General features: G+C 59.9%; 53 protein-coding genes and 1 other RNA gene (1 of these 54 cut by a window edge). 28 read left to right on the top strand and 26 right to left on the bottom strand.

The annotated features are described in order from the left end of the window. Positions 1-50 precede the first annotated feature (50 nt). The 3 genes from GVK95_RS07970 to GVK95_RS07960 all read right to left on the bottom strand — a co-directional run bounded on the left by GVK95_RS07970 (position 51) and on the right by GVK95_RS07960 (position 3488). Positions 51-515: a chemotaxis protein CheW gene (locus GVK95_RS07970; RefSeq protein WP_007602076.1), complete on the bottom strand. Its 465-nt coding sequence runs from the start codon at positions 513-515 to the stop codon at positions 51-53. A 1-nt stretch (position 516) separates the two neighbouring features. Then, positions 517-2484, bottom strand: a complete 1968-nt coding sequence (locus GVK95_RS07965) for a methyl-accepting chemotaxis protein (RefSeq protein ID WP_159948308.1) — start codon at positions 2482-2484, stop codon at positions 517-519. 215 nt (positions 2485-2699) lie between these two features. Next, on the bottom strand, positions 2700-3488 hold the full coding sequence (locus GVK95_RS07960) for a DUF2189 domain-containing protein (protein WP_159948306.1): 789 nt from the start codon (positions 3486-3488) through the stop codon (positions 2700-2702). 135 nt (positions 3489-3623) lie between these two features. On the opposite strand from GVK95_RS07960, the gene GVK95_RS07955 reads away from it, so the two are divergent. From GVK95_RS07955 to GVK95_RS07945, 3 genes are all read left to right on the top strand, one after another. After that, on the top strand, positions 3624-3782 hold the full coding sequence (locus GVK95_RS07955) for a hypothetical protein (RefSeq protein WP_159948304.1): 159 nt from the start codon (positions 3624-3626) through the stop codon (positions 3780-3782). Positions 3783-3908: 126 nt separating this feature from the next. Continuing rightward, positions 3909-4508: an SCO family protein gene (locus tag GVK95_RS07950; protein WP_159948302.1), complete on the top strand. Its 600-nt coding sequence runs from the start codon at positions 3909-3911 to the stop codon at positions 4506-4508. Positions 4509-4602: 94 nt separating this feature from the next. Beyond that, complete coding sequence (locus GVK95_RS07945) at positions 4603-5487, top strand: 50S ribosomal protein L11 methyltransferase (protein ID WP_159948300.1); 885 nt, start codon at positions 4603-4605, stop codon at positions 5485-5487. A gap of 145 nt (positions 5488-5632) precedes the next feature. Here the strand turns inward: GVK95_RS07945 and GVK95_RS25020 are convergent, their stop codons facing one another. Beyond that, on the bottom strand, positions 5633-5806 hold the full coding sequence (locus GVK95_RS25020; protein WP_200844237.1) for a hypothetical protein: 174 nt from the start codon (positions 5804-5806) through the stop codon (positions 5633-5635). Positions 5807-6091: 285 nt separating this feature from the next. On the opposite strand from GVK95_RS25020, the gene GVK95_RS07940 reads away from it, so the two are divergent. Beyond that, complete coding sequence (locus GVK95_RS07940) at positions 6092-7927, top strand: aminopeptidase P family protein (protein ID WP_159948298.1); 1836 nt, start codon at positions 6092-6094, stop codon at positions 7925-7927. Between the two features lie 95 nt (positions 7928-8022). Here GVK95_RS07940 and GVK95_RS07935 read toward each other — a convergent pair whose 3' ends face one another. Both GVK95_RS07935 and GVK95_RS07930 read right to left on the bottom strand, forming a co-directional pair. Then, positions 8023-8334, bottom strand: coding sequence for an AzlD family protein (locus tag GVK95_RS07935; protein ID WP_200844236.1), 312 nt, complete (start codon positions 8332-8334; stop codon positions 8023-8025). After that, entirely contained in the window at positions 8331-9059 is a 729-nt protein-coding gene (locus GVK95_RS07930) for an AzlC family ABC transporter permease (RefSeq protein ID WP_159948296.1), read from the bottom strand. The genes GVK95_RS07935 and GVK95_RS07930 overlap by 4 nt, the downstream gene beginning before the upstream one ends. Before the next feature lie 276 nt (positions 9060-9335). On the opposite strand from GVK95_RS07930, the gene GVK95_RS07925 reads away from it, so the two are divergent. Further along, a complete protein-coding gene (locus GVK95_RS07925; protein ID WP_159948294.1) occupies positions 9336-9584 on the top strand; it encodes a DUF2164 domain-containing protein in 249 nt (82 codons plus the stop codon). Between the two features lie 9 nt (positions 9585-9593). On the opposite strand, the gene panB is transcribed toward GVK95_RS07925, so the two are convergent. From panB to pncA, 3 genes are all read right to left on the bottom strand, one after another. Next, entirely contained in the window at positions 9594-10421 is an 828-nt protein-coding gene (gene panB / locus GVK95_RS07920; RefSeq protein ID WP_159948292.1) for a 3-methyl-2-oxobutanoate hydroxymethyltransferase, read from the bottom strand. A 1-nt stretch (position 10422) separates the two neighbouring features. Continuing rightward, entirely contained in the window at positions 10423-11295 is an 873-nt protein-coding gene (gene panC / locus GVK95_RS07915) for a pantoate--beta-alanine ligase (protein ID WP_159948290.1), read from the bottom strand. 90 nt (positions 11296-11385) lie between these two features. Continuing rightward, entirely contained in the window at positions 11386-12012 is a 627-nt protein-coding gene (gene pncA / locus GVK95_RS07910) for a bifunctional nicotinamidase/pyrazinamidase (RefSeq protein WP_159948288.1), read from the bottom strand. A gap of 213 nt (positions 12013-12225) precedes the next feature. On the opposite strand from pncA, the gene GVK95_RS07905 reads away from it, so the two are divergent. Beyond that, positions 12226-14565 carry a glucose/quinate/shikimate family membrane-bound PQQ-dependent dehydrogenase gene (locus GVK95_RS07905; RefSeq protein WP_159948286.1) on the top strand — a complete coding sequence of 780 codons (2340 nt, stop codon included), beginning with the start codon at positions 12226-12228 and terminating at the stop codon, positions 14563-14565. Positions 14566-14730: 165 nt separating this feature from the next. Beyond that, positions 14731-15009: a DUF6074 family protein gene (locus GVK95_RS07900; RefSeq protein WP_159948284.1), complete on the top strand. Its 279-nt coding sequence runs from the start codon at positions 14731-14733 to the stop codon at positions 15007-15009. Positions 15010-15058: 49 nt separating this feature from the next. On the opposite strand, the gene GVK95_RS07895 is transcribed toward GVK95_RS07900, so the two are convergent. Continuing rightward, positions 15059-15829, bottom strand: coding sequence for a glycosyltransferase family 25 protein (locus GVK95_RS07895; protein ID WP_159948282.1), 771 nt, complete (start codon positions 15827-15829; stop codon positions 15059-15061). 102 nt (positions 15830-15931) lie between these two features. Continuing rightward, on the bottom strand, positions 15932-18412 hold the full coding sequence (locus GVK95_RS07890; RefSeq protein ID WP_159948280.1) for a UvrD-helicase domain-containing protein: 2481 nt from the start codon (positions 18410-18412) through the stop codon (positions 15932-15934). 323 nt (positions 18413-18735) lie between these two features. On the opposite strand from GVK95_RS07890, the gene GVK95_RS07885 reads away from it, so the two are divergent. The 4 genes from GVK95_RS07885 to GVK95_RS07870 all read left to right on the top strand — a co-directional run bounded on the left by GVK95_RS07885 (position 18736) and on the right by GVK95_RS07870 (position 28474). Further along, entirely contained in the window at positions 18736-19947 is a 1212-nt protein-coding gene (locus tag GVK95_RS07885) for an efflux RND transporter periplasmic adaptor subunit (protein ID WP_159948278.1), read from the top strand. Further along, the gene (locus GVK95_RS07880) at positions 19944-23090 is read left to right on the top strand and encodes an efflux RND transporter permease subunit (RefSeq protein WP_159948276.1); all 3147 of its coding nucleotides are present in this window, start codon (positions 19944-19946) and stop codon (positions 23088-23090) included. The genes GVK95_RS07885 and GVK95_RS07880 overlap by 4 nt, the downstream gene beginning before the upstream one ends. A gap of 141 nt (positions 23091-23231) precedes the next feature. After that, positions 23232-24641, top strand: a complete 1410-nt coding sequence (locus GVK95_RS07875) for an FAD-linked oxidase C-terminal domain-containing protein (RefSeq protein WP_159948274.1) — start codon at positions 23232-23234, stop codon at positions 24639-24641. 74 nt (positions 24642-24715) lie between these two features. After that, the gene (locus GVK95_RS07870) at positions 24716-28474 is read left to right on the top strand and encodes an AsmA family protein (RefSeq protein WP_159948616.1); all 3759 of its coding nucleotides are present in this window, start codon (positions 24716-24718) and stop codon (positions 28472-28474) included. A gap of 47 nt (positions 28475-28521) precedes the next feature. On the opposite strand, the gene GVK95_RS07865 is transcribed toward GVK95_RS07870, so the two are convergent. The 4 genes from GVK95_RS07865 to ssrA form a co-directional block, all read right to left on the bottom strand. Then, positions 28522-28737, bottom strand: coding sequence for a ribbon-helix-helix domain-containing protein (locus tag GVK95_RS07865; protein ID WP_159948614.1), 216 nt, complete (start codon positions 28735-28737; stop codon positions 28522-28524). An 87-nt stretch (positions 28738-28824) separates the two neighbouring features. After that, positions 28825-29016 carry a DUF4169 family protein gene (locus GVK95_RS07860; RefSeq protein ID WP_159948272.1) on the bottom strand — a complete coding sequence of 64 codons (192 nt, stop codon included), beginning with the start codon at positions 29014-29016 and terminating at the stop codon, positions 28825-28827. Positions 29017-29080: 64 nt separating this feature from the next. Then, complete coding sequence (locus tag GVK95_RS07855; protein WP_007599004.1) at positions 29081-29593, bottom strand: SspB family protein; 513 nt, start codon at positions 29591-29593, stop codon at positions 29081-29083. 138 nt (positions 29594-29731) lie between these two features. Beyond that, positions 29732-30112, bottom strand: a transfer-messenger RNA (tmRNA) gene (ssrA, locus tag GVK95_RS07850). A gap of 141 nt (positions 30113-30253) precedes the next feature. On the opposite strand from ssrA, the gene GVK95_RS07845 reads away from it, so the two are divergent. From GVK95_RS07845 to GVK95_RS07820, 6 genes are all read left to right on the top strand, one after another. Continuing rightward, complete coding sequence (locus GVK95_RS07845; protein ID WP_159948270.1) at positions 30254-31048, top strand: thymidylate synthase; 795 nt, start codon at positions 30254-30256, stop codon at positions 31046-31048. Positions 31049-31081: 33 nt separating this feature from the next. Continuing rightward, positions 31082-31603, top strand: coding sequence for a dihydrofolate reductase (locus tag GVK95_RS07840; protein ID WP_159948268.1), 522 nt, complete (start codon positions 31082-31084; stop codon positions 31601-31603). Positions 31604-31757: 154 nt separating this feature from the next. After that, positions 31758-32861 (top strand): FtsH protease activity modulator HflK, encoded by a 1104-nt coding sequence (hflK, locus tag GVK95_RS07835; protein WP_159948266.1) that lies wholly within the window; start codon positions 31758-31760, stop codon positions 32859-32861. A 1-nt stretch (position 32862) separates the two neighbouring features. After that, complete coding sequence (locus GVK95_RS07830) at positions 32863-33789, top strand: protease modulator HflC (RefSeq protein WP_159948264.1); 927 nt, start codon at positions 32863-32865, stop codon at positions 33787-33789. 6 nt (positions 33790-33795) lie between these two features. Next, positions 33796-33981, top strand: a complete 186-nt coding sequence (locus GVK95_RS07825; RefSeq protein ID WP_007598994.1) for a DUF2065 domain-containing protein — start codon at positions 33796-33798, stop codon at positions 33979-33981. Positions 33982-34093: 112 nt separating this feature from the next. Further along, the gene (locus GVK95_RS07820; protein WP_159948261.1) at positions 34094-35710 is read left to right on the top strand and encodes a Do family serine endopeptidase; all 1617 of its coding nucleotides are present in this window, start codon (positions 34094-34096) and stop codon (positions 35708-35710) included. Positions 35711-35714: 4 nt separating this feature from the next. Here the strand turns inward: GVK95_RS07820 and GVK95_RS07815 are convergent, their stop codons facing one another. The 3 genes from GVK95_RS07815 to serB form a co-directional block, all read right to left on the bottom strand. Beyond that, positions 35715-38099 carry an EAL domain-containing protein gene (locus tag GVK95_RS07815; protein WP_159948259.1) on the bottom strand — a complete coding sequence of 795 codons (2385 nt, stop codon included), beginning with the start codon at positions 38097-38099 and terminating at the stop codon, positions 35715-35717. Positions 38100-38189: 90 nt separating this feature from the next. Beyond that, the gene (locus tag GVK95_RS07810; RefSeq protein WP_159948257.1) at positions 38190-38741 is read right to left on the bottom strand and encodes a GNAT family N-acetyltransferase; all 552 of its coding nucleotides are present in this window, start codon (positions 38739-38741) and stop codon (positions 38190-38192) included. 16 nt (positions 38742-38757) lie between these two features. Beyond that, the gene (gene serB / locus GVK95_RS07805; RefSeq protein ID WP_159948255.1) at positions 38758-39648 is read right to left on the bottom strand and encodes a phosphoserine phosphatase SerB; all 891 of its coding nucleotides are present in this window, start codon (positions 39646-39648) and stop codon (positions 38758-38760) included. Between serB and miaA the strand changes: the two genes are divergently transcribed. Continuing rightward, the gene (gene miaA, locus GVK95_RS07800) at positions 39647-40561 is read left to right on the top strand and encodes a tRNA (adenosine(37)-N6)-dimethylallyltransferase MiaA (RefSeq protein ID WP_200844247.1); all 915 of its coding nucleotides are present in this window, start codon (positions 39647-39649) and stop codon (positions 40559-40561) included. The two genes, serB and miaA, sit on opposite strands and share 2 nt — an antisense overlap. 31 nt (positions 40562-40592) lie before the next feature. On the opposite strand, the gene GVK95_RS07795 is transcribed toward miaA, so the two are convergent. Next, positions 40593-42695, bottom strand: coding sequence for an ATP-binding protein (locus GVK95_RS07795; protein ID WP_159948253.1), 2103 nt, complete (start codon positions 42693-42695; stop codon positions 40593-40595). 342 nt (positions 42696-43037) lie between these two features. On the opposite strand from GVK95_RS07795, the gene GVK95_RS07790 reads away from it, so the two are divergent. Next, positions 43038-44816 carry an acetolactate synthase 3 large subunit gene (locus GVK95_RS07790; RefSeq protein ID WP_159948241.1) on the top strand — a complete coding sequence of 593 codons (1779 nt, stop codon included), beginning with the start codon at positions 43038-43040 and terminating at the stop codon, positions 44814-44816. Between the two features lie 17 nt (positions 44817-44833). Next, a complete protein-coding gene (gene ilvN / locus GVK95_RS07785; protein ID WP_159948239.1) occupies positions 44834-45406 on the top strand; it encodes an acetolactate synthase small subunit in 573 nt (190 codons plus the stop codon). A 70-nt stretch (positions 45407-45476) separates the two neighbouring features. On the opposite strand, the gene GVK95_RS25430 is transcribed toward ilvN, so the two are convergent. After that, positions 45477-45941: a metalloregulator ArsR/SmtB family transcription factor gene (locus GVK95_RS25430; RefSeq protein ID WP_159948230.1), complete on the bottom strand. Its 465-nt coding sequence runs from the start codon at positions 45939-45941 to the stop codon at positions 45477-45479. Between the two features lie 122 nt (positions 45942-46063). Beyond that, complete coding sequence (locus GVK95_RS07775; RefSeq protein ID WP_159948228.1) at positions 46064-46909, bottom strand: aldo/keto reductase; 846 nt, start codon at positions 46907-46909, stop codon at positions 46064-46066. A gap of 157 nt (positions 46910-47066) precedes the next feature. Here GVK95_RS07775 and GVK95_RS07770 point away from each other — a divergent pair, with 157 nt between their 5' ends. The 6 genes from GVK95_RS07770 to GVK95_RS07745 all read left to right on the top strand — a co-directional run bounded on the left by GVK95_RS07770 (position 47067) and on the right by GVK95_RS07745 (position 51435). Beyond that, a complete protein-coding gene (locus GVK95_RS07770) occupies positions 47067-47660 on the top strand; it encodes a LysE family translocator (RefSeq protein WP_159948226.1) in 594 nt (197 codons plus the stop codon). A gap of 44 nt (positions 47661-47704) precedes the next feature. Continuing rightward, entirely contained in the window at positions 47705-48493 is a 789-nt protein-coding gene (locus GVK95_RS07765) for a DUF4239 domain-containing protein (RefSeq protein WP_159948224.1), read from the top strand. A 146-nt stretch (positions 48494-48639) separates the two neighbouring features. Further along, a complete protein-coding gene (gene nthA, locus GVK95_RS07760) occupies positions 48640-49215 on the top strand; it encodes a nitrile hydratase subunit alpha (protein WP_244618707.1) in 576 nt (191 codons plus the stop codon). Continuing rightward, positions 49212-49871, top strand: a complete 660-nt coding sequence (gene nthB / locus GVK95_RS07755) for a nitrile hydratase subunit beta (protein ID WP_159948220.1) — start codon at positions 49212-49214, stop codon at positions 49869-49871. Before nthA ends, nthB begins: the two co-directional genes overlap by 4 nt. Beyond that, positions 49858-50232, top strand: a complete 375-nt coding sequence (locus tag GVK95_RS07750) for a nitrile hydratase accessory protein (protein WP_159948218.1) — start codon at positions 49858-49860, stop codon at positions 50230-50232. Before nthB ends, GVK95_RS07750 begins: the two co-directional genes overlap by 14 nt. 72 nt (positions 50233-50304) lie before the next feature. Beyond that, complete coding sequence (locus GVK95_RS07745) at positions 50305-51435, top strand: ATP-dependent RecD-like DNA helicase (RefSeq protein WP_159948216.1); 1131 nt, start codon at positions 50305-50307, stop codon at positions 51433-51435. A 27-nt stretch (positions 51436-51462) separates the two neighbouring features. Here GVK95_RS07745 and GVK95_RS07740 read toward each other — a convergent pair whose 3' ends face one another. The 3 genes from GVK95_RS07740 to GVK95_RS07730 all read right to left on the bottom strand — a co-directional run bounded on the left by GVK95_RS07740 (position 51463) and on the right by GVK95_RS07730 (position 54021). Then, positions 51463-51978 (bottom strand): DUF4405 domain-containing protein, encoded by a 516-nt coding sequence (locus tag GVK95_RS07740; RefSeq protein ID WP_159948214.1) that lies wholly within the window; start codon positions 51976-51978, stop codon positions 51463-51465. 109 nt (positions 51979-52087) lie between these two features. After that, complete coding sequence (locus tag GVK95_RS07735) at positions 52088-52780, bottom strand: MerR family transcriptional regulator (protein ID WP_159948212.1); 693 nt, start codon at positions 52778-52780, stop codon at positions 52088-52090. Positions 52781-53004: 224 nt separating this feature from the next. After that, positions 53005-54021, bottom strand: coding sequence for a hypothetical protein (locus tag GVK95_RS07730; RefSeq protein WP_159948210.1), 1017 nt, complete (start codon positions 54019-54021; stop codon positions 53005-53007). 275 nt (positions 54022-54296) lie between these two features. On the opposite strand from GVK95_RS07730, the gene GVK95_RS07725 reads away from it, so the two are divergent. Beyond that, positions 54297-55049, top strand: coding sequence for a pyridoxine 5'-phosphate synthase (locus tag GVK95_RS07725; RefSeq protein ID WP_159948208.1), 753 nt, complete (start codon positions 54297-54299; stop codon positions 55047-55049). 13 nt (positions 55050-55062) lie between these two features. Here GVK95_RS07725 and GVK95_RS07720 read toward each other — a convergent pair whose 3' ends face one another. Then, complete coding sequence (locus tag GVK95_RS07720) at positions 55063-55776, bottom strand: aspartate/glutamate racemase family protein (RefSeq protein WP_159948206.1); 714 nt, start codon at positions 55774-55776, stop codon at positions 55063-55065. Between the two features lie 164 nt (positions 55777-55940). Between GVK95_RS07720 and GVK95_RS07715 the strand changes: the two genes are divergently transcribed. Then, positions 55941-56405: an Lrp/AsnC family transcriptional regulator gene (locus tag GVK95_RS07715; protein WP_159948204.1), complete on the top strand. Its 465-nt coding sequence runs from the start codon at positions 55941-55943 to the stop codon at positions 56403-56405. A 61-nt stretch (positions 56406-56466) separates the two neighbouring features. Here GVK95_RS07715 and GVK95_RS07710 read toward each other — a convergent pair whose 3' ends face one another. Beyond that, positions 56467-56565, bottom strand: partial view of a hypothetical protein gene (locus GVK95_RS07710; protein WP_159948202.1) — the end only. The gene runs 153 nt beyond the window's last position; 99 of the gene's 252 nt are visible here — the last part of the coding sequence; the start codon falls outside the window, past its right edge; it ends in the stop codon at positions 56467-56469.

Raw genomic sequence — 56565 nt, 5'->3', positions numbered from 1 at the left:
GGGTCGGCCCCGCCGTAGCGGGGCCTTGTCCCTGGGAAGAGAGGCTCTGATTATGCGGCCTGGGCAAGCTCGTCGGCGATGACCGTGTCGAGATTGAGGAAGCAGACCATCGACTTTTCCAGCGCCACGATACCGCGGCAGAATGCGCGCTGCTCTTCCGGGATGATTTCCGGAGCCGGCTGAAGGTCTTCGCCACGAATGGTCATCATGTCGGAAACCTGTTCGACCAGAAGGCCGACCAGCTTGCCGGCGATATCGGTGACGATGATCGCCGCGCGTTCGGACGGCTCGGTCATGTTCATGCCGAGACGGCAGGCCATGTCGATAACCGGGATCACGGCGCCGCGAAGGTTGATCAGGCCGAGAACGTAAGGCGGAGTATGCGGCATCGGCGTCACCGGTGCCCAGCCGCGGATTTCGCGGATGGCCATGATGTCGATGCAGAATTCCTGCTCGGCCAGATGGAAGGATACGATTTCCAGATAAGCGCCAGACTGCTTGATTGCGTTAGACATGTTAGAACTCTTCCCAGTGCTCTGCTACTGCGGCGTTGCTTGACGACGCCGGAGTCGTTCGGTTGAATGTTCCTGCAACCCTTTCGATCAAGGCTTTTGCAGGAGATGGTCTCGGTTTGGAGGCGACCTTGGCCGGCTCCGGTCGGTAAGCGGCGACCGGCTGGTCGTCTCCCACCTGAAATTGTCCAACGAGGCGCGACAGGTTTTCCGCGTCGCCCGCCAGGGTATGGCTTGCAGCATTGGTCTGCTCGACCATGGCTGCATTCTGCTGGGTGACCTGATCCATCTGGCCCACGGCAGAATTGATTTCACTCAGTCCAACTGATTGTTCACGCGCGCTGGTAACGATTGCCTTAACGTGCTCATTAATTCTGAGAACGTCTTCGCCGATGCGATGCAGCGCTTCGCCGGTTGCCGTTACCAATTCGACGCCTGTTTTGACTTCTACCGAGGAGCGGCCGACCAGGGACTTGATGTCGCGGGCGGCTTCGGCAGCACGGCCAGCCAATGCCCGAACTTCCTGCGCAACCACTGCGAAGCCCTTGCCTGCATCCCCTGCACGAGCGGCTTCAACCCCTGCGTTCAAAGCTAACAGATTGGTCTGGAACGCAATTTCATCGATGACGTTGATGATTTTTCCGATCTCGCCCGTTGCATCCTCGATGCGTTCCATCGCGGCCATCGCGTCATTGACCACCAGGCCGGACTTCTCGGTGAAGTCCCTGGCGTCATCGACCATATGGCTTGCTTCCTCTGCGCGATGGGTCGCGCTCTGGACGGTTGCTGTGATTTCGGAAAGTGCGGCCGATGTTTCTTCGAGGGAGGCGGCCTGCTGTTCAGTGCGGCGGGCCAGGTCATCGGCGGCACTGCGCATCTGTTGGCCGTTGGCGCGAATCGAACTGCTGTTGGTGGCAATCTCGCCCATGACTGTGCGAAGGTGCAGTGTGACCGTGTTGAAGTCATTGCGCAAACGTTCCAGGTCAGCCGGGAAGGGGCCCTTGATTTCGGCGCAGAGGTCGCCCGCAGACAGCTGCATCAGTCCTCCGCCGAGCGCATCGACGGCCAGCTTCAGAGCCTTGGTATCGGCCTCCATTGCGGCGGTGCGGCTTTCTCGGTCGGCTTCGTTCTGTCGGGTGGTATCACGGGTAGAGGCTTCAAGATCGCGTTTTTCAATCGCGGCCCTGCGGAAAATGTCGGTCGAACGGGCCATGCCGCCAATTTCGTCCTGGCGGTCGGTGCCTTCGACGGCGCTATCGTAATCGCCGTCGACAATGCGCTGCATGCTCGCCCGGACTGTGCGGATGCCGTTGGCGATGGAATTGCCGTGGATAAGTTGCAGCAGTACGACCAGGGCGAAGGCGATGCCGCCGAGGGTGAGCTGGACAGACAGAGCGCTGCGGCTGCGGGCGGTGGCTTCGCCAACCCGTTCTTCGACCTCATTGCCGCCGAGGGTGGCAATCTTGCTCAGGACATTTCCCAGTCGCTCGCCGGCGCCGTCGATCGCATCGTCGATGGCAGCATAGTCTTCCTCGGCCGCGCCATTCTCGACAAGGCGCTTCAAGTCGATCTGGATCGCGCTGGCGACCGCTTTCAGGTCCTCATCGTAAGTTGCGACCTCGGTTGCTGCCCCGGCCTCAGCCGCAATCGATTTGAGCGTGGATGAGCCTGCGGCCAGCAGGTTCACCGCTGTGTCGATGATCGCTATACGCTCGGGCTGGATGGCACCTTCCGAGCGGTCGATGATGGTGTCCATTGCCGCAAGAACCAGATTGGCATTGGCGAGCTGCATCTCGTTGACGCGCTCGACGTCCGCCTTCGTCTGAACTGCGCGCTTGAGGGCACTGTCCAGCCCGGCGTTCTGATACCAGCCGACGCCGAGCATCGAACCGATACCGACCACCGCTGCGACACCGAGTGTCATGAGCCGCTGGCGAACCGACAAGCTCTGTCCTGAAATGAAATTTAGCATCCGTCCCCCCGAGCGCGTGTTCCGCCGGCGTATGCCGATCGGAAGCATGTCATGCGAAGACCAGGAGAGGCGACTTGGCGGCCTGGCGGACGGGTCATGTCCGTATGCGATCCGCCTGGATCGCAACGCTCATTAAGAATCGCGAATATTAGTTAACCTGCGGCTAATGAGCGTCCATATAAGATGCGGATCGCATAGCCGGGGTGTCCAGTGTTCTAAATTCGGCTGATTGCCCTGCGATAAAGATGCCATGTCGCGTGGCCAGCGACCGGCAAAACAACCAGAAGCCCAAGAAATCCGGGCACCAGAGCCAGGATCGCAAGCGCGGCGACGGCCGCCCCGAAAGCGAGCATCGGCAGCGGGTTTTCCAGAACTGTGCGCATGCTGGTGAGCATAGCCGTGACAAAGTCGATGTCGTAGTCGAGCAGAAGCGGCATAGAAATGACGGTCGCCGTGAAGAGTATGGTTGCCAGCACCGCGCCGACGATTGTGCCGACCGTGAGGAAGAGCAGGCCGTGTGGTGTTGAAACCAGCAGGTGGCCAAAGGCGTCCAGCGATGCGGGGATCCTGAAGCCCAAGAACAAGGCCATGAGAAGCCGCACCTGATAGATCCAGATCCAGAAGATGAACAGGACGACAAAGGCCATCCACGACAACTGGCGTTCGCGCTGCCGAAAGACCTCGGTCAGGACCGCCGACCATCGGACGTCCTCGCCTCGATGATGGCGCCGGCTGACGTCGTAGAGGCCAACGGCGACGAAAGGTCCGATCAGCGGAAAACCGATGGCAACCGGGATAATCATCCACGGCAGATGATAATGGACCAGAACGACGGCAATGAAGACGCCGCCCAATGCATAGATTGTCCCGAAAAACAGGCCGATCGCGGGATAGCGGCGGAAATCGCGCCAGCCATCGCGGAATGCAGCGGTGACATCGGATCCCATTAGACGGTTGACGCGGAACTTCGGCGTCTGACCACTGTGTATCGCCTGTTCTTCCATCGGTCCCTCCCAAGACACCCGCCTGCGCGCAAAGTGTCAGCAAAAATCAAATGGCTTCCTTGATCTCGGTCAAGTTTTGTCCGTGAACCAGCCCGATCCCCGGTTTTATCAGAGCGACAAACGCGCTATATTCGTATGATGATCACTGCAGAGCGCCGCCTCAAGTTTCTCCCTCTTGCCGCCATCGGGCTGGCCGGTGTGCTCATCGCGTGCCTGATCTTCATCGGCTGGATGCGCTATGGTTCTGCGATCTTTCTCAGTCTGGTCGAGACCGGCCTGTCTTATTGTTTCTAATCTTCCTCGATGGATTTTGCGACAAATCAGCGCTTGAGGCGGATTTGACGGCGAGTTGAATTGCCTTTCACCGAAGCGCGGCTTATCCGGCTCAATCGGTGGCGATTTTTGTTGAGGACTTTTGAGATGCGGACTTTGCGGGTCGTTTTATGGGCGGGCGTGCTGATCATGGCGGGTCTGCTGGGTTGGCTGACGTTGACCATTACGCAATCGAGCGACAAGATCGCCGAAGGTCCCTTCGGTGTGCCTTTCGAGCTGGTGGACCAGAACGGCAAGGCAATCTCCGAACAGGCGTTTCGCGGCAAGCCGACGGCTCTGTTCTTCGGCTTCACCCACTGCCCGGAAGTCTGCCCCACGACCCTGTTTGAACTCAATGGCTGGATGAAGCAGGTTGATCCTGATGCCAAGGGCTTGCAGGCCTATTTCGTCACGGTGGATCCCGAGCGCGACACGCCGGAACTTCTCGGCCAATACATCTCGAACGTGACAGATCGCGTGGTCGGCATTGCCGGAGAGCCGGCGAAGGTTGCGGATGTTATCAAGGGCTTCCGGGTCTATGCCAAGAAAGTGCCGCTGGATGAAAAGGATCCGAACGGCGACTACACGATGGACCACACCGCTTCGATATTCCTGCTCGACGCGGATGGTCGCTTCAAGGGCACGATTGCCTATGGCGAAAACCCGGACACTGCCGTCAAGAAGCTTGAAAATCTGATGAAGGGCTGACGTCCGGCCCGTTGTCGCCGGCTGGGCGGTTGCCTTGGCGGCGATTGCGTTGTACCGCAACGCCTTCAAGTCTAGATCGACAGGACGTGCGCCCGTGAGTGAAATCCGCCTCTATGTGACGACCACCGAGACCCGTGCCAACGGTGTGCTCGACGTGATGACGTTCGGTTTCGGGGAGGAGGACTATGCGATCGCCACCACCGAGGTCGACGAGAAAAAAGACATCTGGGAAACTTCGATCTACCTGATGTTCGACGAAGAGGACGAGATCCGCGACCGGCTGGCCGAAATGCTTGCTCCAGACTTTTCCGACCTCAGTATCGAGCGGGAGATCATTCCGGAGATTGACTGGATTGCCAAGTCGCTCGAAGGATTGACGCCGGTGCGCGCCGGGCGTTTCCTGGTGCATGGATCGCATGACCGCGACAAGGTCAGGCTCAATGATGTGGCGATCGAGATCGACGCCGGCCAGGCTTTCGGCACCGGCCATCATGGAACGACGGCGGGATGCCTGGAAGTCATCGAAGAGGTTGTGCGGGCACGCAAGGTGCGCAATGCGCTGGATCTGGGCACGGGCAGCGGCGTGCTGGCGATCGCGGTTCGCAAGCTTCTGCCGGTGCCGGTGCTTGCGACCGATATCGATCCGATTGCCGTGCGTGTCGCGAAGGAAAATGCCCGCCGCAACAAGATCGTCACGGGCATCGATTTTCGCACGGCTCCGGGTTTCCATTCGACCGCCTTCGGGGACTACGGTCCCTTCGACCTGATCATCGCCAATATCCTGGCGCGGCCGCTGATCAAGATGGCCCCGCAGCTGGTCAACAATCTGGCCGATGGTGGCTCGGTGATCCTGTCGGGAATTCTGGCAGCGCAGCGATGGAAGGTGATTGCCGCCTATAGCGGTGCTGGCCTGTCGCATGTGCGGACCATCTGGCGCAATGGCTGGGTGACGATCCACCTTCGGCATGGCAAGGGCTGAGGTCTTTCGCTGACCGCGCCCGTAAAAAAAAGGCGACCCATAACTAGGTCGCCTTAGGCGCAGCATCATGCCGCGCATTCCGCGAGCCCTGGGAGGGTGGGCTCAAGCGGATATTGTTGTCGCCGTCCGTGACCGAAAGGCGGTCTCAGCTGATCGAGCGCAGCGAAGGCTTGCGACGCAGTTCTTCGCGGTTCAGGCCCATTGCCGAGAGCGTCTGGTCATCGAGGGTCTGCAGGGCGCCGTTTGCATAGAGGTTGGCGCGACGCTGGCGGGCTTCAACGAAATTGTCCAAAGCGACACGCAGGAATGACTTAGCCATATCTCTGTTCCTTTCGGGTATGACGCGATCACCGCGTCGTTCGATGAGCGAGATATAGATCTATTCCGCAGGTTCAGTCAGGTGGGCAACGGCACGGGAGACCTGCAATTGCTGCATAGCAACATGAGGTTTGCCTGAATTTGAGGCGCCTTGGTGATTGCTGGCGTTCAATTGCATCGAGACATTGCATCGAGAAACTGCGGATGACCTCTGGCGACGGATGGGCAGGCGTGTGGTGCCTTGTTATAACCGTCGCCGAGACTCCTCTATTCCGCAGGCCTTTCCATGTTTCAATCCTTTGATGTCAAATCCACTCCTCTCCACGGCAAGGAGCGCATTGCGGCGCTTCGCGCGCTGTTTTCCGAAATCGGCGTCGATGGCGTGCTGGTGCCGCGATCTGATGAATATCTCGGGGAATACGTGCCGGCCTCTGCCGAGCGGCTGGCCTGGGCGACCGGCTTTACCGGGTCTGCCGGGCAATTGCTGGTCACGGAAGCGGACGCTGTCGTCTTCGTTGACGGTCGCTATGTGACGCAGGTTGCACAGCAGGTCGATCTGGCGGTTTTCACGCCCGGCGATCTGATCGGCGAACCTCCGCATGCCTGGATCGCCAACCATGCGGGCAAGGGCTTCCGTCTTGGCATCGATCCCTGGATGCATACCGGCGTTGAGGTCAGCCGGCTGGAAAAGGTGCTGGAAGACAAAGGCGGTGCACTGGTCCTGCTGTCGTTCAACCCAATCGACAGGCTTTGGAGCGATCGACCGGCAGAACCGCTGGGACAGGTGAGCATTCAGCCGGAAAGCTATTCCGGTGTGTCGGCGTCCGACAAAATCACCAGGATTGCCGCCGACCTCACCGCCAAGGGACTTTCGGCGGTGCTGATCAGCGACCCCTCATCGGTGGCCTGGATTTTCAATATCCGGGGTGCCGACGTGCCGCATACGCCGCATCCGCTGGCGCGTGCGATCATCAAGGCCGATGGCAAGGCGGAACTCTTCCTCGATAGCGCCAAGACCAGTCTGGAGGTGGAGACCTATCTGCGCGACCTGTGCGAACAGGTCGATCCGCAATTGCTGGCCGAACGCATCGAGCGGGTGGCGACGGGTGGAGGGCGCATCCTGATCGATCCCGACCTCGCGCCACATGCGCTGGCGCAGATGATCAAGGTCGGCGGTGGTATCGCCATCGTCGGCAACGATCCGGCCAAGCTTGGACGGGCGGTGAAGAACCTCGTCGAACTGAATGGCTCGGCGGCTGCCCACTTGCAGGACGGCGTGGCCGTGGTTGAGTTTCTCACCTGGCTCGATCAGCAGCCGGCCGGAACCATTACGGAGATCGGGGCGGCCAAGGCGCTCGAAGCAACCCGGGTTCGTATTGGCGAGCGGATGCAAAATCCTCTGAAGGATATTTCCTTCGAGACGATCTCGGGCGCCGGGGAGCATGCCGCGATCATGCACTACCGCGTCACGACCGAGAGCGATCGGACGATCAATGCCGGCGAGATGTTTCTCATCGATTCGGGCGCGCAGTACGTGAATGGTACGACCGACATTACCCGGACGATCTCTATCGGCGCTGTGCCTGAAGAACAGAAGCGGTTTTTCACCCTGGCGCTCAAGGGCATGATCGCGATCAGCACGGCGCGTTTTCCGAAGGGCACGCGCGGTTGCGATCTCGATCCGCTGGCGCGTATCGCCTTGTGGAAATCCGGTGCCGATTTTGCCCATGGCACGGGCCATGGCGTCGGTTCTTATCTGTCCGTGCATGAGGGTCCGCAGCGGATTTCCCGCCTGGCGACGCAGGAATTGCTGCCCGGCATGATCCTGTCGAACGAGCCTGGTTATTATCGCCCCGGAAGCTTCGGCATCCGCATCGAGAACCTGATCTATGTGCGCGAAGCGGAGGTTGTCGAAGGCGGTGATCAGCCGATGCTCGGCTTCGAGACACTGACTTTTGCGCCGATCGATCGCCAGTTGATCGTCGAAGACCTGCTCACTCGTGAGGAGTTGCAGTGGCTCGATGACTATCATGCCCGCACGCGGACCGAACTTCTGCCGCTGATCAGTGATCCGTCCGCACGCGAATGGCTGGAGCGTGCGACCGAAGCCTTCGAACACTGAAGTCCTGGCTGGAGCAATTCGTCCCATGGCGACGTGCTCCAGCGTTGGGCCGGCGGCAACCGACGCGGTTGTCCGAAACCGGGTTCGCCGATCCTTCAGCCGCCGAAATGGCGGATCGCGACGGCGACGGCCCAGCCAGCCAGCAACATCGGAATGGTCGACAGGCGCAGGCCCGCCAGCAGGCTGACGGCCAGCGCAATCTTGACCTCGATGCCGCCAGCAAAGAACGCGGGTGCCACAAGCGTGGTCAAAACGGCAGCGGGCACGGCATTGAGGGCGGCTTCCATGCGCGGCGGGATGTTCTTCATCTTGCGGATCAGCACGTAGCCGCCGATGCGCGTTATGTAGGTCGCAATTGCCGAAGCAAGAATGATCGCCACCATTTCAGGATTGAAGAGCGTGTTCACTGGCCGCCCTCCGTCGCCGCAGTGGATGCGCCTTTGGCATCATCAGCCTTGGCGGGCGGCAATAGTGCTGCTGCCAGAACGCCGGCCAGTGCGCCGATGCTGACATGCCAGGGCGAACCGACGGTCTTGTGGGCTATTGCCGAAGCGACCGCGCTGACGATGACCACCGGCAGGAAATTGCTGCGGCGGCGAAAACCCAGCACCAGTGCGAGAAAGTAGATCGGAAGCAGCACATCAAAGCCGAAGCGGGCAGGATCGCCAATCAGGCGGCCGAAATAGGCGCCGACGATGCTGAGCAGGACCCAGGCGACGAAAATCGGCAGTCCCAGACCCATGTACCAGGCAAAGGTCACCTTGGTTCCGAGCTCTGCACGCTTCAAGGTTTCGGCAAATTGTGGATCGGTGAGAAGAAAGAAGGTTGCAGCCTTCTGCGACAGGGAGAAATGTTCGACGAAAGGGGCGAGCGCTGCGGAATAGAGCACATGGCGGAAGTTGACGGCAAAGATCGACAGGACGATCAACCAGGCCGGGACATGGTGGCCAAACAGTTCGATGCCGACAAGCTGGCTTGCGCCGGCAAAAATGGTGCTGCTGGTGAGCGCGACTTCGCCGATTGTCTGGCCGTTGGCGATGGCGATGGCGCCGAAAAGCACGGCAAAGGGGCTTGCGGAGACGACAATCGGAATGGACCGGGTGATCCCTTCGCTGAATTCTGAGCGTGACATACTGAAATTCCGTGTTTTGCAGCCCGGTTATCCTGTCTGCTGGATGCTGGCAAACCAATAGGTTTGATGGGACATGCATCAGGGTTGATGGAACAGACCTGATGCTCGCAATCCCATTGAGGATCTTGTCGGAAAGAAACATGAGCCTGTTTTTCAGCCGGGTGAAATCCGCCCGCAGCGTCACGCGGATTGGCTATGCTCGGGGACAATCGATTCGGTTCAGCCACCACGCGTTGACGTTGTTCGGGTGGGGCTCGATTTCTGGGAGGTGGAATTTTGCAGACATCCGAATTTTCAAAGGAAGAGCAGGCACGCCTTGTCGAGCGAATCCAGTCTCACTTTAAAAAGGAATTCGATCTGGACCTTGGGCGCTTCGAAGCGGAAGGTGTCGCTGAGTTCTTTTCAAACGTGCTCGGCCCGCAATTCTACAATCGCGGGCTGCACGACGCGCAGGCACTGCTCGCCAAGCAGATCGATCTGTTCAACGATGCGGTTTATCAACTCGAGCGGACGTCAGATGCATAGTCCGTTCGATTATTTCTTGGGGCGGATCTGGAATGTATGCTCCGGGCCCGGGAAGCTGCGCGCCTGAACCTCGGATGCGTAGTTTTCTGCCGCGGTCGAGATGACCTGGGCAAGATCGGCGAAGTGCTTGACGAAGCGCGGCTTGAAATCGTTGAACAGGCCGAGCATGTCGTCGGATACCAGAATCTGACCGTCGCATGCCGGAGAGGCGCCGATCCCGATTGTCGCGGCACTTAGTGTTCCGGTGATTTCCCGCGCCAACGGCTCGACGGTGCCTTCGATGACCATGGCAAACGCCCCGGCTTCGTCGATTGCCTTTGCATCCGCCCGGATCTTGTCCTGCTCCTTGTCGCTGTGGCCCTTGGAGCGGTAGCCGCCGGACGTGTTGACCTGCTGTGGCATCAGGCCGATATGGCCGAAGACCGGCACGCCGCGCGCCACCAGAAACGCGACCGTCTCGGCCATTTCCGCCCCGCCCTCAAGCTTTACGCCGTCGCAGCCGGTTTCCTTCATGATGCGGGCGGCGTTGCGGAAGGCCTGTTCCTTGGATTCCTGGTAGGAACCGAAGGGCAGGTCGACGATGACGCAGGCGCGGTTGGCGCCGCGCATGACTGCCTGACCATGGGCGATCATCATCTCCATGGTGACGCCCACCGTTGTCTCGAGGCCGTAAAGCACCATGCCGAGGCTGTCGCCGACCAGCAGAAGGTCGCAATGCCCGTCGAGCAATCGCGCGATCGGCGTCGTATAGGCCGTCAGGGAGACGATCGCCCGGTTCCCCTTCAGCGCGGTGATGTCTGCGGGTGTGAAACGTTTCTGGCGGGGTGGTGTGCTCATGTCAGGCGGCCTCCATGCCGGCGTTGGCCTGGTGGCCGATGACGCGATTGTCGAGGAGTTTGGTCTTGCCGAAGCGCACGAAAAGAAGCACGAGGGCAGGGCCTTCGATTGTCTCCAGCTTTGCAAGCGTTGCCGGGTGGCGGATGGCAACGACTTCGGGAATGGCCAGCGGTTCTGTCTTGAGGAAGTCGGTCAGCCGTGCCTCCAGCGTCTTCACGTCGCGAATGCCGGTAAGCAGAAGGCGATCGGCTTCGGCCAAAGCCTTCGGGACGATGACGGCGGCGTCGCGCTCTTCTTTCGACAGGTAGACATTGCGCGAGGAACAGGCGAGGCCGTCTGTTTCACGCACTGTTTCGACCGGGACGATGCGGACGGGGAGGGCGAGGTCCTGGACCATTTTCTGGATGATCGTCACCTGCTGGTAGTCCTTCTCGCCGAAATAGGCGGCATCGGGCTGGACGATGTTGAAGAGCTTGGTCACCACCGTGGCAACGCCGGCGAAATGGCCAGGGCGGGCTTCGCCCTCGAGTTCGGAGCCGAGCTTCGGCAGGTCGACAACCGTCTGCATCGGCTCGGGATACATGTCGGTGACGCCGGGCGCAAAAATGAAATCGACGCCCGCCTTTTCCAGCATGGCGCTGTCGCGAGCGAGATCGCGTGGATACTTGTCGAGATCCTCGTTTTTGCCAAATTGCAGCGGGTTGACGAAGATCGACACGACCGTGACGTCGTTCTCGCCCTTTGCATGCGCGACAAGGCTCAGGTGGCCCTGGTGAAGGTAGCCCATGGTCGGTACCAGGCCAATCGCCTGACCGGCGCGGCGGTGGGGCGCGAGCTTGTCGCGCAATGCGGCGATCGTGGTGATAATTTCCATGATCGGCGTCCTCCCTGACTTTTCATTGGCTCGGGCTCTAACCCGTGGCGTCAAAAAAGGCAATCGCACGAATCGTTTGCAGTCATCTGCTCAGAGGGTGATTCCGCTGCTCTCGATGATGCCGACGCCGGCCTCGCGCATTGTCTCGATTGCCGCTTCAACACCTTTGGGATCGATGCCGCGGCAACCGTCGGCAATCAGGCGGACCTTGACGCCAGGCAGCATATCGACCGCATCCAGGGCCGAGAACTTGACGCAGTAGTCGGTTGCAAGGCCCATGACGTCGAGTTCCGTCACGTCCTTGGAGATCAGATATGCGGCGAGGCCCGTCAGGGCCGCATGGCCATTGTCGCGAAAGGCGGAGTAGCTGTCGGCGGCAGGGTCTTGCCCTTTTTTCTGCACATAGTCGATTTTTGCGGTCAGCAGTTCAGGATGAAAGGCGGCGTCGGGTGTTCCCTGAATGCAGTGGTCCGGCCACATGACCTGTGGCTGGCCCGACAGTTCTCCCATGTCGAAGGGCAGTTTTCCGGGATGTTGCGAGGCGAAGCTGCCGTGATCGGCAGGGTGCCAGTCCTGGGAGGCAACGATCAGATCATAGCGACCGCTTTCCATCAGGTTGTTGGCAATCGGAACCACGATATCGCCGTCTGCAACGGGCAGATTGCCGCCCGGACAGAACCCGTTTTGAATGTCGATCAACAATAAGGCCTTGGTCATGGACGCTCCCCAGCGCTTGTGTGCAGTGCAGGATGACGGTTCAGGCAACGCTGTTCAAGCGCGTTCGCCGCATTTTGCCGATTTCCAGTATGGCGGTGATGAAATCGATTTTCCAAACAGCATGGAACAATCGGCAGTTTTGTGCGTTGCCGCATGGTCATGCGCCTCCATTCGGAGGCGCTTCGATCCATTTTAGAATGAACGGAATTGGAAATGCTGATCACCATTACCGCCATAATTTTTGGCGTGCTGGGGCTGGTGCTTGCCGTGGGTGGCGGGCAGCTTTTGATGCTTGGAGGCAGCCTCTATTATCTCATCGCAGGTATCGTCCTGCTCCTGACCGCCGTGTTGCTGTTGCGCCGGCGGGCCGAAACTCTTTGGCTTTATGGCCTGTTCATCGTCGGCAGCCTGACATGGGCTATCTGGGAGGTCGGATTTGACTGGTGGCAACTCGGGACGCGCGGTGGCCTCGTCGTGGTACTCGGCCTGTGGCTGATGCTGCCGGCGCTTCGACGCCAGCTTGGGCCGCTCCATCGCCGTGGTCGGGTTGCTGCGAATGTCTGGCCGCTTGCGCTTCCGGCGCTCGCGGCTGTCGTCGTCGCTGTGTTCTCGATGACGCAGGACCCCTATGACCGTTCGGGCTCCTTGCCGACCGAACAGGTTGCTGCCGCACCGAGCCTTGGCGGCGATGTACCGGATGGCGACTGGCATCAGTATGGCCGCACGCCTTATGGCCAGCGCTATTCGCCATTGACGCAGATCAACACCGAAAACGTCGATCAGCTCGAAGTCGCCTGGACTTACCAGACCGGCGACGTGAAGTTGCCTGACGATGTCGGCGAGACAACGTATCAGGTGACGCCGCTGAAAGTCGGTAATACACTCTATATCTGCACCCCGCACAATTGGGCGATTGCCATCGATGCCGAGACCGGCAAGGAAAAATGGAAATTCGACCCGAATGCGGGCCTGAACCCGGACCGTCAGCACCAGACATGCCGAGGTGTGACCTATTACGCGGATCCGGCTGCTGCCGCTGGAACAAGCTGTGCTGCACGCGTTTATCTGCCGACTTCCGACGCGCGCCTGATCGCTCTCGACGCCGAGACCGGCGCTATCTGCCCAGGCTTTGCCGACGCTGGTACGCTGCGTCTTGAACAAGGCATGCCGTATAACCCGGCCGGCTACTATTATTCGACATCTCCGCCGGTGATCGCTGACGGCAAGATTATCGTTGGCGGTGCTGTCAACGACAATTACTCGACACAGTCGCAATCCGGCGTCATCCGCGCATTTGACGTCAACACGGGCGCCCTGATCTGGAATTGGGACGCCGGCAATCCGGGTCAGACACAGCCGATCGGCCCGGGCCAGACCTATACGGCGAATTCGCCGAACAGCTGGTCGGTCTTTTCCGTCGATGAGCAACTGGGTCTCGTCTACATTCCGCTTGGCAATCAGGTTCCTGACCAGCTCGGCATGGGGCGAAGCGCAAATGTCGAGAAATACTCGTCCTCGATCGTGGCGCTTGATCTCGATACCGGCGCGGATCGCTGGGTGCGTCAGACCGTCCATCACGATCTCTGGGATATGGACGTTCCGGCGCAACCGGTGCTGCTGGATATCACCAATGCCGAAGGCACCCCGGTGCCGGCACTGGTCGGGCCGACCAAGCAGGGCGATATCTATGTGCTCGATCGGCGGACCGGCGAACCGATTATCCCTGTGAAGGAAATTCCGGCACCTGGAGGCGCAATCGAGGAAGACTTTGCATCGCCGACGCAGCCGATCTCCGATCTCAGCTTCCGGCCGAAGACAATGGTCGAGAGTGATATGTGGGGGCTCAGCATCATCGATCAGATGATGTGCCGCATCGCCTTCCACAAGCTGAAATACGAGGGCCAGTATACGCCGCCGTCGCTGGAGGGCACGCTGGTCTACCCGGGCAATTTCGGTACGTTCAACTGGGGCTCGGTCGCGGTCGATCCGGAGCGGCAGGTGATGTTCGGCATGCCGACCTATCTCGCCTTCACCTCGCGCCTGGTGCCTAGATCGGAAATCGCACCGAAGGGCGAGGGCGAAAAGGGCTCGGAGCAGGGGCTGAACCGCAATGAAGGCGCACCTTACGGCGTCTACATGGGGCCATTCCTGTCTCCGATCGGCATTCCCTGCCAGGCTCCGCCCTGGGGCACCGTCGCAGGCGTCGATCTGCGCACCGGCAAGGTTGCCTATCAGCATCGTAACGGCACGGTTTATGACATGACACCCTTGCCGCTGCCGTTGAAGGTCGGGGTGCCGGGGATCGGCGGGCCGATGATCACCAAGGGCGGTGTCGCCTTCCTCGGGGCGGCCGTGGACGACTACCTGCGCGCCTATGATCTGACGAGCGGTATTCAGCTCTGGGAAGCCAGGCTGCCGGCCGGTGGCCAGGCGACGCCGATGACCTATGCGCTCGACAACGGCAAGCAGTATGTGGTGATGGTCGCAGGCGGTCATGGATCGGTTGGCACCAAGCCGGGCGACTATGTGATCGCCTATAAATTGCCGGACTGAGTTCGGCCATGTCACAGCGATGAAGAGAAACCCTTCGGGCGTAAAAGCCCGGAGGGTTTCGTTTTAGCGCAGTTTTTCGACCGATTCGGCTGAAGGTGGCCAAAGGAAACCAAACATTAACCATGTGATTCTACACACATTCACGTAACGTGAGGATGTATTCGCATGAGTGACCAAGCCATGATCGGCCAGACCAACCCGTCCATCGCCTTTTTCCCGCTTGCGAACCGCACGGATCTAGTGCGTCGCTCGGCTGTCGAGCTTGATCGCCTGAATGGCTATGCAGCAGTCGAATTCTGGAAGACGACATGCCGCGCACTCGGCAGCGAGCTTCTCTCGCTTGGCTGCCCGGAAGACGAGATGCGGGTCGAGATCATGGATTTTCAGGCAGCTGTGCAGATGGAGCTGATGTGGCTTCATCGGGGCGAAGAAGCGCGCGGCTGAGGCTCACAAATCCGATCTCGCGGTTCACGATGCGCTCTGCAGATTTCAGTTAGAAGAACCTGTTTCTCAGCAGCTGGAAGCCGCGCGAAAAGAAGCGGGACACTTCCAGATACGCGCGATAGGGCAGAACCGTCAGGTAACGCCAGCGCGGCAGCTTGTATTGCTGCATGTTGCTCTGGATCTGGGTTTCGTGTTCCGAATACTGGCTGGCCGGTTGCGGGTCAACGAAGGCAGCCTTGAGGCCGTCGAGATATTCCAGATCAAACGCGATGTCATAGGCAAGCCGCATCGGAAGCAGCCGATTGATGATCCAGCGTGCTGCTTCGCGATTGATGACATAGGCGCCGGCACCTTTTTCCCGCGTCAGCGCAAGGGCCAGAGAGCGGCCATTTTCCAGTTTCTTGAATGGGTATTTCCGGCCACGGTTCACCGTCGTCAGGCGCAGGATGTCCCAATCGGTGGGGTGCATGGCAGCGCAATCGACGCTGTTGAGGAAGTCAGGCTCGAAGGATACGTCGTCTTCGAGGATCAGCCCGAGGTCCGCGTGGCCGGCAAGCAGACGCCGGGCACAATCGACATGGCTGAGATAGCAGCCGACTTCGGCAGGCGTGGTCCGTCGTCCATGCAGCAGCTTGTAGGACAGTTCGCTGAATTCCTTGATCGGAAAGCTGATCGCGCGTCCATTGACGCCGGGAACGCGCTCGTATTCGAGGCTTGCAGCCTGAAGCTTTTCGCTCATCGCCGCGAGGCGATCCGTCGCGCCGTCCATGTTGATCAGGTAGACGGACAGCGTCATCTGGCTCTTGGGCAGAAAATGCAAGGCGATCTCCGACAAAACGGGTGAGCGAATAATACCATGCCTCCTAACAGGCTTTGGGCATGGGTCAAGCAATGTGCCGCCTCGCAGGCAGCCAAGCCTTCCTCAGCCTGCCTTTTCGACAAACCCGTCCAGCACGCGCTTTTGTCCTGCCCGATCGAAGTCGATGGTCAGCTTGTTGCCTTCGATCGAGGCGATGTTGCCATTGCCGAACTTGATGTGGAAGACGCGGTCGCCGACCGAGAAGCGCGAAGGCTCGTAACTCGTCGATTTTGCCACCAGGTCGCCGTCGATGGTTTTCGCGCGCGGGCCGCTTTCACCATAGCCGATGCGTTCAACGGCGTGGCCGGATCGACTTCCCCAATTGTCCCGCGTGGCGTCGGTCTTGTTGGCCTGGGCGCGCTTCCAGCCCGGTGTCGAATAGGAGTTCTGGAAAGGCTCCTGCTTGTCGAAGCGCGACTGGCCGTACGGGTTGCGACCATAGCCACCGTAGGACGTCTCGGATTCGGCGACCTCGACATGGGCCGGCGGCAATTCATCGAGGAAGCGCGACGGCATGGTCGATTGCCACAGGCCATGAATACGGCGGTTGGAAACGAACCAGATATGGCAGCGCCGCTTGGCACGTGTGATGCCGACATAGGCGAGCCGACGTTCTTCCTCGAGGCCGGAGCGGCCGCCTTCATCCAGTGCACGCTGGTGCGGGAAGAGGCCTTCTTCCCAGCCGGGGAGAAAGACGGTTTCGAATTCGAGGCCCTTGGCCGAATGCAATGTCATGATCGAGACGGCGTCCATCTCGGCATTCTGCTCGGTGTCCATCACCAGAGATACATGTTCGAGGAAGCTGCGCATGCTCTCGAAGGCTTCCATCGAGCGGACGAGTTCCTTCAGGTTTTCCAGTCGTCCCGGAGCCTCGGCCGACTTGTCGTTCTGCCACATGGCCGTATAGCCGCTCTCGTCGAGGATCTGCTCGGCAAGCTCTGTATGGGGTGTGTTTTCCAGCAGCGTCTGCCAGCGGTGGAAGTCGGTGACGACGTCAAACAGTGACTTACGCGCCTTCGGCTTCAGCTCATCGGTCTCGATGATGTCGGCGGCTGCCGCCAGCATGGGAATGTCGCGTGCTCGGGCATAGTCGTGCAGATTGCGGATGGTCGTATCGCCAAGCCCCCGCTTCGGCGTGTTGACGATACGCTCGAAGGCGAGATCGTCGGCCGGTTGGCAGACCATGCGGAAATAGGCCATGGCATCGCGGATTTCGAGACGTTCGTAAAAGCGCGGTCCGCCGATGACGCGGTAGTTGAGGCCGAGCGTGACGAAACGATCTTCGAACTCGCGCATCTGGAAGGATGCGCGCACTAGGATCGCCATATTGTTGAGCGGGTGCTCGTTGCGCTGCAACTGCTCGATTTCCTCGCCGACGGCACGGGCTTCCTCCTCGGAATCCCAGGCGGCGTGCACAACCACCTTGTCATCATTCGGATCGACGCGATCGGTGAACAGCGTCTTGCCAAGGCGGCCCTCGTTATGGGCAATCAGATGACCGGCAGCGCCCAGGATATGTTCGGTCGAGCGATAGTTGCGCTCCAGCTTGATCACTTTCGCGCCGGGGAAATCCTTGTCGAAGCGCAGGATGTTGTCGACTTCCGCGCCGCGCCAGCCATAGATCGACTGGTCGTCGTCACCGACACAACAGACATTCTGCGGCACGCCGGGGGGGCGCTGGGCCAGCAGCCTGAGCCACATGTACTGGGCGGTGTTGGTGTCCTGATACTCGTCGACCAGGATATATTTGAATTTCTGGTGATATTCCTTCAGCACATCCGGATTGGCACGGAACATGCGGATCGGATGCAACAGGAGATCGCCAAAATCGCAAGCGTTCAGGGTCTTAAGGCGGGCCTGATAGGCCGCATAGAGTTCGCGTCCCTTGCCGTTGGCGAAAGCACGGGCGTCACCTTCGGGGATCTGTGCGGGGTCGAGCGCCTTGTTTTTCCAGCCATCGATCATGGCGGCAAACTGTTTGGCCGGCCAGCGCTTGTCGTCGAGGCCCTCAGCCTGAATGATCTGCTTGATCAGGCGCACCACGTCATCGGTGTCGAGAATGGTGAAATCCGACGACAGCCCGACCAGTTCGGCATGGCGACGCAGGAGTTTAACTCCGATCGAGTGGAAGGTTCCGAGCCAGGGCATGCCTTCGACGGCACCGCCGACAAGGTGGCCGATGCGCTCCTTCATCTCGCGTGCCGCCTTGTTGGTGAAGGTGACGGCGAGAAGCTGAGACGGGAAGGCCTTGTTGGTGGCAAGGATATGGGCGATCCGGGTCGTCAGGACGCGGGTCTTGCCGGTTCCGGCACCCGCCAGAACCAGAAGCGGACCATCGACGGTTTCGACGGCCAGACGCTGTTCCGGGTTCAGGCCGGAAAGATAATCCGGAATTCGCGCCTGGTCGCGTGCTGCCATGGCGCGGGCAGCGATACCCAGCCCGCTGCCGGATGACGGGGCAGAGGTGCTGCCCTTCGCCTGCACCGGCTTGCGCGGGGCGGGCTCTTCGTCGAAGAAAGGAATGTCGTCGAAACCGTTACTCATGCGGCTCAATGTAGTGATTCGGTCTGGAAAGACCAGACAAAGCGTTCTGGTTTTATTCCAGGCGCCTTGCTTGCTCACGGTTTTTGTGGCTGGCGCGCTTGCAGGCGCCGAGGCAAACTGGTGTCAGCGGTTGCAAGGATGCTTTCGCCATGTGCTGTGGGAAATCTGGCCACAAACGCCGTTGTCAGCCACGACCGACAATCACGGTCGCGTGAATTCGCGTGATATTACAAATCAGTAAGCTTGATGATCGGGCATTGCATTCGGCCCCTTGAAACAAGATAGTTGAGCACGATTTTCATTGCATAAATTTGGAGTTCCGCATGCCGCTTTGGAAGCAACTCGGTCTCAGTCTGTTGCTGCTTTTCGCAGGGCTGTGTCTTTGGGTCTATGTCTCGCCGCAGGCTGGCCAGACGCTGGTTCAGATGGGCGTGCCGCAGAACTTGGTGGCGATGGTTTCAAGTTCCGGTGCAGCCGGTGAAGGACCGCAGGCACAGGGTCAGTCGCGCGGCAAAGGCCAGACTGCAGGCCAGGGACAGCGTCAGGGTGGCCGCAACCAGCCGATCCTGATTGTCACCCAGCCGGTTACGGTTGGCGTTCTGAACGATCGCCTGAGTGCTATCGGCGATGGCGAAGCGATCCAGGCGGTGACCGTGATGCCGCAGGCTTCCGGAACGATCACCGAGATCCTCGTATCCTCGGGGGAACGGGTGACGAAGGGGCAGGTTATCGCCACGCTCGATGACGATGAGCAGATCATCTTGCGTGACCTGGCCAAGGTCGGGCTGCGTAGCGCCAGCGAAAAATCCGAATCCTACCGCAACCTTCAGAGCTTCTCGCGGCTTGAAGTTCTCGACGCCCAGATTGCCCTGGAGCAGGCGCAACTGGCGCTGACGACAGCAGAGCTCAATCTCAAGCGCCGCGACATCGTTGCCCCGATCGACGGGATCATCGGTATTGTCGGGGTGAGTATCGGCGACAATGTCACGACATCGAGCAATGTCGTCACGCTGGACAACCGGTCCGAGTTGCTGGTCGACTTCTGGGCGCCGGAGCGGTTCGCGACGGCGGTGAAGGCCGGTATGGCGATCGAGGCGATTTCGGTTTCGAGACCGGGCGATGTATTCGCCGGCAAGGTTGACGCTGTCGATAACCGCGTTGACCCGGCGAGCCGGACCATTCGCATTCGTGCCCGGATCGATAACACCAACGACCTGCTGCGGGCCGGCATGTCGTTCAATGTCACCATGAAGTTTGCCGGCGACCACTATCCGGCTGTCAATCCGCTCGCGGTCCAGTGGGACGGGCAAGGTTCGTTCGTCTGGCAGGTCAAGGATGACAAATCGGTCAAGACACGGGTGCGCATCATCCAGCGCAACTCGGACCAGGTTCTTGTCGATTCCGCCCTGAAGGAAGGCGACGTTGTTGCCGTCGAAGGCTTGCAGCGCGTGCGGGAGGGCGGCGGTGTTCAGATTGCAGGGCAGGTTGCGGGCAGCGACAAGAACGCGACGACGCCGGAGGTGGCAAGCCAATGAACCCTGTCGACAGCTCATCTGAAAAATCAGGTCAGTCCTTCACGGCGCTCTTCGTTCGGCGCCCGGTTCTGGCTGCGGTGCTGAATACGCTTCTGGTCGTTGCTGGTCTTGCAGCACTTGCCGGTATCGAAGTGCGCGAATTGCCGGATGTCGATCAGCCGGTGATCTCGGTCACCACCGACTATGACGGCGCCTCGGCCCAGACAATGGACCAGGAAGTGACCAAGGTGGTCGAAGGCGCCGTTGCACGCGTCAGCGGCCTGAAGTCGATCTCGTCCCGATCGCAGTTCGGCGAGAGCCGCACGACGCTGGAATTCAGCGACAATGTCGATCTGGCGGTTGCGGCGAACGATGTGCGAGACGCGCTAGGCCGCGTGGCGAACCAGTTGCCGGATGACGCCGACGAGCCGCGCATCGTCAAGGCAGACTCGGATTCGCAGGCCATCATGCGCCTTGCGGTCACGTCTTCGATTCTCAGCATGGAAGATCTGACGCTGCTCGTCGATAACGAGATATCCGACCGCCTTGCGGCCGTCGAAGGCGTGGCCGATGTCCAGGTCTATGGCGATCAGGAGAAGGTCTTTCGCGTCGATGTCAATCAGGCAGCACTGGCCAGCCGTGGGCTGAGCGTTGCAGATCTTGCAACCGCACTGCAGAGTTCCGCGATGGATGTGCCGGCGGGCTCGCTCGAATCCATGACGCAGGACATTGTCGTGCGGGCAACGGCCAATCTGACAACGCCCGAAGATTTCGAGAATGTGCTGATCGGCGACAAGGTGCGGTTGCGCGATGTGGCGACTGTGACGCTTGGTCCGGATGACGGATCGACGTCCCTGCGCTCGAATGGCGTGCAGGGGGTGGGCCTTGGCATCATTCGCCAGGCGCAGTCCAATACGCTGAACATCTCCGAAGGCGTGCACGCGGCCGTCGACGCCCTGTCGAAAACACTACCGGAAGGCACGAGAATCGCCATCACCAGCGATGACGCGGTGTTCATCGAAGGCGCGCTGCATGAGGTGGAACTGGCGCTTTCGCTTTCCGCCTTCATCGTTGTCGTCGTGCTTTATCTCTTCCTGCGCGATTGGAAGGCTACGCTCATTCCCGCCCTGACGATGCCGGTGGCATTGATCGGAACGCTGGTTGCCATCTACATGGTCGGGTTCTCGATCAATATCCTCACGCTTCTCGCCATCGTTCTGGCGACCGGTCTTGTCGTCGACGATGCGATCGTCGTGCTGGAAAATATCGTGCGCCGGCGTGCAGAGGGCATGGGCCCACGCGCGGCGGCGGTTCTCGGAACGCAGGAAGTGTTCTTTGCGGTTCTGGCAACGACCGCAACATTGGCGGCTGTGTTCATTCCACTCTCCTTCCTGCCGGGGCAGCTTGGCGGCCTGTTCCGCGAGTTCGGCTTCGTGCTTGCCTTTGCCGTTCTTCTGTCGTCGGTGACGGCACTCACTCTATGCCCGATGCTGGCATCACGCATGCTCGGCAAGTCCGAGCATGAGGATCACGGACTTCTCGGTCGGTTCGGTGCGCTGTTTTCGAGGGTCTACAAGCGAACCCTGCATTCAAGTCTCAGCAATCCGCTGATCGTCGTTGTCGTTTCCGTGCTGATCTCGGGTGCGGCATTTGCGACATTCGGGTTGATCCAAAACGAGCTGACGCCGCAGGAAGACCGGTCGATGGTCATGCTTCGGCTCTCTGCGCCGCAGGGCGTGAGCCTTGCCTATACGCGCGACCAGGTCCAGCGCGTGGAGGAGACACTGAAGCCCTTGGTCGATAGCGGCGAGATCCGCAATATCTTCTCGATCTCCGGGCAGGGCGCAACGAACAGCGCATTCATGGTTCTGACACTGGCACCCTGGAGCGAGCGCGAGCGCACACAGGACCAGATCGTCCAGGATATCAATGCCGCAGCGGCGACGGTGCCGGCATTGCGCGGCAATGTCTTCCAGACCAACAGTCTGCGCATTCGCGGCGCGGGCAGCGGTCTGCAGATGGCGCTTGTCGGCAGTGACCACGAGAAACTGACGGAAGCGGCGATCAAGGTCGTTGACCAGATGCGCAACTCCAATCTGTTCCAGACGCCGCGGCTGGATAACGAGCCGACGCAGGCGCAGATATCGGTGACGATCAATCGCGAACGCGCCTCCGATCTCGGCGTCGATATCAACGCGATCGGGACCTCGGTACAGGCCCTGCTGGAAGGGCGCTCGGTGACGGATGTGTTCGTCGACGGCGACGCCATTCCGGTTCGGCTGATTTCCAGCACGCAGCCGATCAACGATCCGACGGATCTGGAAAACATATTCCTGACCACGTCCGACGGTCGCGTGGTACCGATGTCGACCATTGCGACGCTGCAGGAAAATGCCGTCTCGCCGCAGCTCAATCGCGAGCAGCAGCTTGCCTCTGTGTCGTTTTCGTCCAGCCTGAACGAAGGCGTATCGCTTGGCAGTGCGGTCGAAGCGATGAAGGCCATTGCCGAACCGCTTCTACCCGCCGGCGCGCGGCTGGTCCCGCTTGCCGAAGCGGCCACGCTTGAGGAGAACGCCTCCGGCATGGCGCTGACATTCGGCTTCGCCTTTGCCATCATCTTCCTGGTGCTTGCGGCGCAGTTCGAAAGTGTGATTTCGGCACTGATCATCATGGCGACGGTGCCGCTCGGCCTTGCCTGTGCGGTGTTTGCTCTGGTGATCACCGGCTCCAGCCTGAACGTCTACAGCCAGATCGGTCTCGTTCTGCTGGTCGGCGTCATGGCGAAGAACGGTATCCTGATCGTCGAATTCGCCAACCAGCTGCGCGACCGGGGTGCCAGCGTTCGCGAGGCGATCGAAAGCGCGTGTTCGATCCGCCTGCGGCCGGTGATGATGACGATGATCGCCACTGTGCTGGGCGGCCTGCCGCTGGTCCTTGCAAAGGGAGCCGGTGCCGAAGCGCGTATCGCGCTCGGCTGGGTCATCGTCGGTGGACTGGGCATGGCGACGCTGGTGACACTGTACATCACACCGGTCGCCTATCTGCTGCTGGCCCGCTTCTCCAAGCCGCATGCGCATGAGGAAGAGCGGTTGAAGTCGGAATTGCAGGATGCCACCGCGGCGGCCAACGATGCCGGGGAGCCGCGGCGGATTGCTGCGGAGTAGCAACCGACAGAAAGGTCGCGGCGCTTCATACCGCCGCGCCTTTCACCGGCTGGACAAACGCCGGAGCCTATCCCATAGCAGACGCCACGGAGTGCGGCGCATGATCTGCCGCGATGGTCCTGGTGGATGGGAGTGGCCGATATGGCGCTGAAGGATGTTATCGAGGGCCCGCGTAATGTCGAGGCAATCGCAACTGTGTGTGCGATCCTGAAGCAGCGTTTTGGAGACGCTTTCCAGACGGGCCAGTCGTTTCGCGAACAGCACAGCCACACGACCACCTACCTGCCGTCGCAATTGCCTGACGGCATCGTCTTCGTCGAAAGCAGCGACGATGTGCGCGATGTCGTTCGTGCCTGCGCCGCGCACAAGGTTCCTGTCATTGCCTTCGGGGTAGGCTCATCGTTGGAGGGGCAGGTGAATGCACCGTTCGGCGGCATTTCCGTCGACTTCAGCCGGATGAACAAGGTCTTGCGGGTCAATGCCGAGGATCTCGACTGCACGGTCGAGCCGGGCGTGACGCGCGAAGAGCTCAATACCTATCTCCGCGACACGGGGCTGTTCTTTCCCATCGATCCGGGTGCCAATGCCTCGCTTGGCGGCATGGCATCGACACGCGCCTCGGGCACAAATGCGGTGCGCTACGGCACGATGAAGGACAATGTGCTCGCCTTGACCGTGGTTACGGCCAATGGCGAGGAGATCCTGACTGCGCAGCGTGCACGCAAGTCGTCCGCGGGTTACGATTTGACCCGGTTGTTCGTCGGTTCGGAAGGAACCCTTGGTCTGATCACCTCGATCACGCTGCGCCTGCAGGGCATACCGGCGAAGATCAGCGGCGGTGTGTGTGCCTTTCCGACACTGCAGGATGCCTGCAATGCGGTGATCATGACGATCCAGATGGGTGTGCCGGTGGCGCGCATCGAGATGCTGGACGAGATGCAGATCCGCGCCTGCAACGCCTATTCCAAACTGTCCTACGAGGAGCGGCCGACATTGTTTGTCGAGTTCCACGGCACGGATGAAACGGTTGCCCTGCAATCACAGCAGTTTGCCGAGATCGCGGCCGAATTCGGCGGTGGTGAATTCCACTACACAACCAATGCCGAAGAGCGCGCAAGCTTATGGAAGGCGCGGCACAACGCCTATTGGGCGAGCCGTGCGCTGGCGCCGGAACTTGCCGCGCTCTCGACCGACGTTTGCGTGCCGATTTCGATGCTGGCAGACTGTGTCGCACAAACGCAGGCGGATATTCGCGAAAACAATTTTCTGGCTCCAATCGTCGGCCATGCCGGAGACGGCAATTTTCACGTGCTTCTGCTGTTCAACGACAAGGATCCTGAAGACGTTGCCAAAGCAGAGGCGTTTATCGGGCGGCTCAACAATCGCGCGCTGGCGATGGAGGGGACCTGCACCGGCGAACACGGCATAGGCCAGGGCAAGATCAGTTATCTCGAGCAGGAACTGGCGAGTGCGCTGCCTGTGATGCGGACAATCAAGACGAGCATGGACCCAGATAACATATTCAATCCAGGCAAGATTTTTAGGCTCTGATTACAAGACCTTGCAGCTTGCTCCCGCGGCGAATTGGGTTACCTTGCGGGCTGTGAATAAAGGAGTGGCATTTGGTGCTCGGACGCATTCTGGTAAGCCTCGGAGGCCTGCTTGTCGTTGCGCTTTTTTCGGCGCTTCTGGCTCCGCTCTTCGTGGACTGGACGAATTTCCGACAGAATTTCGAGGATCGGGCCAGTCACTTGCTCGGCAAGAAAGTCGTAGTGCATGGCTCCGTCAACGCCCGCATCCTGCCGTTTCCATCGGTGACGATGGAAGATGTGACGATCGGAACCGATCTTGACGGCACGCCGCTCGTCCAGATCGCCCGCTTTTCCCTCGATGCCGAACTGGCGCCGCTGCTGTCGGGTGAAGCGCGCATCTTCGACATGCGGATCGAGGAGCCTAAAGCCCGTATCCGCCTATTGCCGGACGGCACGCTGGACTGGCTGCGTGGCAGCAAGCCTGACATTCCGGCTCGCACGGTCGTCCTGGAAAACGTCTCCGTCATCGGCGCCGAAGTTGAGTTCATCGACCAGCAGTCGGGTCGCAATCGCCTGTTGAGAGATCTCGACGCCGAGATTTCGGCCCGCTCTCTTTCCGGACCCTGGACCGTCGAAGGACGTGCAGTGCTGGACGGCGAGCCGGCGCAGTTTTCTCTGGCGACATCGCCGCCGCAGGATGCCACGCTGCCCTTGCGTCTGAAACTTGACCCCGAAACGCGACCTTTCGATCTGGTTCTGGAAGGTGCGCTGGCCTTCGAGGCTGGCCGGCCGGTCTACAAGGGCCGGTTTGAATCCAACTGGAAAGTGGCGGAGAACGCATCGGAACCGGGGCAGGTGAAGCCGTTGCCGGGGCCGCGCGTGAAGGGCGACTTCGAACTGACGAATGAACGGGTTGCTGTTCCCGGATATCGACTCGAGCTTGGCGATCCTGCCGATCCCTATGTGGTGAACGGAGAAGCAAAGCTGGACACCGGCAGGCGGCCGGAGTTCCTCCTGACCGCAGATGGGCAGCAAGTCGACGTGAACCGTCTGGCCGGGGACGGGACCAAGGCCAAGACCTCGCGTAGCGTGGCGACATCTGTTCGCCAGAGGTTGGCGCTTCTTCTGGCGACGGCGGCGGAAATTCCGATCCCCAGCGTGCCGGGCCGGGCGAGCCTGAAATTGCCGGCCATCGTTGCAGGAGACACGGTCTTCAGGGATATCCAGCTCGATGTCCGGCCTGCCGGCAACGGCTGGACGGTCGATCGCGCGGTTGCTGTCCTGCCGGGGCGGACCCAGGTGGAAGCCAAGGGCTGGTTGAGGCTAACCGGTGCGCCATCGTTTGATGGTGAACTGCTTGTCGCGTCGACGCAGCCATCTGGGCTTGCGACATGGATTTCCGGGAATGTCGATCCCGCAATCCGGCAGCTCAAGTCTGCCGGCTTTTCCGCTTCGGTCAATCTGACGAGCGACTTGCAGCGGTTCGAAAACCTGGAACTGGCGGTGGGAGCGGAACCGCTCAAGGGGCGGGTCGAGCGGGAATCCGTCACCGGTTCGGCTGCCAGCCTTTCGGTCGATCTGACCGGTGATGCTCTGGATCTGGATGCCGCGCGGGCGATCGCAGTCCTGCTGGTCGGTGAGGATGCCGAACAGCATCTGCTGGCGGAGCGGATTGCGGCCAGGCTGAAAGTTGGGACTCTATCAGCCTATGGCATAGAGAGCCATGATGTCGATACGGTGTTTTCGTTCGATAGCGGAAAGATCGCGGTCGAAAGGCTGAATGTCGGTGATGTTTCCGGCGCCTCGATCGAGGCCCATGGCGCGATCGGCGGCAGTCTGCTCAAGCCGAGTGGCCAGGGACGCATCGTGGTCAGCGCGGATGACCCCGGCCCGTTTCTCGAGTTGCTGCATGAACGCCTTCCGGGCAATCCGCTGTTGCCGAGGCTCGCTGCCAGCGGGCAATGGTACGCAGACAGCAAGCTGACGGTCGATGTTTCACTTGGCAACCAGGATGGCGGAGGCCTTGCGGCCAAGCTTTCCGGGACGTCGAACGGTAGTCGGATCGAGGCACAGTATAAAACGAGTGACCTGATCAATCCGACAGATGCCACAAAAGCTGAAATCTCGGCCACGCTCGAAAATGAAGAAGCCCAGATCTTGCTGGGGCAGGCCGGGCTTGAGCCATTGCCATTGGCAATAGGCGAGGGCGGTTTGCTCGGCGTGACGGTGACGTCGACGCCGTCCGCGGCAGCGGACGCGGTCGTCACCTACACGGCGAGCAGCACCAGCTTTCAGGCGCACGGCACTCTGGCCACGGCCAACTCCGCCGACATGCTGGACGGAGACTGGACGCTTGATTTCAAGAGCGACGACCTCGGCCCCTATCTGTTGACGCTGGGTTCGATCCTGCCGGAAACCGGCACCGGTCTTCCTGTGACGCTCGATGCTAAAGTCGGCTTGGCGAAACGCCAGATTGCGGTGCAAAAGTTCAGCGCCGACGTCGACGGCAATGCCGTCAGCGCAACGGGAACCATTGACTGGCAAGGTGAGTACCCCAAGGCGCGCGGTTCTGTCTCGATGGATCGGGCAGACCTCGAATGGCTCGCGCAAACGGTATTGGGACCGGTTCGCGATCCGGCAAGCGGCGCCCTGGTCGATGCGGCACTGCCGAAGACGGTTGCGCAGGCAGAATTCGCGGTTGAACTTTCTGCCAAACGTTTCACGCCCGGTTTTGCCGGAGCAATTACTGATTTTGCTGGCAAACTTAGCCGGAAAGCCGGTGAAATCGTCATCGATGATGTTTCCGGCCAATGGCTCGGCGGACGTGCTTCCGGGCGTTTGTCACTGGCCAATAGCGAAGGCGCAGGTTTCCTGCAGGCGCGGCTCGATCTGACCGGGGTTGATCTTGCCCAGACCTTGAGCACGTTGCGGGCGGAACGTGGGATCGAAGATGCCGGCGTGGCCGACGGGGTTTTCGACGCTACATTCGTGGCTGAGGGCAGCGGAAATTCGGTTGGCGAACTTTTCCGCCAGAGCAGCGGATCCGGCGAAATCAAGCTGGTGAAGTTGAACGTGCCTGGTTTCAAGCTCGACATCATGGCCGATCTGCTCCGCGAAGCCGATGTCGTGGGAACTGCAGTCAACGAGGAAAAGGTTCGAGAGATCGCCGACAGGCTGATAAAATCCGGGCCGATGCAAGTCACCGGCCTGTCGCTGCCGTTTGCGGTGACGGATGGCGTGGTGCGCGTGCAAAATGCCACGGTGCAGACGCCTGAAGCGCAACTCGGTGGTGATCTGCGGCTTTCGCTTACCGATGGAGCGTTTGAGGCGGGCGTTCAGGTGTCTCTTGATGCGGGAGAGGCGGCACTGCCCGGCACCGATGCCGGTTACCGGATGCTTCTGAGCGGCGATGCTCTGTCGCCGACACGCTCGCTTGATGTTACGGGGCTGACCAATTTCCTCTCGTTGCGCGCGTTTGAAATCGAGCGCCGACGGGTCGAGACATTGCAATCCAATGTGCTGGAGAAGCAGCGCTTGCGTCGTGAAGCAGCCTTGGCGCGGTTTCGGCAGGACGAGCGCGACAGGGCGGAAGTGGAGCGATTGCGGCTTGAACAGGAAGCGCGCCTGAAGGCGGAGGCCGACGAGGCCGAGCGATTGGCGCAGGAGCAGCGCAGTCTGTCCTTGCCGGCAGATCCGGTCGGTACAAGGCCTGTTGAACCCGGCCTGTTGCCGCTGACGACGGAAACCGTTCCACCCAAGCCCTCGCTGCCGGTGGCGCCGGAGGAAAAGGTCACGCGGCAGCCCTTGCCACCGGTGCCACTGACGTTCGATACCCTTCCGGGGCTGAATTGAGCTGAACTTCTGATGGGCATGATGGCTGGATAAATGCCGTCAATTGCTCATGCGGGCTTGGCTTTCAGCCATTCGAGGACACGAAGCCGCAGGGCCGAAGACAGATTTGCCCCGGCGGGCCGGTTTTCGTCGATTTCAGCGATCAGGGCCGCCAAGGGCATTGACCGCTCGGTTGCCATGGCTCTCAGTTCGTCAAGGAACGCATCCTCTACCGAAAAGCTCGTCCGGTGGCCATGGAGGGTGATCGAGCGCTTACGGATCACCGGTGCCCCGCACTGCGTTCCACGGCTTCGCATATTGATTCCGCAAAGCCTGGCAAGCCGCTGATTGCGAATCTCTTTCGGGGGTGTTCATTCGCCTTTTGTGTCTTCCAGGCGGCCTTGTTCGTGCGTCTTGCTGGCCTTTTCGTTCAGGCTGCGGGTCAGGCTCTTTTCCGCCTTGGTCCGGCCGAATGAAATGCGGTTCTGTTCCGCTGTCGCATCCTTTTCGGTGCGCGCCTTGGCTTTGCGGAACTGGCGAAGATTGACGATATCAGCGACCACGATCGAGCATCCCCTGGAATCAGTCGGCCGGGACATTATCCCGGCCGATCTTGATGAACCTGATTTACTGCTTCTTGCGGAAGGCATCGAGCGAGACGACCGAGCCCTCCTTCTTTTCTTCGCCTTCCTTCGGCTCGCCGCCTTCTTCGGTGCGGGCCGCAGCGTCGACCGGGTAGGCGGTGATCTCGGCACTTTCGCCCTCTTCGTCCTCGTCTGCCAGAGGAACATCAAATTCGAGTTCGAAATTCACCGACGGATCATAGAAGCCGCGGATGGCATTGAACGGGATCACCAGCTTTTCCGGGGTATCGGAGAAGGACAGGCCGATTTCGAACAGGCTGTCCGTTACCTTCAGTTCCCAGAACTGGTGCTGGATGACGATCGTCATCTGCTCGGCATATTTTGTCTTCAGGTGCTGCGAAATGCGCACGCCCGGAGCGCCGGTCAGGAAGGTGATGAAGAAATGGTGGTCACCCGGAAGGCGTCCTGCTGCCGCGACCTCGGTCAAAACCTTGCGGATAACACTGCGCAATGCGTCCTGGGCCAGAATGTCGTAGCGAATGTGGTCTTGCCCCATGAGATCCTGTCTTTCCTTATCATGCCGGTTTCAGTCGGCTGTATGCCACGGCGAGGGATTGCAGAAAAGCCCTGACGCACGAGTCTGATGCGGTGAGAATACATCATTTTAGAAAGATGGGGTAGCCGGGGAAGGTAAGGTGAAGGCTTCTGTTGCCAGGTGCCTTCGGACCCCGCCTCAAGGGGCTAACCTAGAGGACTTGGTTCGGATTTCCCGCACCGCCATTAGGCAGCGAGAGCATAACCCTTAGCGTTGTTGTCATTTGCAACTACACTTGTGACCCGATAACGGCGGTATCATGCCGAGCAAAAGTTCGATCTTTACGCCCTTGTCGATCCTATTTCGCCCCCATCAAAAGCCGGTCATGCCCAATCTTTCGGGAGACCGACCGGTTTTTGGTGGAGGCGCCGGGTACCGCCCCCGGGTCCAATAGGTTTATTACACCGACCGTTTATTGCCATAGATGGCCCGAAAGCCAACGAAACTGATATAGGTGTTTCAGTGGCCAATGAAAAGGGGTGTTGGCACGGCTAAGCCAAAAGACTTTGACGGCGACGAGCCGCGCAACCTGTTGATGGCCGCGCCCTTCGCTCAAGGGTGGCTTGGTTTGGCCGGCGGCTGACACTAGAATGCAGTCAAACAGAATCGGCGGCCCGACCCATGAAGCAGTATCACGACCTTCTTCGCCATGTGCTCGACACGGGAACCGACCGCGGTGACCGGACGGGAACCGGTACGCGGTCTATTTTCGGCTATCAGATGCGCTACGACCTGTCTCAGGGATTTCCGGTCACGACGACGAAGAAGCTGCATCTGAAGTCGATCATCCATGAACTTCTGTGGTTCCTCAAAGGCGAGACCAACGTCGCGTATCTGCGCGAGAACGGCGTGACCATCTGGGACGAATGGGCCGACGAAGACGGCAATCTCGGCCCGGTCTATGGCGCGCAGTGGCGGTCCTGGCCGGATGGCAAGGATGGTCATATCGACCAGATCGAAAAGCTGATCGAAAGCATCAAGACCAATCCGAATTCGCGCCGCCATATCGTCTCGGCCTGGAACCCGGCGGAAGTGGACGAGATGGCTTTGCCGCCGTGCCACTGCCTGTTCCAATTCTACGTGGCGGATGGCAAGTTGTCTTGCCAGCTCTACCAGCGTTCGGCCGACATCTTTCTCGGCGTGCCGTTCAATATCGCTTCCTATGCGTTGCTGACGATGATGGTGGCCCAGGTCACCGGGCTGAAGCTTGGCGATTTCGTCCACACGCTTGGCGATGCCCATCTCTATGCGAACCATTTCGAGCAGGCGCATCTGCAGTTGTCGCGCACGCCGAAGGCATTGCCGACCATGCGGATCAATCCGGACGTGAAGGACCTGTTTTCCTTCAGGTTTGAAGACTTTACGCTGGTTGGCTACGACGCTGATTCAAGTATCAAGGCGCCGATTGCCGTCTAGGCGCTGCGCAGAAGCCGAGCAAGGATTTTGGCGATGGCCAGCATTGATATCGTCATCATCGTGGCCGTGTCGCGCAATGGCGTGATTGGTCGCGATGGCGATATGCCGTGGAAACTCTCGACCGATCTGAAGCGGTTCAAGGCGCTCAGCATGGGCAAGCCGCTGATCATGGGCCGCAAGACGTTTGAGTCTGTTGGCTCGAAGCCCTTGCCCGGACGTCCGCATGTTATCGTCAGCCGCAACAGCCGGATCGAGATGCCGGGCGTCGAGACGGTCGCTAGTCTTGATGCGGCTCTCTCCAGAGCGCGGGCGCTGGCGGAGGCTTCGGGCGTGAATGAGGTCTGTGTCGTCGGTGGCGGCGAGATCTACCGCCAGGCGCTGCCATATGCAGACATCTTGTATGTCACTCATGTCGAGACAGAGATCGACGGCGATACGCACTTTCCCGAAATCGACCCGGCTGTGTTCGAACAGATCGAGGAAACCGTCATTCCGGCGGGCGAAAAAGACAATTACGCCACCCGCTACGCGATATACCGTCGCAGGCGCGCCTGATAACGTAATATTTCCCCTGTCTTTGAAAGAAGTTGACCGGTTTGCGTTGAAAGCCGGTGGGCTGATACCTATAACCATGTCAGTCATTTGCGCGCTTGCCTTCCGGGGTGTCCGCGAGGGGCTTGGGAGCGATTTTACAACAAAAGAGGTATGAATGCCCTGGAGCAATCAGAACGGCGGCGGCGGCGGTCCATGGGGCGGCGGCGGTGGCGGCGGCGGAAATAATCAGGGCCCCTGGGGGCAGGGGCCGAACCGGCCACGTGGTGGCGGTGGCGGCAACAACACGCCCCCCGATCTGGAGGATCTGATCCGTCGCGGACAGGATCGTCTGAAGAGCGTGGTCCCGGGTGGGTTCAACGGTGGCGTGGTGGCAATCCTTGCCCTCGTCCTCGTGGCCTTCTGGCTGATCCAGGCCGTCTACACCGTGCAGCCGGACGAGCGCGGCGTCGAGCTGCGCTTCGGCAAGCCGACGGAAGACATCTCGATGCCTGGCCTGCATTTCCATTTCTGGCCGTTTGAGACGGTCGAGATCGTCAAGGTCACCGAGCAGCAACAGAATATCGGCGGTCGCGCCAATTCCAGCAATGCAAGCGCTGGTCTGATGCTGACGGGCGACCAGAACATCGTCAACGTTCAGTTCTCGGTTTTGTTCACGGTTTCGGACCCGAAGGCCTATCTCTTCAATCTCGAAAACCCGGCGCAGACATTGCAGCAGGTGGCCGAGAGCGCGATGCGTGAAGTCGTCGGGCGTCGTCCGGCGCAGGACATCTTCCGTGATGCGCGTCAGGACATCGCAGCTGGTGTGAAGGCGATCATTCAGGGCACAATGGATTCCTATGGAGCCGGCATCTCCATCAATGCCGTGGCGATCGAAGATGCGGCACCGCCGCGCGAAGTGGCCGACGCGTTCGACGAAGTGCAGCGCGCCGAGCAGGACGAAGACCGTTTCGTCGAGGAAGCCAATAAATATTCCAACACCCAGCTCGGTCAGGCTCGAGGCCAGGCTGCGCAGATCCGCGAAGAGGCGGCAGCCTACAAGGACCGTGTCGTCAAGGAAGCCGATGGTGAGGCCAAGCGCTTCGTCTCGATCTATGACGAATACAGCAAGGCGCCTGACGTGACCCGCCAGCGTATCTATCTGGAAACCATGGAGCAGGTTCTGAAGAACTCGAACAAGGTCATCATCGACGAAAAGCAGGGTGTCGTTCCCTATCTGCCGCTGAACGAAATCACACGGCAGACGCAGGGAGGCAACTAAGATGTCCAATCGTTTGGCTGCAATCCTGATCGGTCTGGCCGTGTTGCTGGTGCTGATCTATTCGTCCGTCTTCGTCGTCAACGAACGCCAGCAGGCGGTGGTTGTCCGCTTCGGTCAGATCCAGGACGTCTACAGCGAGCCTGGCCTGTACTTCAAACTGCCGTTCGCCTTTGCCGATGCCGACCGGGTCCAGTATGTCGAAGACCAGGCGCTGCGTTTCGACCTCGACAACATTCGTGTCCAGGTTTCCGGCGGCAAGTTCTACGAAGTCGATGCTTTCGTGGTCTACAACATCACCGATCCGCGTCGTTTCCGCGAAACGGTGTCCGGTGACCGGGAATCGGCGGAAGCCCGCCTTCGGACGCGTCTCGATGCATCGCTGCGCCGTGTCTACGGTCAGCGCAGCTTCGAAGCCGCCCTGTCGGACGAACGCTCCTCGATGATGCAGGAAATCCGCAGCGACCTGAAGGCTGATGCGGAAACCCTTGGCGTCACCATTTCCGATGTCCGTATCCGTCGCACCGACCTGACGCAGGAAGTGTCGCAACAGACCTTCGACCGCATGAAGGCCGAGCGTCTTGCCGAGGCTGAACTGATCCGTGCCCGTGGTAACGAAGAAGGCCAGCGCCGCCGCGCGATCGCCGACCGTCAGGTTGTTGAATTGCAGGCGGAAGCGCAGCGCGATTCGGAAATCCTTCGCGGTGAGGGCGATGCGGAGCGCAACCGGCTGTTTGCCGATGCCTTCTCGCGTGACCCGGCATTCTTCGAGTTCTATCGTTCGATGCGGGCCTATACGGCGTCATTGAGCGACAAGAGCACAACGATGGTTCTGTCGCCGGATTCGGATTTCTTCCGCTTCTTCAACAGTGGCGTGGGGACCGGCCAGACGTCGGGTGCAGCACCGGTGCCGGCTCCTGCCGGAAACTAAACCGCCATGGCAGACCTTTTGACAGGTATTGCCTTGTTTCTGATAATCGAGGGGCTGGTCTACGCACTGGCCCCTCGTTTTATTGTGCGCATGGCACAATTGCTGCCAGGCATTCCCGAAGAGCATCTGCGTCTCTCGGGACTTGTCGCGATCATTTTCGGAGTAGGGATCGTGTGGTTCTTGCGTGGATGACAAGATCTGGTCGCAAGTCTGCGCTAGGGGATTTCCGGCAAATGTGATTTCCCCTTCTGCCAATCCGCCTTATGGTCCGAGAGCAGGACCGAAACCGACAATGAGGAAGCCCATGACCACGAACGCCCGCACCTTGCGAACGATCCTGCCGGCCTTCCTGATTGGCAGCGCGGCTGTGCTGGGAACCATCAGTGCGCCGCGGCAGAGTTTTGCGCAGGGACCGGAATCTGTCGCGGACCTTGCCAGCGGACTGCTTGGCGCCGTGGTCAATATCTCGACATCCCAGAGCGTCAAGGAAGAGGGCAACGGCCCGTTGCCGCAGGTGCCGGAAGGCTCTCCGTTCCAGGAACTGTTCGAGGACTTCTACAAGAATCGAGAGGGTGGCGACAGCAACAGCAAAGTCAATTCGCTGGGGTCTGGCTTCGTCATCGATCCGACCGGCTTCATCGTCACCAACAATCATGTCATCGAGAATGCCGATGATATCGAGGTTATCTTTTCCGACGGTTCCAAGCTCAAGGCCAAGCTGATCGGTACCGACACCAAGACCGACCTGTCGCTTCTCAAGGTCGAGCCGCCGCAGCCGCTGACCTCGGTCAAGTTCGGCGATTCGCGCAAGATGCGGATCGGCGACTGGGTCATGGCGATCGGCAACCCGTTCGGTCTTGGCGGATCCGTTACCGTCGGAATCATTTCGGCGAGCGGCCGCAATATCAATGCCGGGCCGTATGACAATTTCATCCAGACCGATGCGGCGATCAACAAAGGCAATTCCGGCGGTCCGCTGTTCAACATGAGCGGTGAGGTGATCGGTATCAACACGGCGATCATCTCGCCGAGCGGCGGCTCGATCGGTATCGGGTTTGCCGTGCCGACGGAGCTCGCCGCCAATATCGTCAGCCAGTTGAAGGAGTTCGGCGAAACCCGCCGCGGTTGGCTCGGCGTGCGCATCCAGCCGGTTTCCGACGAGGTGGCCGAAAGCCTGAAGATCGGCCGGGCACGGGGCGCGATGATCAGCGGCATCGTCGAGGGCGGTCCGGTGGAAAAAGGGCCGATCGCGGTCGGCGACATCATCGTCAAATTCGACGGCAAGGTGATCAGCGAGACCCGGGACCTGACCCGGATCGTGGCAGAAAGCGCGATCGGCACGCCGCTCGATGTCGTCATCCTGAGGGATGGCAAGGAGCAGACCATCAAGGTCACGCTCGGACGTCTGGAAGATGACGAGGTTGCCAGCAACGAGACCGAAGACGGACAGCAGAGCGTCGCGCCGGAGGACGAGGATCAGGCGACACCGGATGACGGGACGCCCGATGGCGAGAACCCGTCTTCCGACGGTCAGGCGCCGGATGATGAGACGCCAGATAACGGGCAAACCGGTGAGCAGGACCAGACGGCGCCTGCCGAGCAGAAATCGGCAGCACCCGTGACCGAAGGGCTGATCGGTGTCGAGATTGCCGTGCTGGATGACGCCGCTCGCAAGACCTACGGTATTGCCGAGAGTGTCGAGGGCGTGGTGATCACGCGCATCCTGCCTGGCTCAAAGGCCGAGGATAAGGGTCTGAAGGCCGGCGACGTCATTGTCGAGGTGGCGCAGGAGTTCATGAAGACCCCTCAGCAGGTGGCGGAAAAGCTGACCAGCATCAAAGGCGAGGGGCGTCGTAGCGGCTATCTGATGATTGCCGACAAGGAGGGCAATCTGCGGCTGGTCGCTGTGCCTCTGGAATAGCGGATCAGGCCGACAGACGGATCTGCTCGCCGTTTCCTGCCGCCAGATAGGCCTCGAACATTTCGATCGGCATGGGCCGACCGACGAGATATCCCTGTATTTCGGTGCAGCCGAGCTGTTTCAGCATTTCGAACTGGCCCGCCGATTCAATACCTTCGGCGGCCACCGACATGCGCAGTTGCTTGGCCAGATCGATGACGGAACTGACGATGGCACGGCTGTCGGCATTGCTTTCGAGGTCGGAAATGAAAGACTGATCGATCTTCAACTTGTCGAAACGATAGTGGCGGAGATAGCTCAATGATGAGAACCCTGTGCCGAAATCGTCCAGGGCAATACGCAGGCCAAGGTTTCTCAGCGCTTTCAGAGTTCCCTCGATTCCAGGCGTGGCGTCCATCAGCAGACTTTCGGTCATCTCCAGTTCAAGCCGTGCCGGTATCATCGCGTTTTGGCTGAGAGCATTTTCGATCATCGGCAGCAGGCCAGGGCTGAGAAACTGGCGGGGCGAGAGATTGACCGCGACACGGACATGCTCCGGCCAATCGGCTGCAAGTTTGCAGGCCTGGTTCATTACCCAGGCGCCGATGCCCGTGATGAGGCCTGTCTCCTCGGCAATGGGGATGAATTCGGCGGGGCTGATTGGACCCAGTGTCGTATGGTGCCACCGCAAGAGCGCCTCGGCGCAGACGACCTTTCCGCTGTCTGCACTGACGAGAGGCTGGAAGTTCAACGTCAGCGTATCGTTTGTCAGCGCCAGACGGAGTTCGTGCTCGATCTGATTGCGCCTGCGCGCCGAAGCATCAAGCGTGGTGTCGAAGAAATGGAAGCGGTTGCGTCCGTCGGACTTTGCCCGGTAGAGCGCGAGATCGGCATTGCGCAGCAACTGGTCTGCCTCGATACCATCGATGGGAGCACAGGCAATGCCGATGCTGACGCCGATCTGGACCGTGCCTGACGTTAGAGAGAAGGGTTTCCGCAGTCGCTCGACAATGCGCGCAGCGAGGACAGCAGAACATTGAGGCCCTTCCGCAGACATGTGAAGAATGGCGAACTCATCCCCGCCGAGGCGCGCAAGGGTGTCGGTCTCGTCGCACAGCGAATGCAGCATGCGGGCGACTTCCCGGAGCAGTTCATCGCCGCCGCCATGGCCGTGGGTGTCGTTGACCTGCTTGAAGCGGTCGAGGTCGAGGAGCAGGACGGAAAAGGGGTCGCCGAAGCGCTCGTGGCGGGCGATCGCGCGGGCCAGATCCTCACTGAGCAACACGCGGTTGCCGGTATCGGTCAGCGGATCATGGCGTGCGAGGTGTTCGATACGCAGGCGCGCCTCCCGGTTGGCCGTGACATCGCGCCCAACACCACGATAGCCGAGAAATGTACCAGATGCATCGAAGATGGCCTTGGCGGTCAGCGACCAAATCGCCAGTTCACCTGCCTGTTCGACGCAGATATCCACATCGCGAAACGATTGTGTCAGGTACAGGCGACGGTGAAATTCCTCCCGCATTTCCGTACCGTCGATCGCCTTGCTGCCGACCTTTGCGAAAGGAAGGGCTTCAAAGATAGGCTTGCCCAAAATAAAGTTCTCGGGAACCTGCAATTGCTCGCAAAAGCGGGGTGAGGCGCGTTCAATCCGGAGGTCTGCATCGGTGCCCCAGAGCCAGTCGGCAGCATTTTCCTCGAAATCGTTCAGCAGAAGATTGATCACATCGCGCTGTTCAAGCGCTGCCATCTTTGCCCGGACACGTTCGGTCAGGCTTTGGCACAGAGCCAGAGACGCGCGGACAATGATGGCCGAATAGATGATGAACAGGCCGAAAAGGTAGAGGCCTATCATGTCCGGGGTGAGCAGCAGCGAGATCGCCGCTCCCAGGCCCATCATAGTGCAAAAGGCAATGGCGGCGGCAGGGATCGTGGCAAGGGCAAAGCCGCCGCCGGCAGTCATGCCGACGGTCAGCGCTATAACGACCTGCTTCTGGCTGTCGGTGGCATCCGCGAAGCTGACAATGTCAATCATGGCCCAGAGGCCGCTCAAAAGCGCGGCATAGATCGTCGCGTTGCGCGTGCCGCGAATGCTGGCATATGTGCGAGCGGCTTTCTCGCGCCCACGCCACCAACTGACGCTGGTGTGAAAGGCAATTGCTATGAGCAGGGCGCATATGATGGTGATCAGCAGGCTGGAGGGGTGGTCCGAGAAAACGATGATGGTCAGCACGGCATTGCCGAGATTGGCAGCCATCATCCAGGGGGTGTTGTTCCAGACCGTTGCCAGCCGGACGGCCCTGATCCTGCTGATTTCCTGCTCGCAGCTACCCTGTTCTCCAAGGCGCAGGAAAGCGTTGGTCAGATTCGAGGTTCGCGCAAATAGGCTGGAGCGTCGTGGTTTGTGCATGCATCTTGATATATGCGAAACAACTTAATCTTGAATAAATCGCAAATGTCAGATTGTCAGCTTTGATATATTTATGCCGAATGCTTGCGTTCAGGTGACGAGATTTGCTGTCTGCTGGTACAGCACGTGGCGCTTTAGTTGAGGATGGCTGTCTGGCACTCTGGGATGATCGAACGCGCCATTTTCGACGGCCGTCATGCCAATGCGGCGCATGACGGCGATAGAGCGGGAATTTCCTTCAACTGCGAAGGAAAATATCTGAGCCAACCCCCTGTTGTGGAATCCATAATGGGCAAGCGCCCTGGCCGCTTCGGTCACGTATCCGTTGCCCCAGAAGCGGGTGGCAAGCCGCCAGCCGATCTCGACGGCATCGTCCGGCAGGATACCGGGGAGGCCCGCTGGAGACAGGCCACAAAAGCCCATGGCTTCGTCCGTTTCCTTGTCTGCAATGGCATAGAAGCCGAGACCGGTCTCGGCAATCATCGAAGCGACCTTGTCCATCAAGGCGTCAGCCTCTTCGCGGCTGCGCCGAAAGGGGAAGAACTCCATTACCTTCGGATCACGGTTGATCTCGCGGAACAGGTCGCGGTCCATGTCGCGCCAGTTGCGCAGATAAAGCCTTGTGGTTTCCAGGACGATCATGGCTCTTCCTGCCGGATCAGGCCGTGACGAAATCCGTCTTTCGGTAACCCTGCAGGTAGAGAAGCGCGGTCAGGTCGCCGTGGTCAATGCGGATCTTCGCCTGAGCGGCGACGGTCGGCTTCGCATGCAAGGCGACACCGGATCCAGCGATGCCGAGCATGCCGAGGTCGTTTGCCCCGTCGCCGACGGCAAGGGTGTCTTCAGGCCGAATTCCGAGTTTGTCCGCGATTTCGATAAGCGAATCGACTTTGGCTTGCTTGCCGAGGATCGGTTCTGCAACCTCGCCGGTGAGCAGTCCGCCGTTCTCCAGCAGGATATTGGCGCGGTTTTCGTCAAAGCCCAGCGTGGCGGCGATCTTCGAGGTGAAGACGGTGAAACCGCCGGACACCAGAGCCGTGTAGTAGCCTTTCGCCTTCATCGTTGCGATCAGTTCCAGTCCGCCGGGTGTCAGCGTGATACGCTTGGCGATCACTTCATCGACGACGGAAATCGGCAGCCCCTTGAGCAGGGCGACGCGCTCGCGAAGTGCTGGTTCGAAAGCGATCTCACCGTTCATCGCGCGGGCGGTGATCTCAGATACCTTGTCTTTCAGGCCGACTTCTGCTGCCAGTTCGTCGATGCATTCCTGGCCGATCATGGTCGAATCCATGTCGGCGATCAGGAATTGCTTGCGTCTGGTGTCCGCGTCCTGGACGACGACATCGATCGGCAAGCCGGCGATAGCGTCACGCAGCCGGCTTTCGGCAACCGAGGCGTCGGTACCGTCCTTCAGCGCGATATCGCAGGCGATGCCACCGGCGAGCCAGTATAGGCCGGAGGCTGAAACAGCGGCCGCGGCCGCTTCTCCCAATGCCTGGGTGAGAACGGGATTTGACGGATTGGCAACAAGCGTGGCAACCAAGGCCATGATGGAAGATCCTAGACAAGACATCGACGCGATCCTGATAACCGGGCCGACCGCCAGCGGCAAGTCCGCTCTCGCTCTTGAACTGGCGCGTCGCCATGACGGTGTCGTGATCAATGCCGACAGCATGCAGGTCTATGATACTTTGCGCGTGGTGACGGCGCGGCCGAGCGAGGCCGAGATGGAGGGTATTCCGCACCTGCTTTACGGCCATGTCGCGGCGTCAACCCGCTATTCGACCGGCGACTGGCTGCGCGAGATTGGGGTCGTTCTCGGGGAGTTGACGTCCAGAGGCCGGATGCCGGTGATCATCGGCGGCACGGGGCTCTATTTCAAATCTCTGACCGGTGGATTGTCGGATATGCCGGCTATTCCAGCAGCAATCCGTGAGGCCCTGCGCCAGCGGGCTGTCGATGAGGGGGCGGAGGTGCTTCATGCCGAACTTTCAGGCCGCGACCCGGTGGTGGCGGAGAAGCTGCGAGCACAGGATGGACAGCGGATCGTCCGGGCGCTTGAAGTGCTGGAAGCGACCGGGCGGTCGATATCGAGTTTTCAGGGCGAGGCGGGTCCGATGATTGTCGATCCGGCGCGGGCGGAAAAATTCGTGGTTCTGCCCGATCGGGCCGTGTTGCACGAACGGATCAATCGTCGGTTTTCGATGATGATGGATCAGGGCGCCATCGAGGAGGTGCAGGCCTTGCTTACCCAGGACCTTTTACCGGAGATGCCGGCGATGAAGGCGATCGGCGTGAGCCAGATCGCCGATATGCTGGCGGGCAGGATCAGTCGGGAGGAGGCGATCGAACGCGCCTCGGCGGCTACGCGGCAATATGCCAAACGGCAAATGACCTGGTTCCGCAACCAGATGGACGACAGCTGGTCGAGGATCGATCCGGCGCAACGATCGCCCGTTTAAACTGCCATAACCGCTTCACTTCAGGCGGAGCTCAGTCCTTCTTGTAGAGGCTTGAGAGCGGCTTCTTCAGGATGCTTTCACGCAACGACGGCCCGGGCTCGCGGCGCAGTGTCGAAGTGCCGAAGCCTGGCGTCGTGGCTACCGGTTCTCTGGCGAAGGCGGGAGCCTGGGCCGGAGGTTCCTGACGATAGCGCTGGCCGTCATCTGCCGGCGGGTTGCGCGGCAGCATGTCGGGCCGATAGGGCTCAATCGGTGGCATTTCGGATGCCGGGAGTGTGTGGCGGAACGGTGGAGGCTCGTAGGACGGAGGCGCAACGGATGGTCGCTGCTCACTGCCAGCAAAGGCCGGTGTGGAATAGTCGTCGCCGTATTCGTCCGGCTCTTCATCGTCGTAGATGCCCGACGGATCGCCTAAACCGCGACTGCCGAGCATGGTGGTCTCGAAGCTTTGCTGAAAGGCGGAGATATCCGGCGCGGCGATGGCGCGCATGCGGCCGATGATCGAGCGCAGATCAACGGTATCGGGTGTTTCTTCCGAGCTCTTGGCTGTTGCGCCATTGGCCTTCGGCAGGTGGCTTGTGTCGACGCGGGTGAAGCGCATGCGCATCGGTACGGCGATAGCTTCACCAAAGGCGATGGCCTCGCCATTGCCGATCGAGGAAATGAAGCTTGTCGTCGAGATCGAGCTGTCGGGAATGGCCGAGCGGATGATCTCCTGGTCGCGATCGTTCGACAGGCGCATGGCAAACAGCGTCGAGCACTGGGACAGGATCGTCTGGTCCAGTTCGCCGGGGCGCTGGGTGATGATGCCGAGCGAGACGCCGTATTTGCGGCCTTCCTTGGCGATGCGGGCGATGGCCTGGCGCGTCGGAATGAAACCGAGGCTCTGGTCGGCCGGCACATAACGGTGGGCCTCTTCGCAGACGACCAGCATATGGATCGCGCCGTTGGACCAGAGCGCCAGTTCGAAGGCCATGCGGCAGAGAACCGAGGCGACCGAGTTGACCACTTCGGAGGGGATGCCGGCGAGCTGGAAGGTGGAGATCGGTCGATCGTCGCCCGGAATGCGGAAGATGTGGGCGATGGTCTCCATGATCGTGTCGCTGATCGTGTTGCTGGAGAACATGAAATGATAGCGCGGGTCGTTGATCGCCGACATGATGCGCATTTTCAGCGCCCGCAGGAACGGCTTTTCGCCACGCCCTTCGAGGCGGCCGATGCGTTCATCGATCAAGGCCATCAGATCGGCAATGCGATAGGGAACGGGCGTGTCGGCGGTCATCGAGCTCTTGTCCGACGCGCGGCGCATCAGGGCCGATTCGTTGCCGCGGAAGGCACGCTTGGCCTCCGGCATCAGATCGCGCAGGATGTCCAGTTCCTCTGGCACGGGTGGCCGGCCGCGGAACAGCACTTCGGCGAACTCTTCCAGCCGCATCAGCCAGAAGGGCAGGTCGAGCGTGTCGGTGTCGATGACGACGGCATGGTCGGGGAAGGCTGCGGCAAATTCGTTGTGCGGATCCAGGATCAGCACGCGCAGCTTCGGGTCGCTTTCGATCGCCTTGCGCAGGAGCAGCGAAACGGCAGTCGACTTGCCCACGCCCGTCGAGCCGACAACCGCGAAGTGTTTCGACAGCATGGACGGGACATGAATGGCGGCGTCGATGGTCTCGTCCTGGGTTAGCTTGCCGATGACGCAGGTGTCGCCCTGACGGGTGTCGTAGATGCGCAGGAGGTCGGCTGCGCGGATGCGGTGGGCGATGGCACCCAGATACGGATAGCGCGAGATGCCGGTGGAGAAGATTTCTGATCCATCATCGCCGACATGGACCTCGCCGAGAAGTTCGACCTCGATGAGGAAAGTATTGTCCTCGCCTTCGCCCCAGTCTTTGCTGCCCGTCTGCATCGAATAGGCGAGCGCCACGACTCGGTTCTTGCCGACGGTGATCGAGATCAGCCGCCCGACAGACCAGAGTTCGGTCAGGTCGGTGCCGCCATCTTCGGCGACGGCCGCAATGGTTGCGCGGGCGCCATTACAGGCGACGACACGTCCGAGCATTCGGTTGCCGGGCCGCATGACATCGCGGCGGTCTTGGTCTCCGGCAGCGCCAGACTTGTGAAGATCATCGTTCAACAAGAAATACTCCCAGTTAGGCGATAGCCTATCCGCGAACGACTTAAGACTTCGTATAGCTGCGGCGCGTGCGATGGTCGCAGACCGGTTGCGCAATAAAAGTGCGCCAAAGGGCGTAAAAATTCATCAATCATGCGTTGACGCTTCGATCGTTTGTGGCTAACACTTCGCCCCATGAAAAACTCGAACGTACTTATCGTGGTGGGACGGCGCATGGGCAGGATGGTGTAACCATCCGGCGTTAGCCACCCATGCGCTAGATGACAGGCTCCTCAAGGGGCCTTTTTTTATGCCCAAAACCGGGGTATCAGCCCTAAAATCCAGAAGGCAGATGGAAACCACAGCATGACGGGTAAAGACAACCAGATGACCGGCGCCGAAATCGTTCTGCGCGCGCTGAAAGACAATGGTGTAGAGCACATCTTCGGCTATCCCGGAGGCGCCGTGCTTCCGATTTATGACGAGATCTTCCAGCAGGACGATATCCAGCACATCCTCGTTCGCCACGAGCAGGGTGCTGGTCATGCGGCCGAGGGCTATGCACGTTCGACCGGCAAGGTCGGCGTGTTGCTGGTCACTTCGGGACCCGGCGCGACCAATGCCGTGACGCCGCTGCAGGATGCGCTGATGGACAGCGTTCCGCTCGTCTGCATTTCCGGCCAGGTTCCGACTGCCCTGATCGGCTCGGACGCCTTCCAGGAATGCGACACCGTTGGCATCACCCGCCCGTGCACCAAGCACAACTGGCTGGTCAAGGACGTCAACCAGCTTGCTGGCATCATCCACGAAGCCTTCCGTATTGCCCAGTCCGGCCGCCCGGGGCCGGTCCTGGTCGATGTGCCGAAGGATATCCAGTTTGCCACCGGCACCTATACGCCGCCGGAAGCGCACAAGCCGGCCAGCAGCTATCAGCCGAAGCTGCAGGGCGACCAGCGTGCGATCCATGCGGCCGTCGAACTGATGGCCAATGCCCGTCGTCCTGTCATCTATTCCGGCGGCGGCGTGGTCAATTCCGGCCCGGAAGCCACCAAGCTGCTGCGCGAACTGGTTGGGCTCACCGATTTTCCGATCACGTCGACATTGATGGGGCTGGGTTGCTATCCGGCATCGGGCAAGAACTGGCTGGGCATGCTCGGCATGCATGGTTCTTATGAAGCGAACATGGCGATGCATGACTGTGACGTCATGGTCTGCATCGGCGCACGCTTCGACGACCGTATCACCGGCCGGTTGAATGCGTTTTCGCCGAACTCGAAGAAGATCCATATCGACATCGATCCGTCGTCGATCAACAAGAACGTCCGTGTCGACGTACCGATCACCGGCGATGTCGGCAGCGTTCTGGAAGACATGGTTCGTGCCTGGCGCGCCCTGCCGAAAAAGCCGGATGCGGCGCAGACGGTCGAATGGAAGGAGAGCGTCACCAAGTGGCGGGCTCGCAATTCCTTCGCCTACACGCCGTCCAAGGACGTGATCATGCCGCAATATGCATTGCAGCGGCTCTATGAACTGACCAAGCACCGCGACACCTACATCACCACCGAAGTCGGCCAGCACCAGATGTGGGCGGCACAGTATATCGGCTTCGAACAGCCGAACCGCTGGATGACGTCGGGTGGCCTCGGCACGATGGGCTACGGCCTGCCGGCAGCCATCGGCGTTCAGGTCGCACATCGCGACGCACTGGTCATCGATGTTGCCGGCGACGCCTCGATCCAGATGTGCATCCAGGAAATGTCCTGCGCCATCCAGCACGAGCTGCCGGTCAAGATCTTCATCCTGAACAACCAGTATATGGGCATGGTGCGCCAGTGGCAGCAGCTGCTGCATGGCAACCGCCTGTCGAATTCCTATACGGAAGCGATGCCGGACTTCGTCAAGCTGGCGGAAGCTTACGGCGCCGTCGGTCTGCGTTGCGAAAAGCCGCATGAACTGGACGACAAGATCAACGAGATGATTTCGGTCAACAAGCCGGTGATCTTCGATTGCCGCGTCGCCAATCTCGCCAACTGCTTCCCGATGATCCCGTCGGGCAAGGCGCATAACGAGATGCTGCTGCCGGACGAGGCGACCGACGAAGCGGTTGCCAACGCAATCGACGCCAAGGGCCGCCAGCTCGTTTAACCGAAGGATTGAAGATCATGAGTGCACAGCTTCAGCCGACCGGTTCGGCCTATTTCATCGCCAAGGAAACAGCTGCGATCGAGAGCCACACGCTCTCGGTTCTGGTCGACAACGAACCGGGTGTCCTGGCCCGGGTCATCGGCCTGTTTTCCGGACGCGGCTACAACATCGAAAGTCTGACGGTTTCGGAGACCGAGCATGAGGCGCATCTGTCGCGCATCACAATCGTGACGCGCGGCACGCCGAACGTGCTCGAGCAGATCAAGGCGCAGCTTGAACGCATCGTTCCGGTTCACCGGGTTCTCGACCTGACGGTCAGAGCACGCGAACTTGGTCAGGAGCGCCCGATCGAGCGCGAAGTGGCGCTGGTGAAGGTGGTTTCAACCGGCGAAATGCGCGCCGAAACCCTGCGTCTGGCCGATGCCTTCCATGCCAAGGTGGTTGACGCCACTGTCGAGCATTTCATCTTCGAGATCACTGGCAAGTCGTCGAAGATCGACCAGTTCGTCTCGATCATGAAGCCGCTTGGCCTGAACGAGATCTGCCGCACCGGGATTGCTGCGATGAACCGTGGCTCGCAGGGCATGTAAAGTCTGCGACAGTGGACGGATTTCCTTGACGGGCGGCCTCTGGCCGCCCGTTTTCGTTTGGCACGAGGCTTTAGTCGAGAGAGGCGAGGAGATCGAGAAGGCCCATCTGCTGTGGCGCTTCCTTTTTTTGCTTCCCCGGCGGTTTTTCCGGTGTTTCGGCCAAGGGTTTCAGGCCCGGCTTCCTTGCAGCTTTATCGGGCAAGGATTTAGGCTTCTCGTCCGGCATGCGTGGGATCACATGATCGGCGAACCCTTGCAGCGTCTGGCGCAACGCATCCGGCATGAGGCTGTAGTGAATGAACTGGCCGCGCTTGTCGCCCTCGATCAGGCCGGCATTCTCGAGAATGGCAAGATGCTGGGAGATCGACGGTTTCGCCATGTCGAAACGGGAGGATATTTCTCCGGCGGTCAGGCTTGAGCCTGAAAGATGAACGAGGATCATACGCCGCGGCTCCGAGGCCAGCGCATTGAAGATGCGTTGGGTGGCTCGATCCATGATGTCGATCGTGACATCCTTCTTCTGCTTCTTGCTCATCACGACACCCGTCTCGTCTTCACTCGAAAAGGAAATTAGGAAATGCCCTAATTCCCTTTATGCCTCGCGTAAAGCTGCCGGAATCACTGGCCATGCGGTGAGCGTTGCGAGGCGGGACTTACTCACAACATTTCGAGTGGAACTTTGCGAGATGGTGGCGGGAAGGCAACATCCAGCCTGTCGAAATCCTCGTCGGTGATGTCCAGTTGCACGGCATCCCGGTTTTCCTGCAAGCGGTTGAGGCTGACTGTCTTCGGGATCGGGATGACGCTGTCGCGGTCCAGAAGAAAGGCAAGGGCAATCTGGGCCGGTGTTGCCTGGTAGGTGTTGGCGATATGGATGAGTTCCGGATGCCGGAGCAGGCGGCCTTGTTCGATCGGCGAATAGGCCATGACCGGGATATGGCGCTCCTGGCACCAAGGCAGCAGATCAAATTCGATGCCACGGCGGGAGAGGTTGTAGAGCACCTGGTTGACAGAACAGTTCTTGCCGTCGGGCAGCTCGAAGAGTTCTTCCATGTCATCGATATCGAAGTTGGAAACGCCCCAGGACCTGATCTTGCCGCTGGCTTTCAGCGTTTCGAGGGCGGCAACCGTATCGGCAAGCGGATGCTCGCCACGCCAGTGCAGCAGGTAGAGGTCCAGATAGTCGGTTCCCAGGCGCTTGAGGCTGCGGTCGCACGCTTCGATCGTGCCGTCGAAGCTGGCATTCCATGGCAAGACCTTGGAAACCAGAAAGGCGCGCTCACGACGGTCCTTCAGCGCGGCGCCGACAATTCTCTCGGACCCGCCATCCGCATACATTTCCGCCGTATCGATCAGCGTGATGCCGAGGTCGAGAGCTTGGCGTACGGCATCGATTTCCGCCTCCATGCGGCTCTTGTCTTCCCCCATCATCCAGGTGCCGAGACCGATGGTCGGGACGCTTGCGCCGCCTGGAAATGTGACGGTAGGGATTGGATCGTTCATGGCGTTCTCCTTGAAATCCGAATGCGAAGATAGCAGTCAATGTTGGGCTGGCAACATTGGCCAGCCAAAGTCGGTTCGTGTCACGGAGACAAGTGATCGGCTGGCGCCAAGTGTTTGGACAGTTATGCTGACCTAAAAAATGAACGGGAGGATATTCATGTCCATCGACACACTGCTGGCGTTGATTCTTTTTGCCTTCTCCACGTCCATCACGCCAGGGCCGAACAATATGATGCTGTTTGCTTCGGGCGTGAATTTCGGCTTCCGTCGCACCATTCCTCATATGTTCGGGATTGGTGCCGGTTTCCTGTCATTGCTGCTCGGGGTGGGCCTTGGTCTGGGGGCGCTGCTGGCGACGGTACCCCTGGCCTATACCGGCCTGAAGATCGCCGGCGGTCTCTATCTGGTCTGGATCGCCTGGAAAATCGGCACGTCCCGCTCTCTGGGGCAGGGCGAGGCCAAGGCGAACCCCATGACTTTCCTGGGCGCGGCGGCCTTTCAGTGGGTCAATCCGAAAGCCTGGGTGATGGCTGTGACGGCAATGGCCGTCTATCCCGATCCGCAGAATTATGCCCTGACGGTTGCGGTTGTCGCACTGGTATTTGCTGCAGTGAATGTGCCGAGCGTTTCAACCTGGGCAGGCTTCGGCTCGGCACTCAGGGATTGGTTGTCGGTGCCCGTGCACCTGAAGTGGTTCAATATCACCATGGCCATCTTGCTGGTTCTCAGTCTCTGGCCCATGTTGAAGTAGTGGTAGCTGGCCGTCGCTGGCTTTGATGAGGTGCAGCAGTCACGATGGATTTTGTTCTTTCCGGTTTTGTCGGCTTTGGCTTCGTTCTGGGCTCCATCGGGCTCGTTCTCGGGAGCTCATTTCTGGCGCGCCTGCTTCTGACCAGCGGCGACGAAGGGGATCGTACGCATGATGCCGCCAGCACGGTGGCCGTTCGCGTGGCGGCGTTGCATGGGCTCATTCTCGCACTCGTCTATGCCCAGGAACTCGACGACTACAAGGATATCCGAAGGGTCCTGACGCAGGAGGCCGTGGCGATTTCCGATGTCTTCAATGATGCGGGGCGGTATGGTGGACCGGCAGTGATTCCTGTCCAGCAGCACCTGGCGCAATATGTCGCGCTGGTGGTTGATGAGGAATGGCAACTGCTGGCGAAGAGGCAAGGGCTGTCGGCATCTGCCTGGAGCGAATGGGACAAGGCCTACAACATCCTGCTCGACCTGGAGCCGTCGAGCGATCGCCAGCGTTACCTTGCCCAGCATATGCGCCAACGCATCACGGATGTTGCCGGATTTCGGCAGACGCGCGAGGCGCCGTCGCTCGGCAGGTTTGCCGGCCTGTTCTGGGCGCCGGCATTGATTGGCCTGATCTGCGTTGCCGCTCCCTTTTATGTCTATCGACCAACGCGCACGCATATTGCCCTGCTGTCGATGTTCGGTGCCTATTCCGGCGTCATCCTGTTCTTCATCTTCGCTTTTTCCAATCCATTTGCAGCGCCCGGCCGGCTTGAGCCTGCGCCTTTCGAGCATCTGCTGAAGGGGGATATCGGCAAGGCCTTGCCGGCGGCAAATTGATATTGGCCGGCACTTCCAAGTGCTTGGCATACCGATTCCAGGCGCTTAAGCTGTTCGTACAATCCTCTGGGAGACCGTCCTTGGTTCACGATCACGACCATTCCGACGATCATGGCGATCATCACCATGACAATCAGTATTCAGACATGCAGGCGCGGGTGAAGGCGCTGGAGACCTTGCTGACGGACAAGGGATTGATTGATCCGGCAGCGATCGATGCGATTGTCGATACCTATGAGACGAAGGTCGGGCCACGCAACGGTGCAAAGGTCGTTGCGAAAGCGTGGAGCGATCGGGCTTTTGCGGAATGGCTGAAAGCGGATGCAACCGCTGCCATCGCCAGTCTGGGCTTCGCCGGTCGGCAGGGCGAGCATATGCGTGCCGTGTTCAACACGCCCGAGTGCCACAACATGGTCGTCTGCACGCTGTGCTCCTGTTATCCGTGGGCGGTGCTCGGGCTTCCGCCGGTGTGGTACAAGGCGCCGGCCTATCGGTCGCGCGCGGTGATTGATCCGCGCGGCGTGTTGCAAGAGTTTGGCTTCAGCCTGCCGGATGGCGTCAAAATCCGTGTCTGGGATTCAACCGCAGAACTGCGATACCTGGTGGTGCCCTTGCGGCCGGTCGGCACGGAGGGCTTCAGCGAAGAGCAACTGGCTGATCTCGTCACCCGCGATGCGATGATCGGAACTGGTCTTGCGCTTGTGCCGGAGGATATCCGATGAACGGCCCGCATGATCTCGGCGGCCAGATGGGGTTCGGCCCGATCGCCCCGGAACGGAACGAACCCTATTTCCATGCCGAATGGGAAAAGCGAGCGCTCGGCATCACGCTCTCCTGTGGTGCCTTCGGAGCCTGGACAATCGACGAAAGCCGGCATGCGCGGGAAAGCATCCCACCGGCCGAGTACCTTGCGGCAAGCTACTACGAGGTGTGGATCCGCGGCATCGACACATTGCTGGAGCGGCATGGGTTTGCTAGCCGCGAGGAATTGTTGTCGGGGCAGCATATTGCACAAGGCACCCAGCCAAAACGCGTGCTGAAGGCGGATATGGTCGCCGGTGTTCTGGCCCACGGTGGTCCCTGCGATCGTCCGGTTCAAACGGCGGCGGTCTTTTCGGTGGGTGATCGGGTCAGGACGAAGAATTTCCACCCGCTCGGTCATACGCGCCTGCCGCGTTACGCCCGCGCCAAGTCGGGTGTTGTCGAGGCCGTGCAGGGCGGCTTTGTTTTCCCGGATGACAATGCGCATTGCAACGGCGAGAATCCGCAGTGGGTCTACACGGTCGTCTTCACCGGTGAGGAAATCTGGGGCGAGGGGGCTGATCCTTCCCTGACGATTTCCATTGATGCGTGGGAGAGCTATCTTGAGCGCGTGTGAAACCTCGTCGCCTGTGTCGCAATCTCCAGGCCTGCCAAAATCCGCCGAAGGCGATCCGGTGTTTGGCGAGCCATGGCACGCCCAGGCATTCGCGCTCACCGTACACCTGCATGAGCGCGGACTTTTCGAATGGCGTGAATGGGCGCAGTGCCTGTCGGGCGAGGTACAGAAGCCGGAGCGGGCGGCGGATGGTTCCGACTATTTCGATGCCTGGGTTGCAGCATTGACGGCACTTCTGGTCGACAAGGGCGTGGCCGATGCCCAGATGGTTCTGGCGTTGCAGAAGAGCTGGCAGCGCGCGGCGGAAGCCACACCGCATGGCAGCCCGATCCAGTTGGCAAACGACCCGCTTGGCGTCTGATGTCCACTCTTTGTTCTGCTTGCCCGGCCTTTTGGCTTGCAATCAAGGCTCGAATCCGCGCATGCCTAGGCCATGCAATTTGCCCCGCAACAAGATGAAGCCCTGAAGGCCGTTTCCAAATGGCTGAAAGAGGGCAAGTCGCCGGTTTTCCGGCTCTTCGGCTATGCCGGGACCGGTAAGACGACGCTTGCGAAACATTTCGCCGAGCATGTCGACGGTGATGTGCTTTTCGCCGCCTTCACCGGCAAGGCAGCCCAGGTGCTGCGGACGCGCGGCGCATCCAATGCCCGGACCATCCATTCGCTGATCTACCGGCCGCGCGGCGAAGAGGCTGTCGAGGACGAGGAGACTGGCAAGACCTCGATCGCGCCGATGTTCTCGATCAATCGGCAGAGCCCGCTCGCCAAGGCGGCGATGATCGTCATCGACGAATGCTCCATGGTCGATGAGCAGCTTGGCCGCGACCTGATGAGCTTCGGCACGCCGATCCTGGTGCTGGGGGACCCTGGACAGTTGCCGCCGGTAACCGGTGGCGGTTACTTCACCGAACAGGAGCCGGACTATCTCCTGACGGATATTCATCGCCAGGCGCGCGACAATCCGATCATTCAGCTTGCCATGCACATCCGTGAGGGCAAGGAGATCATGTATGGCGACTACGGATCGACCGCGCGGGTCATCTCGAAGAACGAAGTCAATCAGGAACTGGTGCTTGAGGCCGACCAGGTTCTGGTCGGGACCAACAAGACGCGCCGCCGCTACAACAAGCGCCTGCGCGAACTGAAGGGTTTTACCGTCGAGTATCCGCAAGCGGGCGACAAGCTGGTGTGCTTGCGCAACGATCAGGTCAAGGGCTTGCTCAACGGCTCACTCTGGCAGGTCATGACATCGTCGCGGGAAACCGTGAAACCGGGCATCAATCTGCTGATCAAGCCGGAAGACGACGATATGGATCGCGGGGCGGCCAAGATCAAGCTGCTCAAGGCGGCGTTCGAGGATATCGAGACTGAAGTGCCGTGGACGACGCGCAAGAGGTATGACGAGTTCGACTATGGCTATGCCCTGACGGTGCACAAGGCGCAGGGTTCGCAGTGGAACAATGTCGTCTTGTTCGATGAGAGCTGGGCGTTTCGCGATACGCGCGAGCGCTGGCTTTATACCGCCGTCACCCGTGCGGCGGAGACGCTCACCATCGTTCGATGAGCGCCAGCTTCGGTGCCTGGAAAAGCTCTATGGGTTGACGCGCATGGCGGCGAGTGCTGCCATCATTTCGATTGGTTGCTTGCCCGACGCCGTGGCGATCTCTTCCAGCTTCCTGCCGGGTTCGGCAGCGGAAAAGCCCTGTTCCTTGAGCTTGGCGACAACCGTTTCCTCGCTTTGACCGAGAAGAGGCGCGAGCTGCGATGGCGTGCCGCCGGTGACGATGCCTGCCATGGCAAATGCCGGATTACCGCCTGCCTGGCCGCTTGTGCCGGTGATTGCCGGCCATGCGAAGATCAGGCCGGCGATCAGACAAATAGAGAGGGCGAGCGCCATCTGCAGGCGCTTGAAATACATCAGGAATGGTCGCCAGTTCTTCCAGACGTGAAGGACGAAGGGCAGGATCAGAACCATGCTCAGCCATTCGTGCATTTCGCGGAAGGCGGCAGTACCCCAATGGAAGAACAGGGCAATGCCCGATATCAACGAGACGAGAAACAGGCCGGTGGTGAATGGCGTGGCGTAACGAGAAAGCATCGAGGGCATGGGGATCGGTCCAGTTGTTGTCGATGGTCCGGCCTAACAATCAAAGCTCAGTCTGTCCCGTTACATCTCCTCCATCTTTGATATCCGGCAAGATCCTGTCGAAAGCAGATCAACTGGCGATCATTCCGAGCAAGACCGCCTTGGCAATGGCCTGGAAGCGGTTTTGCGCGCCGATCTTTAGGATGAGACCGTTTTCGATCTCGCTCACCTCGTCATGTTTCATTTCGAAGCTCCTCGCGATGCGGCTCGTTGTGTGTCCCTCCGCCATGAGACGAAGGCAACGATACTCAATATCGGACAGGTCCACCGTTTGCGTTTTAAGGGTGCCTCGCTCAGATGTAGCCGCACCTTCGTTTGCCAGCAGTGTGTTGACCTGCTGCAATTGCCGGTGGATGGTGGATAGGCTTGCGGTCAGCTCTCGTCGCCGTGTCGTCAGCGCTTCTTCCAGCAGCCCATTCGCCTCCGTTCGGGACTTGGCTGTGGCCAGCCGCTCGAACAGATCCTGAATGACAGATATCGGCATGCCGACTTCACGGCATGTGTTGATGACTGCCATGCGTGCCACATCGGATTGGCCGTAGACGCGCATCAAGCCCATGCGACTGGCGCCGATCAGGCCTTTTTCCTCGTAGAAATGAAGCGTCCGATGGGTGATGCCGAAAAGCTCGGCCATGTCGGCGATCGCAACGGGATCGGATGTTACAGTGGGTGGCAATACGATATCGGGCAGGACAATCCTGTCATCCCGCATGCGTCCGGTCGATTTTTCGATTTTATGCAGATGTTTCGGACCGTTCGCCATGACTCCTCCCGTCCCCAGCGTGTCGCTCGTCTGCTGCTTTATCCCCAACGCTCCTTCGTATGCTGATCAACTGCAGCGCCGTTTGCAGACACTGCTCCGGTGATCTGACGCTATATTTATATTACTTTTCGCCGAAATAAATAAATCTCTGCGGCTGTAACGCTTGGTGAAGCAAGTTCAGTCGATTTTACGCGTCGCAGGGAGATATGCGCGACCGCTTCGTTTCAGCCACGATAAGCGGTGAGCGCAAGAAGCTTGGGAATTTCGGTGACGATGTCATGTTGCCCGCGAAGCCCCACCCAACGTTGCTGGTGGCTCCTGGCTTGCTGATAGGCGTCGTCGGTGCGCAGCAAGGCGTAACGGTAGGTGGCGTCAAGGCATTGCATGAGTTGGCTTGAGAGATTGCTGGCGTGGCAAAATTGATAGAGATGCCCGGGGAGCGTCAGCGTTGAGCCGGTATACTGGTTTGCCAGGGCGCCGAGCTGCAGGACGGTGCCTGATACGTTTTGCGGATGGGTTTCCTCCGCGAGTGTCTGGCCGGAGGCGATGTGGCGCAGCTTGATCTGGATTGAGCCGTCGTGGTGATTGATCTTGACCTCCAGGACAAAGAAAAGGTCCGTGGTATTCCCTGACTGAAGCTCTGATCCCTGCTCCGGCGTATCGCCAATGGCGGCCAGCGAAACGCCCCAGAGGCGGTCTGCCCAAAGGCGAACCGCTTTGCAGAAAATGTCGCCACGCCAGTCGCTGGCTGGATCGACTTCAAAGAACAGGCGCGGCAATTCTCGAACCAGGTGCAGTATCGGGCTCGGGCTGGACAGCGTGGCCAGTGCGCACTTGTCTGCTCCTGCGGACTGGTCCGCGATGCTGCTTGCCTCGCTTGCGCTGCGGCGAACGGAGGCTGCGCGTTCGTACAATGGCACATAGCCACCCAGTGGAATCCGGATGCGGAGCTGATGGTTGCGCCCTTCATCGGCATAAAACTGGTTGAGAAGGCGCCGGAGTTTACCGGCCTGGACACGAACCAAGGGATCGGTTCCCGGATCGAAGGCTTCGTCGCGGCTGAAGACGTCTATCCCAATGGTGTAACCCTTCAGCTGATGACCCCGGCCAAGTTGTTCCATTTCGACAACAAATTTCAGGAATGAGCGCAAACGCTCTGACCGCGAGAATGTCTGGCTGGCAAGAATTGTCTGCAAGGCCTGGCTGATCTCGTCACGATCGGTCCGTTGTTCGGCGCTCATTGCTTCTCCACGGACGGTTCGATCATTTTTGCAAACCCCCTGAAATGTCGCGACTGGATTGTAAGCTGGACAGATGTTTTGTGCGCATTGTCACACGGTTTAATCTGACTAATCTATACAGGGCTCGCGTCAATACCCCAAAGTCTGCGGGTTCGCTAAAACGTGCAGATCCTACTCATCAATTGGTTCTATCGGTTCATCTGCAATTCTCGTTGGTTTTTCAGTCGTTGATGGCCTAAGGATGCGGTTCGTTTCAGACCTTTGGACAAGATCGAATGCCGACCAAGCTTTCCGTCAATCTCAATGCCATCGCCATGCTTCGCAATCGCCGGGATCTGCCTTGGCCGAGTGTGGCGGATCTGGGGCGTATTGCCCTGCAGGCCGGGGCAAGTGGCCTGACGGTGCATCCGCGACCCGACCAGCGGCATATCCGCTTCAGCGATCTACCGCTGCTGCGTGCGCTGATTGATGACGAATTTCCGCAGGCCGAGTTCAATATCGAAGGATATCCGACCGAGGAGTTCCTTGCGCTTTGCGAGGCGATCGAGCCGGAACAGGTGACCCTCGTTCCGGATGATCCATCACAGGCGACATCCGACCACGGCTGGGATCTGGTCGCGCAGGGCGACGACCTGAAGAGGATTGTCGCCCGGCTTCGTGCCAAGGGCATGCGCGTGTCGCTGTTCGTCGACGGGGATGGGCAGACCGAGACGATGGCTCTGGCCAAGGCGACCGGTGCCGAACGTGTCGAACTCTATACCGGGCCCTATGGCGGCTGTTTTGACAATCCCGAAGGTGCGCGGCGTGAGATCGCCTTGCTCGGGGCGACGGCCGATGCGGCCATTGCTGCAGGGCTCGCGGTCAATGCAGGTCACGACCTGACGGTTGAAAACCTGCCGGCATTGGTCAGGCGCATTCCGGCGTTGGCCGAGGTCTCGATCGGCCACGGCCTGACGGCCGATGCGCTCGAATACGGAATGGCAGAAACGGTACGCCGTTTCTGCCGCGCTTGTGGCCAGACGATCTGAAGCCTCACCGATTTCAGGCGGCGTTGGTCGCCAAGCCGTTGGTCAAGCAGAAATCAACGGCTGCCTCGGCATGGATGGTGGTCGAATCGAAACCCGGCAAAGGCAGGGCGGACGGGTCGAGGATCAGGCAGATTTCCGTGCAGCCCAGGATCACGCTGTCGGCACCCTCAGCCTTGGCCTGTTCGATGATGGCCATGAGCTTGTCGCGTGAGCTGTCGATGACCTGACCGGCGCAGAGTTCATCAAAGATGATGTTATGGGTCGCGGCGCGACCATCTGAATCCGGCACCATGATCTCGACGCCGTTCCGGCGCATGCGCTCGGCATAGAAGCCGTGCTCCATGGTATAGCGGGTGGCCAGAAGGAGCGGCCGCTTGGCGCCACTCTTCTTCAGGGCGGTCGCTGTCTCGTCGATGATGTTGATCAGCGGCACGTTGATGCGGGCCTGAACCTCGCCGGCAACGAGGTGCATGGTGTTGGTGCAGATCAGCACACAGCTTGCGCCGGCGTTCTCCAGTCCTACTGCCACGTCTCCCAGGCGGCGCGCGGCATCATCCCAGCGGCCGGCCTTTTGCAGCGCGACGATGCTTTCGAAATTGACGGAGTGCATGATGACTTCGGCCGAGGTCAGCCCGCCGAGCCTGGTCCGCACGGCTTCGTTGATCAGCCGGTAGTAGACGGCTGAACTTTCGAAACTCATCCCACCGATCAGGCCCATCATCTGCATAGCAATCTCCTTGTGCGTTGATAGCCGATGATCGCCGATATCGCTCGCATCTGGTGTGCGATCTTGGCGGCAATAGCGCCTTTTCTTGCACATGAAGACGTGTCATTTGTCTTCTCGGCGCGCAAATTTTGCGTCTTTGATTTCAGTTGTCGGAGAATATCAGCGTGATTGACGAAAGAGACCGGAAGATTCTCGAATGGTTGCAGATGGACTGCGCCATTGCGGTCACGGATCTGGCCGAGAAGGTATCGCTTTCCGTGTCAGCCTGCTCGCGCCGCATCCAGAAACTGGAAGAAGGGGGCTATATCGCCAGGCGTATTGCCGTGCTCGATCGCGAGAAGATGGGCGTGCCAACGACCGTTTATGCGCTGGTCAAGACTGCCCACCACGCCGACGAATGGATCGAGGAATTCCGTCGGGCGGTCGGCGACATCGCCGAGATCGTCGAGGCGCATCGGTTGACCGGGCATTATGACTATATCTTGAAGGTCGTGTTGCCGAGAGTGGAGCACTACGACGTGGTCTATCGGCGGTTGGTCAAGCGGATCGAATTGTTCGATGTGTCGGCGTCGATCTCGATGGAGACGCTGAAAAGTGGTTCGGCGATCCCCGTCGATTATGCGCGTTAGCCGGTATAAAAAAGCCCCGGAGCTTTCACTTCGGGGCCAGCGGGCGATGCACTTCGTGGGATCAGTGCGAGCTTGCTGTCGCTCGCGACATGAGAGACACGGATCTGTCGGCATTCACCTTATAGATTTCTCGAACATAGCGGCCATTGGGACCGATGAA

Source organism: Rhizobium sp. 18065 (genome assembly GCF_902706095.1).
Classification (GTDB): Bacteria; Pseudomonadota; Alphaproteobacteria; order Rhizobiales; family Rhizobiaceae; genus Allorhizobium.
This window is presented reverse-complemented; position numbering and strand designations above follow the sequence as displayed.

What these genes read in the sequence shown, in the direction of transcription:
- GVK95_RS07970 (WP_007602076.1), bottom strand. Translation starts at nt 515, where the DNA reads ATGTCTAACGCAATCAAGCAGTCTGGCGCTTATCTGGAAATCGTATCC.
- GVK95_RS07965 (WP_159948308.1), bottom strand. Translation starts at nt 2,484, where the DNA reads ATGCTAAATTTCATTTCAGGACAGAGCTTGTCGGTTCGCCAGCGGCTC.
- GVK95_RS07960 (WP_159948306.1), bottom strand. Translation starts at nt 3,488, where the DNA reads ATGGAAGAACAGGCGATACACAGTGGTCAGACGCCGAAGTTCCGCGTC.
- GVK95_RS07955 (WP_159948304.1), top strand. Translation starts at nt 3,624, where the DNA reads ATGATGATCACTGCAGAGCGCCGCCTCAAGTTTCTCCCTCTTGCCGCC.
- GVK95_RS07950 (WP_159948302.1), top strand. Translation starts at nt 3,909, where the DNA reads ATGCGGACTTTGCGGGTCGTTTTATGGGCGGGCGTGCTGATCATGGCG.
- GVK95_RS25020 (WP_200844237.1), bottom strand. Translation starts at nt 5,806, where the DNA reads ATGGCTAAGTCATTCCTGCGTGTCGCTTTGGACAATTTCGTTGAAGCC.
- GVK95_RS07940 (WP_159948298.1), top strand. Translation starts at nt 6,092, where the DNA reads ATGTTTCAATCCTTTGATGTCAAATCCACTCCTCTCCACGGCAAGGAG.
- GVK95_RS07930 (WP_159948296.1), bottom strand. Translation starts at nt 9,059, where the DNA reads ATGTCACGCTCAGAATTCAGCGAAGGGATCACCCGGTCCATTCCGATT.
- panB (WP_159948292.1), bottom strand. Translation starts at nt 10,421, where the DNA reads ATGAGCACACCACCCCGCCAGAAACGTTTCACACCCGCAGACATCACC.
- panC (WP_159948290.1), bottom strand. Translation starts at nt 11,295, where the DNA reads ATGGAAATTATCACCACGATCGCCGCATTGCGCGACAAGCTCGCGCCC.
- pncA (WP_159948288.1), bottom strand. Translation starts at nt 12,012, where the DNA reads ATGACCAAGGCCTTATTGTTGATCGACATTCAAAACGGGTTCTGTCCG.
- GVK95_RS07905 (WP_159948286.1), top strand. Translation starts at nt 12,226, where the DNA reads ATGCTGATCACCATTACCGCCATAATTTTTGGCGTGCTGGGGCTGGTG.
- GVK95_RS07900 (WP_159948284.1), top strand. Translation starts at nt 14,731, where the DNA reads ATGAGTGACCAAGCCATGATCGGCCAGACCAACCCGTCCATCGCCTTT.
- GVK95_RS07890 (WP_159948280.1), bottom strand. Translation starts at nt 18,412, where the DNA reads ATGAGTAACGGTTTCGACGACATTCCTTTCTTCGACGAAGAGCCCGCC.
- GVK95_RS07885 (WP_159948278.1), top strand. Translation starts at nt 18,736, where the DNA reads ATGCCGCTTTGGAAGCAACTCGGTCTCAGTCTGTTGCTGCTTTTCGCA.
- GVK95_RS07880 (WP_159948276.1), top strand. Translation starts at nt 19,944, where the DNA reads ATGAACCCTGTCGACAGCTCATCTGAAAAATCAGGTCAGTCCTTCACG.
- GVK95_RS07875 (WP_159948274.1), top strand. Translation starts at nt 23,232, where the DNA reads ATGGCGCTGAAGGATGTTATCGAGGGCCCGCGTAATGTCGAGGCAATC.
- GVK95_RS07855 (WP_007599004.1), bottom strand. Translation starts at nt 29,593, where the DNA reads ATGGGGCAAGACCACATTCGCTACGACATTCTGGCCCAGGACGCATTG.
- GVK95_RS07845 (WP_159948270.1), top strand. Translation starts at nt 30,254, where the DNA reads ATGAAGCAGTATCACGACCTTCTTCGCCATGTGCTCGACACGGGAACC.
- GVK95_RS07840 (WP_159948268.1), top strand. Translation starts at nt 31,082, where the DNA reads ATGGCCAGCATTGATATCGTCATCATCGTGGCCGTGTCGCGCAATGGC.
- hflK (WP_159948266.1), top strand. Translation starts at nt 31,758, where the DNA reads ATGCCCTGGAGCAATCAGAACGGCGGCGGCGGCGGTCCATGGGGCGGC.
- GVK95_RS07830 (WP_159948264.1), top strand. Translation starts at nt 32,863, where the DNA reads ATGTCCAATCGTTTGGCTGCAATCCTGATCGGTCTGGCCGTGTTGCTG.
- GVK95_RS07825 (WP_007598994.1), top strand. Translation starts at nt 33,796, where the DNA reads ATGGCAGACCTTTTGACAGGTATTGCCTTGTTTCTGATAATCGAGGGG.
- GVK95_RS07820 (WP_159948261.1), top strand. Translation starts at nt 34,094, where the DNA reads ATGACCACGAACGCCCGCACCTTGCGAACGATCCTGCCGGCCTTCCTG.
- GVK95_RS07815 (WP_159948259.1), bottom strand. Translation starts at nt 38,099, where the DNA reads ATGCACAAACCACGACGCTCCAGCCTATTTGCGCGAACCTCGAATCTG.
- GVK95_RS07810 (WP_159948257.1), bottom strand. Translation starts at nt 38,741, where the DNA reads ATGATCGTCCTGGAAACCACAAGGCTTTATCTGCGCAACTGGCGCGAC.
- miaA (WP_200844247.1), top strand. Translation starts at nt 39,647, where the DNA reads ATGATGGAAGATCCTAGACAAGACATCGACGCGATCCTGATAACCGGG.
- serB (WP_159948255.1), bottom strand. Translation starts at nt 39,648, where the DNA reads ATGGCCTTGGTTGCCACGCTTGTTGCCAATCCGTCAAATCCCGTTCTC.
- GVK95_RS07790 (WP_159948241.1), top strand. Translation starts at nt 43,038, where the DNA reads ATGACGGGTAAAGACAACCAGATGACCGGCGCCGAAATCGTTCTGCGC.
- ilvN (WP_159948239.1), top strand. Translation starts at nt 44,834, where the DNA reads ATGAGTGCACAGCTTCAGCCGACCGGTTCGGCCTATTTCATCGCCAAG.
- GVK95_RS25430 (WP_159948230.1), bottom strand. Translation starts at nt 45,941, where the DNA reads ATGAGCAAGAAGCAGAAGAAGGATGTCACGATCGACATCATGGATCGA.
- GVK95_RS07775 (WP_159948228.1), bottom strand. Translation starts at nt 46,909, where the DNA reads ATGAACGATCCAATCCCTACCGTCACATTTCCAGGCGGCGCAAGCGTC.
- GVK95_RS07770 (WP_159948226.1), top strand. Translation starts at nt 47,067, where the DNA reads ATGTCCATCGACACACTGCTGGCGTTGATTCTTTTTGCCTTCTCCACG.
- GVK95_RS07765 (WP_159948224.1), top strand. Translation starts at nt 47,705, where the DNA reads ATGGATTTTGTTCTTTCCGGTTTTGTCGGCTTTGGCTTCGTTCTGGGC.
- nthA (WP_244618707.1), top strand. Translation starts at nt 48,640, where the DNA reads ATGCAGGCGCGGGTGAAGGCGCTGGAGACCTTGCTGACGGACAAGGGA.
- nthB (WP_159948220.1), top strand. Translation starts at nt 49,212, where the DNA reads ATGAACGGCCCGCATGATCTCGGCGGCCAGATGGGGTTCGGCCCGATC.
- GVK95_RS07745 (WP_159948216.1), top strand. Translation starts at nt 50,305, where the DNA reads ATGCAATTTGCCCCGCAACAAGATGAAGCCCTGAAGGCCGTTTCCAAA.
- GVK95_RS07740 (WP_159948214.1), bottom strand. Translation starts at nt 51,978, where the DNA reads ATGCCCTCGATGCTTTCTCGTTACGCCACGCCATTCACCACCGGCCTG.
- GVK95_RS07735 (WP_159948212.1), bottom strand. Translation starts at nt 52,780, where the DNA reads ATGGCGAACGGTCCGAAACATCTGCATAAAATCGAAAAATCGACCGGA.
- GVK95_RS07730 (WP_159948210.1), bottom strand. Translation starts at nt 54,021, where the DNA reads ATGAGCGCCGAACAACGGACCGATCGTGACGAGATCAGCCAGGCCTTG.
- GVK95_RS07725 (WP_159948208.1), top strand. Translation starts at nt 54,297, where the DNA reads ATGCCGACCAAGCTTTCCGTCAATCTCAATGCCATCGCCATGCTTCGC.
- GVK95_RS07720 (WP_159948206.1), bottom strand. Translation starts at nt 55,776, where the DNA reads ATGCAGATGATGGGCCTGATCGGTGGGATGAGTTTCGAAAGTTCAGCC.